Raw genomic sequence first — 57,671 nt, forward strand, 5'->3', positions numbered from 1 at the left:
GGGATCTCGCCTAGCCCCTTCTCCCGCGGGAGTCTCCCCGTTTCCCTTCCCATCCAGCCAGTTTTGTATTAAACGGACCCTTCACAAAGAGAAAGAATGTAGCTGAAACCTTCATCCTGAGGCATTTTACAAAGGATGTAGAGGCATTAAAATCTTCAATCATAGGACAGTTTTCTTCGGCTGATTTCGAGAACTTCCCACGGCAAGGGGGCGTAGGGAAACGGTGAGACTCCTCGAAAATGCTACGCATTTCCTTCGTGCGTGGGTTAAGTCAAGATGAAAATTCAAAGTCCTGTGGGAGCTGAGTGATAGATGAGGCCCCGCAAGGCGAAGCCTGAGGAGACTCAGCACACGCCCACGGAAAGCGAATCGTTTCCTGAAGCCCCTCAACTCCAACAATATCTCGAAATCAAGTCTTCCATAATCCGGCCAAATAGTTGAATAAAGGACTTTGAAAGTTAACAAAAACGTTCAACAGAACCTTTCCACAAAAAAGCCCTGCTCTCCTCATAAATGAGGCCTGCAGGGCTCTGGTTGTGTTTTATAACGTAAATGGATCCGGCTTATCTTCGCGTTGCTTGAAGAAATAGCGGATCGCTTCGGCAATACGGCTGGATGCCTGTCCATCTCCATACGGGTTTGAAGCTTTAGCCATCGCTTCATGCGCCTGTTCATCGGACAACAATTCATTGGCAAGTTCAAAGATGTGGGCTTCTTCTGTTCCGGCCAACTTAAGCGTTCCGGCCTCAATTCCTTCCGGACGTTCGGTTGTATCCCGGAGGACTAATACCGGTACGCCAAGAGAAGGGGCTTCTTCCTGTACACCGCCTGAATCGGTCAAGATCAAGTGGGCGCGTGAGGCGAAATTATGAAAATCAATAACACCAAGCGGATCAATCAGTTGAATGCGGTCATCGTTTCCTAAGATACGTCCCGCTGTTTCTTGTACTACAGGGTTTAAATGAACGGGATAGACCACCTGGACATCGTCATGGGTTTCGACTAATCGCTTAATAGCACGGAACATCTGCTCCATGTTATTTCCAAGATTTTCACGGCGGTGAGCTGTCATCAGTACAAGACGGCGGTCACCAAGATTGTCCAGCACCTCACTTGAATAATTATCATCAACGGTTGTTTTCAAAGCATCAATTGCTGTATTACCCGTTACAAAGATTTGCTCATTTGGTTTGTTTTCAGCGAGCAGATTATCCCGCGATTTATTAGTGGGAGCAAAATGAAGATCAGCCATGACACCAGTCAGCTGACGGTTCATTTCTTCCGGGAATGGCGAGTACTTATTCCACGTCCTTAGCCCCGCCTCAACGTGGCCGACAGGAATCTGGTTATAATAAGCAGCCAAAGAAGCAGCAAATGTCGTGGTGGTATCACCATGAACCAGGATCATATCGGGCTTTGTCTCTTTTATCACTTCGTCCAGGCCTTCCATGGCCCGCGATGTAATCTGTGTCAACGTCTGGCGTTGTTTCATGATATCCAGATCATAATCTGGTGTGATATCAAATATCTCCAGCACCTGGTCAAGCATTTCCCGATGCTGTGCCGTAACCGTAACGATTGGATCAAATTGATCTGTGCGTTTCTTTAATTCCAGAACCAACGGAGCCATTTTGATTGCTTCCGGGCGGGTCCCGAAAATCGTCATTACTTTAATCGGATTGGTCATCGTTGACACCTCTGTTTCTTTATGGTTATTTCGTTCCGAATAAACGATCGCCTGCATCCCCAAGACCAGGAACGATATAGCCTTTCTCGTTTAACTTTTCATCTAATGCTGCAAGATAAATATCAACGTCCGGATGTGCTTCCTGTACAGCTTCTACCCCTTCCGGCGCTGCCACGATACACATCAAGCGGATTTGGCGGGCACCACGTTTTTTTAAGGAATCGATAGCCGCATTCGCTGACCCCCCGGTCGCAAGCATCGGGTCAAGTACGATCAATTCACGTTCTTCAATATCGCTAGGGAGCTTCACATAGTATTCAACAGGCTTTAATGTTTCCGGGTCACGGTATAAACCAACATGTCCTACCTTGGCAGCCGGGATCAATTGCAGCATCCCATCTACCATTCCAAGCCCTGCACGCAGGATAGGAACAAGACCGATTTTCTTACCACTCAACGCTTTTGCTTTCGCACCAGAAATAACTGGTGTATCTATTTCCACTTCTTCGAGCGGGAGGTCACGCGTAATTTCAAAGGCCATCAAAGCAGCTACTTCATCTACAAGCTCACGGAAATCCTTGGTACCTGTGCTTTCTTTCCGTATGTATGTCAACTTATGCTGGATTAACGGGTGATCCAATACGTACACTTTTCCCATTGCCGATCCACTCCTTTTAAAATTTTAATTGACAAATGTCATGAATTTTAAATTTTGCATCCTTCAAATTGTACATAATTATAGCTGTAACTGCAAGGCAAATCCGAAAGCGTGGGCGAACGTTTCTGGACACACAAAAGTCCCGCTGCCATAAATGGAGCGGGACTTTTTTATTATTGATAAAGCGGGAATTGGCTGGTCAAACGAAGCACACGGTCTGCCGCTTCTTTCAACTTGGCTTCATCCTCATGATTCTTAAGCGTGAAAGCAATGATTTCTGCGATTTCGTCCATTTCTTTTTCACCGAAGCCACGGGAAGTGACAGCAGCTGTACCAATTCGTATACCGCTGGTTACAAATGGGCTTTCAGGATCAAATGGAATGGTATTTTTATTGGTAGTTACCCCAATATCATCCAGTGCTTTTTCGGCCACTTTTCCTGTCAGATTAAGCGGGCGGACATCCATGAGCAGCAAGTGGTTATCCGTACCACCGGAAACGATGCGGACGCCATGCTTCTGCAGGGATTCGGCAAGACGCTTGGCATTCTTGACGACCTGTTCGGAATAAGCCTTGAAATCTTCCTGCAATATTTCATAGAAGGAAACGGCTTTAGCAGCAATCACATGCATCAACGGACCACCCTGCATGCCAGGGAATACGGTTTTATCGATCTTCTTCGCGAATTCCTCCTCACAAAGAATCATGCCGCCGCGTGGGCCGCGTAATGTTTTATGCGTTGTAGTAGTTACAAAATGGGCATGAGGAACAGGGTTTGGATGATGACCCGTGGCAACCAGGCCGGCAATGTGTGCCATATCTACAAGCAAATAGGCATCTACTGCATCTGCAATTTCACGGAACTTAGCGAAATCTATGGTACGTGAATAAGCGCTTGCGCCAGCTACAATCAATTTCGGCTTCAATTCTTTGGCGCGTTCCAGAACTGCATCATAATCGATTTGTTCCGTTTCTTTATCCACACCATAATCTTCAAAATTGTACAGTTTACCGCTGAAGTTGACACCACTACCATGTGTCAAGTGTCCACCGTGGTTCAAGTTCATACCAAGCACGGTATCGCCAGGTTCAAGAACGGTAAAATAAACAGCCATATTGGCCTGGGCCCCGGAGTGCGGCTGTACGTTGGCATGGTCGGCACCGAAAATTTCCTTAGCGCGATCGCGTGCCAGGTTTTCGACAACATCTACATGTTCACAGCCGCCATAATACCGGCGTCCAGGATAGCCTTCCGCGTATTTATTCGTCAGCACAGACCCCATCGCTTCCATGACTGCTTCAGAAACGAAGTTCTCCGATGCGATCAGTTCGATTTTTTCCTGCTGGCGTTTCTTTTCCGCTTCGATTGATTCGAATACTTTCAGATCCCTTTGTTTGACTTGTTGCATGTTGAGTTCCCCTCTCTATTTCCATCAAATTTTGATTTAATCACAATCTGCTTCCACTTGAGGTTTCTTATAGACTGCCCGTTCGCCGCCAATCAGACGTGGTCTGGTACGTGCGGCTGTCAAATGGGCTTTACCAATGGATTTCTGTTTGAACCGAAGCGGCACAGCCACCCGTTTCAAATGCATGCCAATCATCGTATCGCCGATGTCGATCCCCGATTCGGCTTTGATTTCCTCCACTACGACCGGATCCTCCATATGATTGAAGGCATAAGCAGCCATCGCGCCTCCAGCCTTCGGCACTGGTATTGCCGATACTTGCTCATAACCGCGTTTTTCCATTGTCTTCCGTTCCATAACAAGTGCACGATTCAAATGTTCACAACATTGAAATACAAGTTCTATTTTTTCATTCTCCCTCAAACTCTGCATTTCTTCAAACAACACAGCAGCAATTTCTTCACTTCCGGACGTGCCGATTCGCTCGCCGGCAATTTCACTGGTAGAGCACCCGATAACGAATTGTTCGCCAGCTTTCAAATGACCGCTTACAGACAATTCATTTACCAGATTCCGGACATCTTTCCGGATGGATTCCATACTCATGATGCCTGGACACCTCCGTGAGGATTTTACTTGTAAAAAAGGAGAAGCGTATCCCTAAGGCTTCTCCAACTCTCTATTTTCTATTCTATTATTTATTTTCGTATTCGGCAATCTTTCCAACACGATTGGCGTGACGACCGCCTTCATAATCTGTAGATACCCATGTACGTACAATTTCCGCCGCAAGCCCGGGACCAATGACACGTTCTCCCATGCATAGCACATTGGAATCGTTATGTTCACGGGTCGCTTTGGCACTGAATAAGTCATGAACAAGCGCCGCACGTATACCTTTCACTTTGTTTGCAGAAATGGACATACCAATGCCTGTACCACAAATAAGAATCCCTTTATCGAATTCTCCGCTTGCGACACGTTCAGCCGCCGGCAAAGCGTAATCCGGATAATCTACTGAACCTTCACAGTCGCAGCCAATATCTTCATAAGGAATTTCTAATTCATCCAATATCGCTGCTGCTTCTTTACGTAAGTTTGTTCCTCCGTGGTCGGAGGCAAGGATAATTTTCATGCTGACACCACTCCTTCTTCTACTATCATGATTGTAACGCGTCAGCCTCTTAAATGGAAGCGGTGAAATGTCAATTCATCATCCTTCGGGATACTGGTCAGCATCTATCTTTTTCAATAGATAAGTAATGTTGTTATCTATTTCTTTCATCGTTTCCCTGTAAATAGCGATGTCTCCGCCGAATGGGTCACTGATATCAAAGCTCGGCAGTTCGTTTTCCAGCTTTTGAATTTCTTTTAAATCCTCTTTCAGTGCTTCATATAATTCCTGCTGCATCTTGTCATCCTCGTACTTGTTGCGATTGTCATTGATGAACTGGATCCGTTTCTCTTCGATTTTCGTGTATGCCTGCTTCAAATTTTCCCAATCGGCCGCAGCCTGATCACCAGCTGCATATTCTTTCAGAGTGTAATATTTATCCTGCCATTGATCATATTGCATAGCTAATGATTGTTTATGTTGTTCACTCATTGTCAAAACGAGATCTGCCCACTCCAGCAATTCTGGTGTGACAGGCTGGGACTGATGATTGACTTCAACCCCTGCTTCTTCCAATACCTGGCGGGCACCACCGGAAATGGGAGCACCTTTTGACGCAAAAACGCCCGCTGATTTGACGTTTACGTTTCCGTTATTCTTCTTCAGCAATGCTTCCGCCATTGGACTTCTGCATGTATTGCCGGTACAGACGAAAAGTATATTCATTCCGGAACTCCTCCTTGCTACGCCGTTTCTATCTTCCCATTTTACCATAGGAGGAGGTAAGACTCATCAGAATAGCATGTTGAGTCCGATGGCACAAAGGATACTCCCGCCTAATAATTCACTATATACCCCGAGCAGCCCTTTCGCTTTTCGGCCCAGTAAAAAACCTGTCCACGTCAAACTCATGCTCATGAATCCGAAAAGCAAGACAGCCATCAGAACTCCTACCCCTGACAACCCTAGGCTCAAACCAGCAGAAAAACTGTCGACGCTCACACTGAAGGCAAACAAAATAACTCCGATACCAATCGGAGACTGGGGCTTTTTATCCTCCCTAAAAGAAGAAAAGAACATGTGAGCGCCGATTCCGATCAACAGCATTCCACCAAGTAACATTGTCATATGATTCAATGGCGCAGATACTAACTGGCCGATTATAATTCCGATAAAAGGCATTATCATATGAAAAATGCCTACCAATAGTCCTAAGAAAAATATTCGTTTCAGACGCATCCGCTGCATTCCCATACCTAATGACACCGAAAAAGCATCCAGACCCAGTGCAAACGCAAGAATAGATAAGGAAACGACTTCCCCAAGCCAAACGGACTCCATAGAAAAACCTCCCCGGACATGCTATCTCACTATATGCGGGGAGGCGCATCGATATGCTTCGGTTAAAATTGATTAAGCTTCTTGACAGCGGCCTTTTGCAGACGATTCATGATAGCTTCTCCATACCCTTCGTCGGAAAAGGCTTCACCAAGGATGATGTCGACATCCGCTTTTTTAAATTCACGGAGCGCACTATATAAATGGACGGCGACTTCTTTCAGGTCATTGCGTGACCCACAGGCAATCACATGCCTTTGTGGTAATTGTTCAGCCAGTTCATTGCTGGCGATGATTCCGATCCGTTTTCCGTCCCTTTCCAGTTCCTGGAGTTGTTCGATAAAAAATTCATCACTGCCATCCACAAGCCATAACGGAGCTTCCGGTGCATAATGGGTATATTTCATGCCTGGCGACTTCGGCTTCTCTTCTGGGGAGGCAAGCGCAGGGTCAACCATGGCCGCTCCGATCACATCTTCAATTTGCTGCCGTGTAATCCCGCCTGGCCGTAAAATCACCGGCATGGTACTGGTACAATCCACTACGGTCGATTCCAGCCCCACGCCTGTAGGACCGCCATCAATCAAACCGGCAACCCGTCCATTTAAATCCTGATAGACGTGATCAGCTGTCGTCGGACTAGGCCTGCCGGAACGATTGGCACTCGGCGCAGCAAGCGGTAAGTCGCTCGTTTTCAATAACGCAAGAGCCACGGGGTGATTGGGGATCCGGACGGCGACTGTCGATAAGCCAGCCGTTACGTTTTCGGCACAAGCCCCGTTGCTTTCCAGAACAATGGTTAATGGTCCAGGCATGAATGAGGCCATCATTTTCTTTGCAGTCTCCGGAATCTCCGTTACCAGTTTTCCCACCTGGGAAGCATCGGCCACGTGGACAATCAGCGGATTATCCGATGGACGTCCCTTCGCTTCGAAAATACGATGGACTGCCTGCTCACTTGTTGCGTCTGCCCCCAGACCATATACTGTTTCTGTCGGAAACGCGACAACCTCCTGTTGCTGCAGGAGGTAAGCTGCTTGATTTATTTCATCCATATGCGCAGAAACGCGCATCGGATCGATATTCCATACATTCGTTTTCATAGACATAGCCACTTATGCTCCTTCACATATTCTCTTTTTTATTATGCGATGGGAGCGTGCAGGAAGCAAGTATTGGAGTCAAACACAAGTTATTAACAGTTTACACACAAGCATTCCATTATAAAACCCTTATATTTTATGTTTTTCAATCACTTTTACACAGTAATCCACAGTTATACACAGGAATTATCCACAACTGTGAATAATTCCTGTCAGTTCACCTGATAAACCCAGGCTTTTTCTGTGGATAACTGATCGTTTGTGGGTAACTTTTCTGATTCCATTTGTATAAAATCAAAATGCTCCAGTAATGTATCCAACTGTTCAGAATGACTATTGACGATTACAGTAGAAATAGTCGATTGGTGAATATCTTCTACAATCGTTTGAAAAATAACCAGCAGTAATTCTGGAGTAGCCTGGTTGAACAGTGTCAGTTGTTTCAATTGCACCACATTCTCCCCGACAGGCTGCAACAGGTAACTGCCCAGCAGCATTTGTCCTTCCTGGATCAAATAGCCATTTGCCAGCATTTCCTCCTGATTCCACGTGACATTTGCGGGGTAGTTATACTTATTTTTTAATAGTTTCCAATGGTTTTCTTCTAATTTAATGATTTCCATAACAAAAACACACTCCTTTTCTACCACTAATCTATGAAAAGGAGTGTGCCTGATATGCTAAGAAAATAGATTTTTTATGGAATTCCAGATTTTCACGAGGATAAAGTCTACTTCAACCTCCCTGGAAGCAGATTGTACCGTCGTATCCTGTTCGGATTCAGCAGCAGAAGCTGTCGTGGTGCCGTTTGCGAAATCCAGGAAACATAATGGCGGGAACAAGACGCACCACCAGTTGTCACCTTTTCCTGCTCCTAGAGTAATCAAAATCGCCTCGTAGGTGCCTGCAGGGTAAATATAGCTCCCGTATAATTTCGTAGGAAATTCCACCTGCTCATCATACTCTACTTGATATGATTGATTGACATTCGCGTTTTCCAATGTATCGGCGACGATCTTTTCCACCTCGCCAATCCTTCTTTCAATCAACTGACGCGCCGCCTCGATCGAGGTCAGTTTTTCTACCCAGGTTGTAATTTCGGCATTAACCTTGTCGCGTACTTCCCGTTTCAATTCCTGATCATCTTCCCCATTGCTGTTAGCGAGAATCCGTAAACGGATCGCCTCATCCGGGATGACCTGGTACCCTGGTCCTGTAGTAGTTGCTCCTGTTGTTGTTATCGGTGAAGCTGTTATAAAAATCGTAATAATAATAAGCGATATAAGTGCTTTTTTCATTGTTCCTGCCCCCTTCTTGTTTTCAAGTATGGGCAGGAGATTTCACTTTTAAACTCTTAATCTATTATTTTTCTGAAGATTCAATAATAGGGCCGAATTGTAGAAGACTTGATTTCGAGATATTGTTAGAGTTGAGGGGCTCCGGGAACGATTCGCTTTCCGTGGGCGTGTGCTGAGTCTCCTCAGGCTTCGCCTTCCGGGGCCTCATCTATCACTCTGCTCCCACAGGAGTCTCACCGTTCCCCTACGCCCCTAGCCATGGGAAGTTCTCGAAACCAGCCTACGAAAACTGCCCTATGGTTGAAGACTTTAGTGTCTTTACATCCTTTGTAAAATGCCTCAAGATGAAGGTTTCAGCTACATTTTTTCTCTTTTTGAAGGGTCCGTTTAGTACAAAACTGGCTGGATGGGAAGGGAAACGGCGAGACTCCCGCGGGAGAAGGGGCTAGGCGAGATTCCACAGGGCTTTAGCCCGAGGAAGCTTGCCAGGTCCCCCGCAGGAAAGCGAGTTGTTTCCCAAGCCATCCCATTACTGTCATGGTAAAGGACCTAACTATCTTGAAACTGAGTCTTCCATTAAAGCTTTAATGGTAAATCAGCGCTGAGATTTAATAGATGCTTTTGTATAGGCAAATACCATCCTTGGGTAGCCGTTGATATCCGAACGAACTTCCGCATGATAGCCGGGCAGTTCTGTTTCAATAATCGCCTTGACTGCTTCTCCTTGTCGATGACCAATTTCAAAAGCTATCAGCATGGGGCGGAGATGATAACTTTTTATCTGACGGATAATCGTCTGGTAGGCTGCCAGCCCTTCGTCGTCAGCAAATAATGCAAGGTGCGGGTCAAACCGGACGACGGTATCAGAGAGTTCTTTCAGCTCGGCGAGTGATATATACGGCGGATTCGATACGATGATATCGATCGCTTCTCCGGCGACTGGTGCTAGAAAGTCTCCTTGATAAAACTTCACTTTGGCATCCAGTTGATGGGCGTTACGGGCGGTGGTTTCCAATGCTTGTGAGGAAATGTCCGTCGCATATACATCCAGGTGGTCCAATTCCAATGACAAGGTGCAAGCGATCGCCCCACTTCCTGTACCGAGATCGACAACCTTCAGGTATTCGGAGTTCAGCCCCTTCTTCTCGATGAACCGTAAAACTCCTTCCACCAGTTCTTCTGTTTCTGGTCTGGGTATAAGTACATCCCCATTTACCTTGAACCGACGACCATAAAATTCCGCTTCGCCAATCAGGTGCTGTACCGGGATGCCTGTCTCCGTATGTTTATAAATATCTGCCACGAAGGCCGTTTTTTTTTCATGGGGAAAGGGGTCCCGTCCGTAAGCCATCAGCTGTGTGTAGCTCATGTTCAGGTGATGTTCAAGCAGCCAGTCCGCAACACCCGGTTCCCGTTGCTGTTCTTTTAAAAAAAGAGAAGCCCACTTTCGGGCTTCCTGAATCGTCGTAAACGATTGTTCCATGTTATTCACCAATCTGCTCCAATTTTTTTGTTTGTTCCTCAACAATCAATGCATCAATGATTTCCTCAAGCTTTCCTTCTAAAATCTGGTCAAGCTTCTGAATGGTCAAACCGATGCGGTGGTCGGTGACACGACTTTGAGGAAAATTGTAAGTACGGATTCTTTCAGAGCGGTCTCCGGAACCGACAGCGGACTTACGGTTCTCATCATACTCTGCCTGCGCTTCCTGCTGAAATTTATCATAGATACGGGCACGAAGTACCTTCATCGCTTTTTCTTTATTCTTGATCTGGGATTTTTCATCCTGACAAGAGACGACGACACCTGTCGGTTCATGTGTCAGTCGAACGGCAGACATGGTTGTGTTAACGCTTTGCCCGCCTGGACCGCTGGAAGCAAATGTATCGACACGAATATCCTTATCGTGGATGTCTACTTCTACCTCTTCCGCTTCTGGAAGGACGGCTACGGTTGCGGTTGATGTATGGATCCGGCCGCCTGATTCAGTTTCGGGAACACGCTGGACACGGTGCGCTCCGTTTTCATACTTCAACTTGGAGAATGCTCCCTGGCCATTGACCATAAAGATGACTTCTTTATAGCCGCCAACATCATTTTGATGAGATTCGATGACTTCTATTTTCCACCCTTGGGTTTCCGCATAACGGGTGTACATCCGGAACAAGTCACCGGCAAACAGGGCAGCTTCATCACCGCCTGCTGCACCACGCACTTCCATAATGACGTTTTTGTCATCATTCGGATCCTTCGGCAGCATCAGGAATTTCAATCGTTCTTCCAGGTCTTCCTTCCCGGTGCTCAGTTCGTCGATCTCTTCTTTGACCATGTCATGCATCTCATCATCCAGGTTATCTTTCAGCATCACCTTAGCGTCGTCCAACTGTGTGCTGATATCTTTGTATTCCCGGTATGCCTGAACGGTTTCTTCCAGATCAGACTGCTCTTTCGAATATTCTCGTAATTTATTCGGATCACTGATGACCTCAGGATCACTGAGGAGTTCATTCAATTTTTCATATCGATCTTCAAGGGATTGCAAACGTTCTAACATGTACATCCACCTCTTTCTCTATAACAGTCTAATTATATTATAGAGACTTGGGAGTTACAAGATGACGCGTAAAAGTTAAAAAAGAAAGGCGGCTGTCCTCCAGCCGCCCTGATAATCTCTTCCTGTCATCGAACCCTAACTTTAATATCATAGCGGGGAACTGCCCGGTAAATGGCCTGCTCAATTTGCTGTTCCCAGTCCTGCCTGTCTCCATCAGACAAACTATTATCAGGGACATTTGCAGTTACACGTACAAGCGGTCCTTCTAAGATGACACGCTCTACTTCCACTCCCGGAACACTTTCAGCAGCCGACTTGATTTTCTCACGATCCTGCTTCAACCCCCAGCTATCGCCGACATTATTGATCATACGCGGATTATCGATCTGATTGCCTCGTTCCTCCGTATTCTGGGTATCCATCAAGCCTTCGTCTGCTCCTTGATCCTTTCCCCCGGCACCTCCGCATGCTGCTAGGAAAATCGCTGCCCCCATTATTATCGCTGTCGCCTTGTATTTCATATTTTCCACTCCTTACGCTTTTTTCTTAGGATGTCCCGGAGAGGAAAAAATATGAATGTCAGATACATGCATTTTATCTGTGAAATATAAGTTTTATTTGCGAAATTAACAATATATTAGCGATTTTTCAGATATATTTGCGAGTTTATGACTTTATTTGCGAGTTTTTAATATATTTGTAACTATTAAGATACAAATAAAAGGAGCACCGAAAAAATGTCAAAGCTTTTTCGGTGCTCCTTTTATTTAAGTTGATATTTGGGTTTTCAGCTGCGATTGCCTGGGCTTCTTAGGCACGTCATGATGATGACGGCAACGCGGCTCGTATGATTCGGAAGCTCCGACAAGAATGATCGGATCATCATATGAGGCCGGCTTTCCATCAATCAGACGCTGGGTACGACTCGCTGGTGATCCACAAACCGGACAGATAGCATTCAGCTTTGTCACCATCTCACTCAAGGCCATCAAATCCGGCATGCAGCCGAACGGAACGCCACGAAAGTCTGTATCCAGACCGGCGACAATGACGCGAATTCCTTTATCGGCAAGTTCTTCCACAACATCCACGACTTCCTCATCGAAAAATTGAACTTCATCGATTCCAACAATATCGATCGTATCATCGACGGCTGCTAAAATATCTTTTGAGTGCTCCACAGGACGGGCGAGCACAGAAGTTCCATTATGGGAAACAATCGCATCCTCTGAATATCGATCATCAATTATCGGTTTAAACACCCGGACGGACAGATTACCATATGTAGCACGACGTACACGACGTATCAATTCTTCGGATTTCCCACTGAACATACTGCCACAAATCACTTCTACCCAACCGCTTTGCTTCATCACATACACTTTGTAAGTCGCTCCCTTCCCAAATCTCCATCTATAACAAACATCGTAAAAACAGAAGAAAGGGACTGCCGGCAGGACAGCGACAGTCCCCTTTTTCGATTCCTGTTCGTATTAGAAAACTCAGTTAATCACCAGGAAGCCCTCATGACGGAAGGCTTCCCTTTTCATATCTTTTATTCCTTTAACATTAAAACTATCTTAAAGTGCAAAAAAACAGGCAAAGTTAGACAATTTGCCTGTTTTTCGCATAAATTCGCATATCCCAAATGGTATGACGAATATTACTTAATGTTGTATTTTTTCTTAAAGCGATCGACACGGCCGCCTTCTTTATCAGCTTTTTGCTTACCTGTGTAGAACGGGTGAGAAGCTGAGCTGATCTCTACGCGGATCAATGGGTATGTGTTGCCATCTTCCCATTCGATTGTTTCGTCAGATCCCTGTGTGGAACCACTTAGAAACTTGTAATCAGAACTTGTGTCTAGAAATACGACTTTGCGGTATTCTGGATGAATGCCGTTTTTCATGTTCTTCCACTCCTTTTTGCCCTGAATCCTTTGGAAACAGAGTTATTGTAAGAGCCGTATCAGGCAGAACCTGCCCTGTCTCGAAACTCACATAGAATGATTATAACAGGGGCATTTTTGCATTGCAAGAACTTGTTTTATTTTCCCTGGGGCTGTGTTCTTCTGCCGGTCGACTTGCCTTTCATTTCTTTATCCATGATATCGAAAAATTCTTCATTATTTTTCGAAGCTTTCAATCTGCGCATAAAGCGTTCCGCAAAATCCGGGGTGTCGGACAATGCCTTGCGGATCGCCCACATTTTTTCCAGATGTGTCTTAGGGAGCAGCAGCTCTTCTTTCCGTGTACCGGAACGAAGCACATCGATAGCCGGGAAAATACGGCGCTGTGCCAGGCTGCGGTCCAGGTGAAGCTCCATGTTCCCAGTGCCTTTGAATTCTTCATAGATGACATCGTCCATCCGTGAACCGGTATCGACAAGGGCTGTAGCCAAAATCGTAAAGCTTCCGCCTTCTTCGATGTTTCGAGCAGCACCGAAGAATCGCTTCGGACGGTGGAATGCCGCAGGGTCAATTCCCCCGGACAGGGTACGGCCGCTAGGCGGGATGACCAGGTTGTAAGCACGGGCAAGACGTGTGATACTGTCCATCAATACGATAACGTCACGCTTTTGCTCCACCAGGCGCATGGCACGTTCCAGTACGAGCTCAGAAACTTTGATATGGTTTTCAGGTACTTCATCAAATGTCGAACTGACGACATCCACATCGGGAGCAACCGAACGTTCAATATCGGTGACCTCTTCCGGTCTTTCATCGACAAGCAAAATGATTAATTTCGCTTCAGGATGGTTCAAAGAAACGCTGTGCGCGATTTCTTTAAGCAGCATCGTTTTGCCGGCTTTCGGGGGTGCCACAATCAAACCACGCTGGCCGAATCCCACCGGCGCCATCAGGTCCATGACTCTGGTGGAAATGTTCTTGCTCTTCGTTTCCAGCTTCATCATCCGGTCCGGGTAGAGAGGAGTCAGTGCCGGGAAGTGGACGCGCTCTTTCGCGGTTTCCGGATCTTCCCCGTTGACCGCATCGACATGAAGCAGTCCGTAATAACGTTCGTTTTCCTTTGGAGGACGTACTTTCCCTGATACCTTATCCCCATTCCTCAAATCAAAACGACGGATTTGGGAAGCAGAAATGTAGATGTCTTCTGCACTGGGTGAATAATTAATTGGACGTAAGAAACCGAATCCCTCAGAAGGAATGATTTCCAGGATCCCATCCATGAATAAATATCCGCCTTTTTCCGCCTGCGCTTTTAAAATAGCGAAAATCAGTTCCCTTTTTGTCAGTTTTGCATAATAAGATACTTTGAATTGTCGTGCTAAGGAATATAAATCTTTCAATGTTAACGTTTCTAAATGAGATATTGTCAATTCAGCCACAAAATCACCACACTATTATATTTTTGTTACCTGGTTCTGTCTGCCGTCTTTAAGCCCTGCAACGCTATCTATCTGACAAAAAAAGTATAAACAGGTGGGGACAGCAAGAAAATTTGCCAATGTATGCTGTTCTAATTCGCAAGAACGCTTTTTTGAAGTGATAGAAGAAATTCTCGAAGCTAATTTTGGGAAGCTTACAGAGGTTTTTCACTATTTAAGGGTTGTTTAAACTTTAACCATTTTAACTCTTTTCCATGAAACTATTCAATATAAATCTAAAAAAAATCAGATCTATCTTTAAAGCACCTGTTTTCCGGCATAAATAAGGGAAAAGGAAGCCGTTATGACGGCTCCCTTGCCTATTAAGGTTTGATTACTAGATTCGGTTTCTTTTTCAAGCTGTGATCCCCGTCGATGAAACGGACAGTGCCTGATTTGGCACGCATGACAATTGTCTGAGTCGTAGCTTTGGTTCCTTTAAATTGTACACCTGTCAAGAGCTCGCCATCCGTGACACCAGTGGCAGCGAATATCGCATCATCTCCGGAACAGAAGTCGTCCATATAAAGGACTTTGTTGATGTCTTCAATTCCCATGCTTTTGCAACGTTCCAGCTCTTCATCATTGGCCGGAAGCAGCTTGCCCTGGATCTCCCCGCCCAGACATTTCAGCGCTGTAGCAGCAAGCACCCCTTCCGGAGCACCGCCTGAACCGAACAGAATATCCACACCGGTATGATCGAAGGCTGTATTGATAGCTGCAGCCACGTCCCCATCAGGAATCAGTTTGATCCTTGCGCCAGCGGCACGGATTTCCTCAATGATTCCTTCGTGCCGCTTCCGATTAAGTACGATGGCTACTACATCTTCTACGTCTTTATTCTTCGCTTCCGCTACGGCTTTCAAATTGTCGGCGATCGAAGCATTGATATCCACTTTCCCAACTGCTTCCGGTCCGACAGCAATTTTATCCATGTACATATCCGGGGCATGAAGCAGGGCACCATGATCAGCAATCGCAATGACAGCCAATGCGTTCCATGTCCCCTGGGCCACAATGTTCGTCCCTTCTAACGGATCGACTGCAACGTCGACACGAGGGCCGTAACCATTCCCGAGCTTCTCTCCAATGTAAAGCATCGGCGCTTCATCCATTTCCCCTTCACCGATTACGACGGTACCTTTCATCGGGATGGTATCAAAGACATCGCGCATGGCAGATGTTGCTGCATCATCCGCTTCCTCTTTCTTCCCTCTTCCCATCCAGCGTGCAGATTTAAGTGCCGCCGCTTCGGTGACACGTACCAATTCCATTGTCAAACTTCTTTCCATGGTTATTCCTCTCCATTCATATCTGAATTTTTCCCCATCTCCATGGAAACCAGATTGCTATGAATTCTGAAATTGCTCCACTTCTTCTTCGGTCATTCTTTCATGCCAAATGGTAGCACCAAGATTGGTGAGCTTTTCTACGAGGTCCTCATATCCTCGTTCGATATGCTCAATTCCAGTCACTTCCGTAATTCCATTGGACATTAAACCAGCAATAACCAGGGCCGCTCCCGCACGGAGGTCGGTCGCTTTGACTTTCGCCCCTTGCAATGGAGATGGGCCTGCCACAATCGCTGCTCCACCTTCCACCTTAATATGGGCATTCATCCTGCGAAGTTCATCAATGTGCTTGAAGCGTGCCTGGTAAATCGTATCGGTAACAACCCCCGTCCCATATGCTTTGGTCAAAAGCGATGTGAACGGCTGCTGTAAATCCGTTGGGAAGCCTGGATAGACGAGTGTTTTGATGTCGACACTCTTCAACTTATCACTCGTCTTGATGAACAATTGCTCATCGCCTTCGTCCACCGTAACTCCCATTTCACGCAACTTGGCAAGCAGGGATTCCAAGTGCTGGGGAATTACGTTATCAATCAGGATTCCGTCCCCAAGGGCTGCTGCCAGAATCGTATAGGTTCCTGCTTCGATACGATCCGGAATAATCGTATGATTACAGCCGCTAAGTTGATCCACACCTTCAATCCGGATCACATCCGTACCTGCACCTTTGATTTTCGCTCCCATACTGGTAAGCAGGGTAGCAACATCAATGATTTCCGGTTCCTTGGCAGCATTCTCAATAACCGTTTTTCCTTTAGCTCGAACCGCCGCCAGCATAATATTGATGGTCGCGCCGACACTGACCACATCCAAATAGATGCGTGCGCCGCGCAGCTCTTCGGCACGCAGGTAAATGGCTCCCTGTTCGTTTGTTACCTGGGCACCTAACGCTTCAAAACCTTTGATATGCTGATCGATCGGACGCGGACCAAGATGGCATCCTCCCGGAAGTCCGATGACCGCTTTTTTAAACCGGCCAAGCATGGCTCCCATGAAGTAATAGGAAGCTCGCAGCTTCTTCACTTTGCCATTTGGAAGGGGCATGGAAATCATGTCCGATGGATCGATCTCTATGGTCTGCCCCTCTTTTTTCACCGTACCGCCAATTTCCTCCAGCAAATCACTCAGGATCTGCAAGTCGGAAATTTTCGGCAGCCCTTCGATCGTGACTGGCGATTCAGCCAAAATAGCTGCTGGGAGCAAGGCAACCGCACTGTTCTTGGCCCCGCCGATCCGTACTGTACCTTCTAACCTTTTACCGCCTTCTACAAGTAATTTTTGCATGGCTAACTCCTCGCTTTTAATCCTGCAATCTACCAGCAAATGTCTGACTGAAGCAGACATTTGACCAGTGATTGTCCGATTGATTGACATTCCCGGCAGTGTCTTTTCCAAGAAATCCAGTTCTCAGTCAACCTGTTCCTGCGCTGTTAGTTTGTACAATTTTACCAATTTCATGCTATTTTTGTTGATTCCAATCTGCAAGAAATTTTTCGATACCCTGATCCGTCAATGGATGTTTTACTAATTGATTCAATACTTTAAAAGGAACCGTAGCGATATGTGCCCCATTCATGGCAGCTTCCGTTACATGGACAGGATGACGGACGGATGCCGCGATGATTTCTGTTTCGATCCCGTGTCTGTCGAAAATTTCGGCAATCTGAGCGATTAAATCCAGTCCGTTATGACCGATGTCATCCAGACGGCCCAGGAAAGGGGAAACATAAGCTGCTCCTGCTCTTGCCGCAAGCAAAGCCTGATTGGCAGAGAAAATCAAGGTGACGTTGACTTTGATATTAAGGTCGGCCAATGCTTTGACTGCCTTCAGTCCTTCCATCGTCATCGGCACCTTTACTGTTATATTCGGTGCAATCGCCGCAAGTTCCTTCCCTTCCCGAATCATTCCTTCTGCATCCTCGGAAACTACTTCTGCACTGACAGAACCGTCTACCTCTTCTGTGATCTCTTGCAAACGTTCATGGAACGACACGCCTTCTTTAGCCACCAGGCTCGGATTTGTCGTCACCCCGGCCAGTATACCTAAAGCGTTGGCTTCCTTGATATCGTCGATATTTGCAGTGTCAATAAAAAATTTCATGTAAATAATCCTCCCCATCGATGATTGCGTTTTCATAATATGTTGAAAAGGAAACCGTCCACTACAAACGGCTTCCTTTGTTCACCTGTTTATTTACGCTTTGTTGGAAGAACCGAACTCACGCATTTTGCCAATCACAGTTTCTTTGATGGCATCGCGTCCTGGTCCAAGATACTTACGTGGATCATAAAGGTCCGGTTTTTCCGCCAATACTTCACGGACTTTCTTGCCTTGAGCGATTTGGTTTTCAGTATTGACATTGATTTTCGCTGTACCAAAAGAAATCGCTTTTTTAATGTCGTGTGTCGGAATGCCTGTACCCCCATGAAGGACAAGCGGTTTATCTACAAGACCCATAATTTCTTCCATGCGGTCGAAGCCAAGGTTCGGCTCTCCTTTATAAGGACCATGGACAGAACCTAATGCTGGCGCGAAAACATCCACGTCAGTCTCGTCCACCAGCTGCTTGCACTCAGATGGAATAGCATAAGCTGCTTCTGCATCATCAACAATCAAGTCATCTTCCTGTCCACCGACACGGCCAAGTTCTGCTTCAACAGAAACACCGTGAAGATGCGCAAGTTCTACAACTTTTTTAGTCACTGCGATATTTTCTTCCAACGGATCGTGGGAAGCGTCGATCATGACAGAAGTGAATCCTGCATGAATCGCTTTTGCACAGCTCTCAAAGCTGGAACCATGGTCAAGGTGTATAGCAACCGGAACAGTAGTTCCATAAGAATCCATCAGTGCTTTTACCATGGAAACCACTACACTGAAACCACCCATATATTTAGCCGCACCTTCGGATACACCGAGGATGACTGGTGATTTTTCTTCTTCTGCTGCTTGAAGAATCGCTTGTGCGTATTCCAGGTTATTCAGGTTGAACTGCCCAACACCGTAGCGTTGTTCCTTAGCAGTTTCGAGCATTTCCTTCATTGATACTAAAGGCATGAAAGCTCCTCCTTCGAATGGGTATATTATTTACTAGCACATTTGCAAAACGACTCACAGACATGCTATGTATGTGTAATCACAATTATAAGAATACCAATACCCAGACGAAGGTGCAACAACCCAAGAAGGATAGAGCGCTTACATCAAAAAATTTCTCAAAAAGTCAATTTTTGTACACTCTTTATTGCATAATTTTGGTGATTAATTCCCGGATATCCATGATATTAAACGGTTTAGAAACCACTTTTTTCACAAAGTGGAAGTCCTTTTCTTCCCCGAGGCTATCCACAGATAAACCCGTCATAAGAATGGCTGGTTTGTCGTATCCTGTCTCATTCAAATGGTGCAGCAGCTCACCGCCATTCATGACCGGAAGATTATAGTCGATTACCAACAGGCTCGGGTCATTTGCTTCGATATAATCGAGTGCCTCACGCCCAGTTTCGGCACAAGCCACAGCATATCCTTCTCCTTTGACCACTTCTTCCAGTAAAAGCCTGATACCTGGCTGGTCGTCTACAATCAACACTTCTTTGGCCATGATCGCTCGCCTACCTTTCTGCAGTTAGATTACGCTCATATAATACCTCCTTCTTTGTTCATTCGATATAAATTGACTTTTTTCCTGCTAATGGCAGCTTTAATTTATTCTCAACATCAGCCATTTGTGCTAAGCTATGAAAATTGAATGGTAAATAAAGGTGGGATCAACATGATGAAGATGCTGACTACCCAATTGACAGGGAAGTTCCAGCAAATCGAGGAGAAAGAAACACTCGCGATTGAAGAGGCAGCCAGAGGTCTGGCTCAAGCAATCATAGGAGATGGAAACATTTATGTGAAAGGCTTTGAAGAAATGCAGGCTGTTGAAGCGGAAATGCTGGATGGAAAAGAAACGTTACCAAAAAGCCAGCGTTATCAACCCGGTACCGAGCTGACTTCCATCGACCGGGTAGTTCTCGCAGCAAGGTTCGCCGATCACAAGGAAGCGACAGCCATCATGCATGATGTCCAGGCGCAGGGCGCACAGGTAATCAGCTTATCTTCTGCAAAAAACAAGGAGGGTGAACTATACAAACAAGCTGATTTTCCAGTCGATACGAAAGTGACCGACTCTCTGCTGCCTTTTGATATGGAACGGATCTGTTTTCCAAGTGCCATGACCGCACTTTACAGCTATTACGCAATTTACATTACCGTAAAAGAAATCCTCTCCGAATACGAATAAGTCCCGCTCCGCACCCCAGGGGTGTCCAGGAAATGGAAAAAGCGCGAAGCCTCAGGAAAAGGTTTCGCGCTTTTTTTCTTACTTTTTATAGGTAGAAGCCGCTCCGATGAATCCGTAGAACAATTCCTGCGGACGAGTCGGACGGGACTTGAACTCTGGATGGAACTGGCTTGCAACAAACCAGGGATGATCTTCGACTTCGATAATTTCAATCAGGCGGCCATCAGGGCTGGTACCGCTGAAAGAGAAACCTTTTTCTTCCATTTCTTCCCGGTAATGGTTATTGAACTCAAACCGGTGGCGGTGGCGTTCATAAATGACCTCATCTCCGTAAGCTTCTTTTGCTTTGGAGCCCTCTTGCAGCTTACATGGATAAATACCAAGACGTAATGTTCCCCCCAGATCAGAAATTTCTTTCTGTTCCGGAAGAAGGTCGATGATTGGATGAGGAGTGGCTGGGTCGATTTCAGCTGAGTGCGCACCTTCTAAACCAAGAACGTTACGCGCAAACTCGACAGTAGCAAGCTGCATACCAAGACAGATTCCAAGGAACGGCACCTTATTTTCACGGGCAAAACGGATCGCTTCGATTTTACCTTCGATCCCTCGATCCCCGAAACCACCGGGAACAAGAATACCGTCTACACCGGCAAGTTTATCTTCCACATTGGATGGGTCTACTTCCTCCGAGTTAATCCATTGGATATCAACATCTGCATCGTATGGGTAGCCTGCATGTTTCAATGCTTCCACGACAGAAATATAGGCATCAGGTAATTCGACGTATTTTCCGACAAGGCCGATCGTCAGTTTATCAGATAAATGGGTTACCTTATCCACCAATTGATTCCACTCCGCCATCTCGGCAGGCTTACAGTCCAGACTAAAATGGTCACAGGTCAATTGATCGAGCTTTTGCTCTTGCAGTATCAATGGAATTTTGTAAAGGGTATCTGCATCAGGGCACTCAATTACCGCTTTTTTATTAATGTCGCCGAAAAGAGCGATCTTCTCCTTCATTTCTTCGGATATTTCCATCTCCGTACGCAGTACAATCACGTCCGGCTGAATCCCAAGTGAGCGGAGTTCTTTAACACTGTGCTGTGTCGGTTTTGTCTTCATTTCACCCGCTGCCTTGATATAAGGAACAAGCGTACAATGAATGTACATGACGTGATCGCGTCCGATATCACTCTTGATCTGACGAATCGCTTCAAGGAATGGAAGGGATTCAATATCCCCTACAGTACCGCCGATTTCAGTAATGACGACATCTGCATTCGTTTCATGACCGGCACGGAAAACACGGTCTTTGATTTCATTCGTAATATGTGGAATGACCTGGACGGTTCCACCCAGATAATCTCCGCGACGTTCTTTCTTAATGACGTGGGAGTATACTTTCCCTGTCGTTACGTTGCTGAATTTATTCAGGTTGATATCGATGAAGCGCTCATAGTGGCCAAGGTCCAAGTCAGTCTCAGCACCATCGTCTGTGACGAACACTTCTCCATGCTGATATGGACTCATTGTACCAGGGTCTACGTTCAAGTATGGATCGAATTTCTGGATAGTCACTTTCAATCCACGGTTTTTCAATAATCGGCCAAGTGAAGCGGCTGTGATCCCTTTACCTAAGGAAGACACTACTCCACCTGTTACAAAAATGTACTTTGTCACGGTCATCCCTCTTTCTTCTGTAATCTTTCTTATATCATGACCTACTGGCTGCTTCAGCAGTCATAAATGTTATGAATAGCTAATTTCTTCCCCTAAAAAATAAAAAGCGCTCCCCGGTAATGGGGAGCGCCTTTAGGTTCGTTCTACGAAATTTTAAGAGCCCAAATAAGATTGTACTTATTTAAGGTTCGAAAGTCAAGCGGCAATCAGAGGTCGTCATCTTCCTCGTCATCATCATCGCCGATGAAGCTGATATCATCTTCGATGACCTCTTCCTCTTCTTCATCAAGGTCATCGTTATCATAATCACCTTCGAAACCATCATCGCTCTCATCAAGATCCAAATCTTCATCATCCAAATCAAGTTCTTCCTCAAGATCTTCATCGAACAATGCTTCATCTGCAGTTTCTTTTTTCACTTTACGCTTCGGCTTTTTCTTTTTACGTTTCTTCGGCAGGTTGGAAATTTCTTCTTCCATCTGTTCTACCGGATACCAGCGCTTCAATCCCCATTTATTCGTGCCAATCGTCATGAATCCGCCGTCAATGTTCATATCCGTATAGAACTGGGCGATATAATTTTCCTTTTGTTTCTCCGTATAGCCTTTCATATCAGCAATCTCGTGGAACAAGTCATTGAAGTCGACTGCCTCTCTTTTTTCTTCCAGCATAACCGCTGCAAGATCAATCATGGACATTTCTTCAATTTGATCTTTACTATACTCTTTCAAGCTCAAGGTCCAGCACTCCTTTAATGATAATTAAGGTATATATGTCTACTTTCATCAAGTCATACGATTCTCATATTTAACCATACCTAATATTATATGGTTAGCCTATATAAAAATCAATGATTCGGAAATTTTCTATCCCAACTGGCTGCCAATCATGACCTTTGATTTGGTCTTCCGGCATTTTTATCGTAAAATAAGTCTATCCGAAGTTCAGTTACAATAAACAAAGGAGAGAGATTCATGCGGGTAGCAAAATGGCTCCTTATCATCTTTTTCGCCTTGGTCGGCGGGTATTATTTATACACGAATTACGGGATGATCCACTCAGAAGAATTGACCAGCGTCCAAATTGAAAAGAAAGACCACAAGGATGACGCTTACTATATTTATGTCGACGGAGATAAATATAAAGTGAAAAATAAAAACATCTGGATGCTTTTGGACAAAGAAAAGAACTATGATCTTACTTATGAATGGTATGGGCAGACTACTCCTACCATCAAGCAAATCAACCAGACCGGCGACCACGATACCGTTGGTGGTGGACACTAACAAAACACCTCAATTCAAAATGAGGCTACTGAAAAAGTCCTTTTTAATCTAATGGAGCTGTCAAAGTTTGTTGTTGATTCTCACGAATCGCTTATCGGTGGAGCTTGCCGCGGGCACGCCCTCAGCTAACTTGGTCAAGAAGATCACTTGGCCAAGTGGATTTTCGGCTATAAAAAGAACTCCCAGGGAGCACTGGGAGTTCTTTTCTTAAACCTTTACATGTTCCGGCGATATTGTCCGCCTACTTCGTAGAGGGCATTGGTGATTTGTCCAAGGCTCGCCACTTTAACCGTTTCCATCAGTTCAGCAAAAATATTACCTTCACTTGCTGCTACCTCTTTTAAGCGCTGCAGGGCTGCTTCTGTTTCATCCCCATTCACACTCTGGAATTCACGCAGCGTCTGGATCTGATGTTCTTTTTCTTCCTTCGTAGCGCGCGCAATTTCCATGGAGTTGATTTCATCCTCTGAAGGCGGTGTAGGATTCACGTAGGTATTAACTCCGACAATCGGCAGGTCTCCGCTATGCTTTTTACTTTCATAATAAAGCGATTCTTCCTGGATTTTGCCACGCTGGTATTGGCGTTCCATCGCGCCCAGTACACCGCCGCGGTCGTTGATACGTTCGAATTCCTGGAGGACTGCTTCTTCCACCATATCGGTCAACTGTTCGATGATATAGGCCCCTTGCAGGGAGTTTTCATTTTTCGTCAGACCGAATTCCTTACTGATGATCATCTGGATCGCCATCGCCCGGCGTACGGATTCCTCTGTTGGTGTGGTGATCGCTTCATCATAAGAATTGGTGTGAAGCGAATTACAGTTGTCCTGAATGGCAATCAAAGCCTGCAGTGTAGTACGGATATCATTAAAGTTAATTTCCTGCGCGTGTAAGGAACGTCCGGAAGTCTGAATATGATACTTCAGCTTCTGACTCCGCTCATTCGCACCGTACTTCTCTTTCATAATGATTGCCCAGATTCTTCGGGCAACGCGGCCCATCACCGTGTATTCGGGATCTAAACCATTCGAGAAGAAAAATGACAGGTTCGGTGCAAACTTATTGATATCCATGCCACGGCTTAAGTAATACTCGACATAAGTAAATCCGTTCGCCAATGTGAACGCAAGCTGCGTAATCGGATTTGCTCCCGCTTCGGCAATATGATAGCCGGATATCGAGACAGAATAGTAGTTGCGGACTTCATGATCAATGAAGTACTGCTGAATATCCCCCATCATACGCAAGGCGAATTCCGTTGAGAAAATACATGTGTTTTGGCCCTGGTCTTCTTTCAAAATGTCCGCCTGAACCGTTCCACGTACGACATGCAGGGTTTCCGCTTTGATTTGCTCCGTTTCTTCTCTGTTTGGTTTACGTCCCTGTTCTTTCTCAAATTTCTCGAGCTGCTGATCGATCGCTGTGTTCATGAACATAGCCAAAATGATCGGCGCCGGTCCATTGATCGTCATGGAAACAGATGTCAGTGGATCTATCAGGTCAAAGCCGTCATACAGCTTTTTCATATCCTCTAACGTACAAATGCTGACACCGCTTTCCCCGACTTTCCCGTAGATGTCCGGGCGTTCATCCGGGTCTTCGCCATATAAAGTAACAGAGTCAAAGGCAGTGCTTAAACGCTTGGCATCATCGTCTTTCGACAGATAGTGAAAACGGCGGTTGGTCCTTTCTGGTGTTCCTTCTCCGGCAAACTGTCGTTTCGGGTCTTCCCCCTTACGCTTGAACGGGAATACTCCTGCAGTAAATGGAAACGCACCTGGTACGTTTTCTTTCAACAGCCAGACAAGACGGTCACCCCAGTCGGTGTAGGATGGCAAAGCCACTTTCGGTATTTTTAACCCGGCGAGACTTTCTGTCGTCAGATCCATCGTGATTTCTTTATCCCGCACTTTGAAAGTGTAGGTATCCCCACTGTACCGTTCGTGAAGCGCATCCCAATCCTCCAGTTTTTCTTTCGCTTTCGGATCGATATCCTGCTCATATTGCCTGATCAGCGCTTCGATTTTTTCTTTAGCTTCTTCATCTTCCAATGCTTCCGCTGTCCCTTTCAATTGGTACAGTTTGCGTGCTTTCTCTGCCTGCTGTTCCGCATTGTCATGGTAGTTGCGTACCAGCATGGCAATGTCACGCAAGTATTGTTTCCGTTCGTTCGGAATAATGACATTCTGTTTTTCTACATTTGCTGTTCTTTCAAAAGAAGTTTCCTCTCCCCAGTCATAGCCTTCGTTCAACTTATCAATGATGGCCGCGAACAGGGTATTTGTTCCCGGGTCATTGAACTGGCTTGCGATGGTGCCGAAAACCGGGAAAGTGCCTGGATCTTCGTGGAACAGCATATGGCTGCGCTCATATTGCTTACGCACTTGCTGGTATGCATCCTCGGATCCTTTCTGTTCAAATTTATTGATGACGATGAAGTCAGCGAAATCAATCATGTCGATCTTTTCAAGCTGGGATGGTGCTCCAAATTCTGCTGTCATGACATACATGGATAAGTCGGAAACTTCCGTCACAGCCGCGTTTCCCTGCCCGATACCGCTTGTTTCCACAATGATAAAGTCCACTCCAGCCGCTTTGACGACCTGAATCGCTTCTTCAATCGCTTTCGACAATTCTGATTTGGAATCTCTTGTTGCCAGCGAGCGCATATAGACACGTGGATTAAAAATCGCGTTCATACGGATTCTGTCTCCTAATAATGCCCCTCCGGTCTTTTTCTTTGTCGGGTCAATCGAAAGAATGGCCACTTTCTTGTCCGGAATTTCATTTAAAAAGCGGCGGATCAATTCATCGGTCAATGAACTTTTCCCTGCTCCCCCGGTACCTGTAATTCCCAATACCGGGATATTTTTCATGTCACTTTGTTTCACAGCTGCTTCAAATTGAGCAGCAGCTTCACGATCCTCTTCCGGTGTGTTCTCTACATAAGTAATGAACCGGGCGATCGCCTGATGATCTCCCTTTTCCAGCTCCTTCACGGTTTCTTCCGGAACGAGCGGCGGCAAAAAGTCACATTCTTCCATCATCTGGTTGATCATACCCTGGAGGCCATGCTCACGTCCATCCTCCGGGGAAAATACCCGTGCAACGCCATAATCATGGAGCTCTTTGATTTCACGCGGCAGGATGACACCTCCGCCGCCTCCGTAAACACGGATATGGCCAGCCCCTTTTTCGTTCAGCAAATCAATCATATATTTGAAATATTCGACGTGTCCGCCTTGATAAGAAGAAACTGCTATTCCCTGGGCATCCTCCTGAATGGCCGCATTGACAACATCTTCAACAGAGCGGTTGTGACCAAGGTGAATGACTTCTGCGCCGGTGGATTGCAGTATCCGGCGCATGATATTGATCGAAGCATCATGACCATCGAATAAGCTCGAAGCTGTCACAAATCGGACCGGGTGCTTCGGCTGGTAAACTGTAGGTTGTTCCATCGTTCCATCCTCCTTCAGTTATGAAGTATGTTGATCCTGTAAATTATTTATATTAAGACCTTCTAATAAAAGGTGAACCTGACGCTTTGTGTAACTTTCCAATGTGAATTCTTTTTGCAGCATCCAGCGCCGGAATCCCCACATTTGCCCCTGGATGAATATGTTATTTGCAATCAGAGAAATATCCTGATCTGCCATTGGGGTGGAAATACTGTTCCGAATCACCCGGGTCAACATCTCCAGCATATCTTTCTCTTTTTGCAATACATATTCCTGAGAGTCACGGGGCAGGGACTTGACTTCCTGATACATGACAACGACCTCATCCTGCATATCATCCATCAGTTGAAAATAGGAAGTGACCGCATGAATGAGGCTGTCGATCGTTTTCTTTTCGGTATCGATCACCTGCTCCATTCTGTCCTTCACCCGCTCATAAATGGAATCACAGACAAGAAACAGCACATCCTCCTTGGTACGGATATATTCATAGAGAGTGCCGATGCTGAAGCCTGAGGCCTTGGCAATTTCCCTCGTCGTCGTTTTATGGAACCCTTTTTCGATAAAAAGAGAAACGGCACCCTTGATCATCTGGTTGCGTCTCTTCTCTACGAGACTCTGATCTTTGATCGATGAGGGTACCTGTTGATCAGCCATGGCTATTCCCTCCTTTCACTTTCCATTCCTGGAACCATTCCTTAGCCAATTGGTAAGGGTCGGAACCAGTGTCCTGAAAAGCCTGCTGTTTTTGATGGTCATTTTCTATCGTCTGCTCGACGTCCCGCCAGATTTCTTCCCGGATCAAATCATAGACTTCCAGTTTCAACTGTTGCTGTCGCTGCTCTTCCCCTTTTTCTGTTTCATATAAGTAGTTATGATGACGACTGATTTCCTGCCATAATTGATCGACCCCTTCATTTCGGGTGGAAATCGTCTGGACAATCGGAGGTACCCAGCCTTTCGGATTGGCGATCATCATGTATTCTTCCAGTGTCGTTTTCAGCCGCTGTACACCTGGTAAATCCGCTTTATTGATTATGAAAAGGTCAGCGATTTCCATAATTCCTGCCTTGAATATCTGTAAGACATCACCACTGTTCGGAGTAAGCACAAGACCCGTCGTATCGGCAACTTTCATAATATCCAGCTCGGACTGCCCGACTCCGACCGTTTCTACGAGAATCACATCAAAACCGTAAGCATCACAGACACGGATTGTATCCTTCGTCGCCCGCGCAAGGCCGCCAAGACTTCCCCGCGTCGCCATACTGCGGATAAAAATACCAGGATCGGTAAAATGCTGGTTCATGCGGACACGGTCCCCTAGCAGGGCCCCGCCGCTGAACGGACTGGTCGGGTCTACCGCGATGACCGCTACCGTCAGGTCCTGTTCACGCAGATGGGAAAGCAGCCGATTGACGAGTGAGCTCTTTCCGGCTCCGGGCGAACCGGTTATACCGATATAGTGAGCGTTCTTTTTCAATGAGAAAATGTCACTCAGCATATCCAGTTTTTCCGGCGCGTCGTTCTCTACAAGTGTGATGGCTCTCGCAAGAGCCCGCATATCCTGTTGTTGGATCCGTTCAGCTAATGGGTGCATAATAGCTTCCTTTCTCCTATTCTTTCGTCAGCATACGTCCGATGACAAGACGCTGGATTTCGTTGGTACCTTCATAGATTTGAGTGATTTTGGCATCCCGCATGTAGCGCTCGACTGGATAGTCTTTCGTATATCCATATCCGCCGTAAACCTGGACAGCCTCGACAGTGTGGCGCATCGCTGCATCGCCTGCGTATAACTTTGCCATGGCAGACGCTTTGGCGTATGGCTTACCTTCTGACTCAAGATAAGCTGCCTGGTAGGTCAATAGACGAGCCGCTTCTACATCAGTCGCCATGTCAGCAAGCTTGAAAGAGACTCCCTGGTTCTGCGCAATCGGCTTGCCGAACTGTTCCCGCTCTTTCGCATAGGCTACGGAAGCATCAAGTGCGCCCTGGGCAATCCCGACAGCCTGTGCTGCGATACCATTACGACCGCCGTCCAATGTCATCATCGCAATCTTGAATCCTTTCCCCTCTTCTCCCAGCAGGTTTTCTTTCGGAACCTTGCAATCTTCGAAAATCAATTCTGTGGTAGGAGAAGAACGAATGCCCAGTTTCTTTTCTTTTTTACCGAATGTGAATCCTGGTGTGCCCTTTTCTACAATGAAGGCACTGATACCACGACTGCCTGCATCCGGGTCCGTTTTGGCAAATACAATATAGATGTCCGCGACGCCACCGTTGGTGATCCAGACTTTGCTGCCATTCAGTACATAATGATCGCCGTCAAGTTTCGCCTGAGTACGCATGGAAGCTACGTCACTTCCTGCACCCGGCTCGGAAAGAGCATATGCTCCAAGCTTTTCCCCGGAAGCAAGCTGAGCAAGGAAGGTCTTCTTCTGTTCTTCATTACCGAATTTATAAATCGGCCAGCTGGCGAGGGATATGTGTGCGGATAAGGTCACACCAGTGGAAGCGCAGACACGTGAGAGTTCCTCTACTGCAATGACATAGCTGACAAAGTCTGATCCGATACCGTTGTACTCCTCCGGCCATGGGATACCGGTCAATCCGAGTTCCGCCATCTTATCAAAAATCTCCCGGTCAAAACGTTCCTCTTCATCCCGTTCAGCCGCCGTCGGCTCTACTTCATTCTTTGCAAAATCACGCACCATTTTACGTAGCATTTCTTGTTCTTCGGTCAATTGAAAGTTCATGTCGGTATCCTCCCTGAAATATTAGTCCTTCAACAAATGTTTGCTGATTACGATATGCTGAATTTCATTCGTGCCTTCATAGATTTCACAGACCTTGGCATCACGGAAAAATCGCTCAACTGGATAATCTTCCGTGTAGCCATAGCCGCCGTACACCTGAACAGCTTCAATCGCGTTTTTCACCGCTGTTTTTGATGCATACATTTTCGCCATCGAAACTTCTTTGTTACAAGGAGCACCCGCTTCCTTCAAAGAAGCTGCATGATAGGTCAATAGTTTTGCTGCCTCTACTTCTGTTGCCATATCGGCAAGCTTAAAAGCAAGCCCCTGCTGCTTTGCAATCGGTTTGCCGAATTGCTCCCGTTCTTTCGCGTAAGCAACCGCATGCTCCATCGCAGCTTCGGCAATCCCTAACGACTGGGCTGCAATTCCGATTCTTCCGGAGTTGAGATTGGACATCGCGATCCTGAACCCTTCCCCTTCGTTCCCGAGCATCTGCTCTGAGGAAACTTCACAGTTGTCGAACGTCAATTGGACCGTGCTGGATCCATGAAGCCCCATTTTCTTTTCTTTCTTACCGATAATAAGGCCTGGCGTATCTTTTTCGACGATGAAAGTGCTGACCCCCTGGTAGCCAGTTTCGTCCATGTTGGTACGGGCAAAAACGATATAAGTGTCCGCTTCTCCCCCATTCGTGATGAACACTTTCGAACCGTTCAGGATATAGCTGTTACCCTGCTTGACAGCCCGTGTTTTCAAACTTCCTGCATCCGACCCGGCACTTGGTTCTGTAAGGGCAAAGGCTCCAAGATACTCACCGGAGGCTAGTTTCGGAATATATTTCTGTTTCTGTTCCTCGGTTCCGAAATTCAAAATCGGCAGTGTGCCGACTGATGTGTGCACCGACAGGATGACTCCTAGTGTCGCACTTACTTTCGATAATTCATGGATAGCAATTATATAGGATGTATAATCCATTTCAGAACCGCCGTATTTTTCGGGAATTGGAATCCCCATCAATCCCAATTCTCCCATTTTGGTGACGATCTCCCGCGGAAAGCGGTCTTCTTTCTCCATTCTCTCTATTGCTGGAGCTACTTCTTTCTGAGCGAAATCGCGCACCATTTTCCGCATCATTTCCTGTTCATCTGTAAACTGAAGATTCATTGTTGTTCTCTCCCCTGAGAATCAATTTTCATACGAATAGAAGCCGCGTCCCGACTTTTTGCCAAGCCAGCCGGCTTTGACATACTTACGAAGTAATGGACATGGACGGTATTTGCTGTCGCCGAAGCCATCGTACAGCACTTCCATGATATACAGGCATGTATCGAGCCCGATAAAGTCAGCCAGAGTCAATGGTCCCATCGGATGGTTCATGCCAAGTTTCATGACCGTATCGACGTCTTGCGGAGTAGCAACTCCTTCATACACAGTGTAGATTGCTTCATTGATCATCGGCATGAGGACACGATTTGATACGAATCCCGGGAAATCGTTGACTTCTACTGGTGATTTGCAGATTTTTTCAGTCATGTCTTTGATAGATTGATAGGTTTCATCGCTTGTTTGTAAACCACGAATGATTTCAACCAGTTTCATCACAGGAACCGGGTTCATGAAATGCATTCCGATTACCTGAGATGGACGATTCGTCACGGCAGCAATTTCAGTAATTGGGAGCGATGACGTATTGGATGCAAGAATGGCATGCTTTGGGGCAATCTCATCAAGCTTTTTGAACAGCTTCGTTTTGATGTCCATATTTTCTACTATAGCTTCAATGATCAGGTCGCACCTTGAAGCCTCATTGAGATCGGTTGTATAAGACAGATTTTCGATTGTCTTTTGCTGTTCTTCTTCTGAAAGACGATTTTTTTCCACCGAACGGGCCAGCCGTTTTTCAATGCCTGCCTTCCCTTTTTCCAATGCTTCTTCCGCAATGTCATTCAACTTTACCGAAAAACCGTACTGGGCGCATACCTGCGCAATCCCCGCACCCATCTGCCCGGCTCCCACTACCATCACTTGTTTAATTGACATAGAAAAACTCCTCCCACTATTACGTGTTCAACATCGTTTATTGCTTAGGTACTTCAATCAGAACTGCATCTCCCTGACCGCCGCCACTGCAGATAGCCGCGATACCAAGACCGCCGCCCCGGCGCTTCAATTCATATACAAGTGTCAGAATAATACGTGCTCCGCTTGCACCGATCGGATGACCCAAAGCTACGGCACCGCCGTTAACGTTGACTTTTTCTTCGTCCAGACCGGCGATTTTACCGCTTGCCAGTGATACAGCAGCAAATGCTTCGTTCACTTCGAACAGGTCGATTTCATCCAATGACTTTCCTGCCTTTTTCAACAGGGAATTGATGACAATTCCTGGCGTTTTTGGAAAGTCTTTTGCTTCGACAGCCACTTCATCGTGGGCAAGTATGGTGGCAAGTGTCTCTGCTCCCATTTCTTTCGCTTTATCATCAGACATTAATAGCATTGCGCAGGCACCATCATTCACCCCAGGCGCGTTTCCTGCTGTAATCGTTCCGTTTGATCCGAATACCGGACGCAGCCTGGCAAGCGATTCTTTCGAAGTATCTTTCCGTGGTGCTTCATCATTTTCCACGACGACTGGATCACCTTTTCGTTGTGGTACATCCACAGGAATTATTTCTTCTGCCAGCTTCCCGTCTTCCATCGCTTTGATTGCCCGCTGGTGACTGCGATAAGCCCAACCATCCTGCGCTTCGCGGCTTAATTCATATTCATCAGCGACATTGTTTCCATAGTTGCCCATGTGAACACCGTCAAATGAACAAGTAAGACCATCATGAACCATTAAATCCTTAACCGCGGCATCGCCCATGCGCAAGCCCCAGCGTGCTTTTGGCATGAAGTATGGCGCATTGCTCATACTTTCCATACCACCTGCAACAATGACGTCTTCGTCTCCAAGACGGATGAACTGGTCAGCCATCGTGACACTACGCATACCGGAAGCACATACTTTATTGATCGTCTCTGTTTTCACTTCCCATGGAATTCCTGCTTCCCGTGCTGCCTGACGTGAAGGAATCTGTCCCTGGCCACCTTGTAAAACAGTCCCCATAATGACTTCATTGATGTCTTCCCCTTGAACATTGGCACGGTCTAACGCAGCCTTGATTGCTTTCCCGCCAAGCTGGGATGCAGTCAATGTGCTAAGCGCCCCTCCGAATTTAGCAAATGGCGTTCTTGCTCCTGAAACAATCACCGTTTTTCTCATAATAAAATTCCTCCCTTTATGTGATAACGCTTTCAAAAACTATGGTATAAAAAGAGAGATGAAACAGGCAGTAACTCCTGCTATAGCCTCTCTTGCAAAAACGATTCCCCAGTGCGATTGAACGCTCGCTCAATATAGCCTCATAAGGAAAGTGTACAAAACTTTCTGTACACTTTCCACAAAAATTCAAAATATTATGCTGATTTTTCCTGTTTTTCTTCAAAAATCGATTTAGCCAGGATTTCTGCAATATCCATGGTCCCCACAGATTCCTCCACTTCTTTCGCCTTCGTACCGTCGGAAAGCATCGTCAGACAATACGGACAGCCGCTGGAAATCATGGTCGGACTGGTTTCCAATGCCTGCTCGGTCCGGGCAACGTTGACTCGGTTACCCGCTTTTTCTTCCATCCACATCATACCTCCGCCTGCTCCACAGCACATACCATTTTCACGGTTACGCTTCATTTCAACCAATTTCACGCCTGGAATCATTTCCAGTACTTCACGCGGCGGCTGGTACACTTCGTTGTAACGGCCCAAGTAACAGCTATCGTGGTAGGTGATTGTCTCATTGACCTCATTAACCGGCTTCAGCCTGCCATCTTTCAGCCATTCAGCCAGCATCTCGGTATGGTGGTAGACCTCTGCTTCAAAACCGAAATCCGGGTATTCATTTTTGAACGTATTATAGGCATGCGGATCAATCGTGATGATCTTCTTGACGTCATTCTTCTCGAATTCTTTGATGTTCTTCTCGACAAGCTCCTGGTATAGGAATTCATTTCCCATCCGACGGGCGGTGTCCCCGGAGTTACGTTCTTTGTTGCCGAGCGTAGCGAATTTGATCCCTGCTTCATTCATCAGCTTGGCAAAAGCAAGTGCGATTTTCTGACTGCGGTTATCGTATGCCCCCATGGAGCTGACCCAGAACAGATACTCAAACTCTTCGCCTTCTTTCTTCAATTCCTTTACTGTCGGAATGCGGACATCCGGCTCCTGATCACGCCAGTCTTCCCGCTCTTTCTTCGACAGGCCCCAAGGGTTGCCCTGGCGTTCGATGTTCGTCATCGCACGCTGTGCATCCGGGTCCATTTTCCCTTCGGTCAACACAAGGTAACGGCGAAGGTCGATGATTTTATCCACGTGTTCGTTCATAACCGGGCACTGGTCTTCGCAGTTTCGACAAGTCGTACAGGCCCATAGTTCTTCTTCTGTGATGACATCGCCAATCAAGTTATGATTCTGCGCTGCTTCCACAGAAGCAGCTGCTTCGTCGCTGCCCTGTGCCTGGGCCATTTTCGCAAGCTGGTTTCCCTCTGTGTTGGAAAAAGCATAGGCCGGCACCCATGGGGATTTACCGGTGACAGCAGCACCTTTTTCCGTCAATTGATCACGCAGCTTGATGATCAGGTCCATCGGTGACAGCATCTTTCCTGTACCTGTTGCAGGACAGACATTAGTACAACGGCCACATTCAACACAGGCGTAAAAGTCGATCATCTGCAGCTGACTGAAGTCTTCAATTTTTCCGACACCAAAGGAAACGTCCTCTTCAGCAGTCTCTTCATCGACGTCAAAGTCGATCTTGGAAAGCTTCCCGGGTGCGGAACGGCGGGTCAGGAACACATTGACCGGTGCCGCAAGTAAATGGGCGTGCTTGGACTGCGGTACATAGACAAGGAAACTTAATAGTACTAACAGATGGATCCACCACATGATGAAAAACACAGTAGCGGCAGCGGTCGGGCTCAACCACCCGAAAGCGTTTGCAATCAGGGTCGCAACAGGTTCTGTCCAGGCACCTTCATGACCGTGCCAGATTAATCCCATTCCATTACCGATCAATACACTTAACATCAATGCTCCAATAAATATCAGGACAAGCCCTGCTTTAAAGCCCCGCTTCAAGCGAACGAGCTTCTCCACGTAACGTCGATGGAATGCCCATACGACAGCGACCAGAATCATTAAAGTGACCAGTTCCTGGAAGAACGTAAATCCTGGATAAAAAGGCCCGAGCGGCAGATGGCTATCTGGTGCCAGCCCTTTCCAAATAAAATCGATAGCACCGAATTGTACCAGGATGAAACCATAAAACATCATTACGTGAATGATTCCTGATTTTTTATCCTTTAATAATTTCTTCTGACCAAAAACGTAAATCCAGATATTCTTCAATCTTTCTTTGATTTCCCCATCAAACTCGAATTTTTTTCCAAGCTTGATATAAGCGATTCTCGTCATGACGACACGCACGAACAAATATAAACCGTAAATAGTAACGCCTAAAAATAATATCCAATTCAATAATAACAGCGTGCTCATCCGTCTACCCCCTCGTTAGTATCAATCTCTCTCACTCTGCTGTCTCTCGAATTTTTGGAAACGAGCCGTGAAAATTCAGAATCTTATAGCTTAACTATAAAATATGAATGAACATTCAGTCAACATATTTTCTTTGCTTTTATGTACAAATTTTGGATGTTTTAGGGGAAACTATGGAGGATGGTGTCTGCAGAGGAGGAAAAAAATGACTGTTCTACTATGGGTTTCAGCCGTCCTTATTATCTTTGTTTTGTTGATTTTAGTAGATTTCGTATCGGGAAAACAGAACCATAAAAAGAACCTGAGGAAGTTGACTTTTACAGAAACTACCGGAAGTTATCGCGTGTTCCAAAGTGGAAATCGTCTGTTTGAGGCATTATTTACCGATATTAAAAATGCCGAAACACACATCGATGTTCTGTTTTTTATTATCAAACAGGATGAAACGAGTCAGCGTTTCTATAATCTGCTGCAGCAAAAAGCTCAGGAAGGTGTAGTTGTACGCCTGATGGTCGATCGTCTTGGAGGATTCCGGATTAACAAACCGCTGCGACAGCAATTAGAAAATTCAGGTATACAGTTTCAATTCGCCGCAAAACCCCAATTTCCTTTTTTTATTTATAAATTGAACCGTCGAAACCACCGGAAGATTGTTGTAATTGATGGAAAAATTGGATATGTTGGCGGTTACAACGTCGCAGATGAGTATGCAGGGAAAGATGCCGAAATGGGAGATTGGCGCGATTATCATCTGCGGATGACAGGTGAAGTCGTGGCACAGCTGCATGCTGTATTTTTAGATGATTGGTTCTTGAATACGAAGGAGAAACTGTTCCCTGCAGAAACCCATGAAAAGGGGCAGCATGTGTTGAAGGTTCTCCCGACCGAATACGGGGAATTAGAGGAAGTGTTAGTAAAAAAATTCTCTGCGGCGAAGCAGGAAATTTTACTTGGCAGCCCTTATTTCATTCCTCCGAGACGCATGATGGACGCCTTGAAGCAGGCAATCCAGAGAGGCGTCACTGTTAAACTGCTCTGTCCGTTGAAATCCGACCACCCGTTCGTGAAAGAAGGGGGGATCCCTTTTTACGAGGAGCTTTACCGTGCAGGTGGAGAAGTCCGCTTTTACGATGCTGGTTTCTATCATGCAAAAATTTTTATCATCGACCAGGATTTCTGCGACCTCGGGACCTCCAACCTTGATTTAAGGAGTCTTTACCTTAATAAAGAGATCAATATATTTTTTTATGAAAAAGAGTTCATCGATGATATGAGGAAGCGTTACTTACAGGATTTCGCTGAAGGTATCCCCTTTAATGACAATTGGCTTGCTTCACGCTCCCTGGGTACGAAAATCAATATAAAAATCGCGCGGCTGATCCGCCCGATCTTATAATATCACCTTATGAAGCTGGAAAGTACCGGTCCAATCCAGGCAAAGACTTTGAAACCAAGATAGATGCCAATGATTCCAGCCACTCCGGCAAACGCTGGCGGCGCAGGAATCGGAAGCTTGAACCAGGCAAATAGAAAGCCTACGATAAAGCCTGTCAATAACGCAAAAACGACTTCTTTCATAACGAATCTCCTTTCGGTACAGACAATCATGTTTAGTATAACGCCTATCCTAGAAATTAAAAAAAGATTTTCTCCAGCTTTAAGAGAAAATCTTTTTTACTGTTACATTTTTTTAGTGAAAAGGCATGGTGAAGCTTACATCCGTTCCGGCGCGGAAACTCCAATTAGCTTCAACGCATTAGAAAGCGTAGTACGGACGGCTTTCATCAATCCGACACGTGCTTTTGTACGTTCCGGTTTTTCCTGATCCAATACTTTTTCAGCATTATAAAAGCTGTGAAGGTTGGAAGACAGATCAAAAGCGTATTGCGTCACACGGTGTGGTGTACGTTTTTCTGCTGCATCTGTAACAACTTGCGGGAATTCTCCCAGACGTTTAAGCAGGTCTTCTTCTTTTTCAGAATCAAGCAGCCTCGCATCAAAATCCTGATCGAACTTGACACCCTTTTCTTCTGCCTGACGCAACATCGAGCATATTCTGGCATGCGCATACTGCACATAATAAACGGGGTTCTCATTAGACTCCGAACGAGCAAGGTCCATATCAAAGTCCAGGTGTGAGTCGGCAGAACGCATCGAGAAGAAGTAACGCATTGCGTCAATGCCTACTTCATCCATCAATTCGCGTAGTGTAACTGCTTTTCCAGTCCGTTTACTCATCTTCACTTTCTCGCCATCCTGGAATAAGTTGACCATCTGAATGATCTCTACTTCCAACGTATCTTTTGCATAGCCAAGCGCCTGGATAGCCGCTTGCATACGCGGAATATAACCATGGTGATCAGCACCCCAGATGTTGATCAGCGTGTTAAAGCCGCGATCCATTTTGTTTTTATGATAAGCGATATCCGGCGTCAGGTATGTGTAGCTTCCATCCTGTTTAATCAAAACACGGTCTTTGTCATCACCGAATTCGGTCGTCCTGAACCAGGTCGCACCGTCCTGCTCATAGGTGAACCCCTTGTCTTCAAGTACTTTCAGCGCGTTATCGATTTTCCCATCCTGATACAAAGATGTTTCTGAGAACCATTCGTCAAAAGGTACACGGAAATCTTCCAGATCGACTTTGATTTTATCCAGTTCAAATTTCAATCCATATTCACGGAAATAGGCGAGGCGTTCCTGCTCCGGTTTATCCGCCCACTCTGAACCATGGTCTTCCGCTAACTTTTTACCCAGTTCGACGATATCCTTTCCGTGATAACCATCTTCCGGCATCTCCCAGTCTTTACCGAGCGCCTGCATATAGCGGGCTTCTACGGAATTAGCCAGGTTGTTGATCTGATTTCCGGCATCATTGATATAATACTCACGGGAAACGTCATATCCAGCTTTCGCCAGAATATTGGAAAGAGAATCACCGACTGCAGCACCACGGGCATGACCAAGGTGAAGGGTTCCTGTCGGGTTAGCTGAAACGAACTCAACCTGAATTTTTTGACCTTTTCCTGTTTCGCTTTCGCCATACGTTTCCCCAGCTTCCAGAATCGTCGCCACCAGGTCCGTCAAATACTGGTTATCCATATAGAAATTGATGAATCCTGGTCCGGCAATCTCAATTTTATCGATGGATGCTTTCGTATTATCAAAATTAGCGACGATATCCTCCGCAATCATACGCGGGGCTTTTTTGGCAATCCTCGCCAGCTGCATCGCCATATTTGTCGCATAATCCCCGTGCGCTTTATCTTTCGGTTGTTCCAGTACGACTTCGGGCATTTCTTCTTCGGTTGCCAAACCCGATTTTAACACAGCCTGCTGGATTTCCTGTTTCAGTTTCGCTTCCGTCTGCTCCACAATATTCATTGCGTTGTTTCCTCCTTATGATAAGTCAAGGTTAATCGATGACGCTGAGTGATTTCCTGATTAAGAGTCAGCTGATAACTGATGAATAGCCGCCCTTTTGCTCCCTGGGATAAGGATTGGTGTTCAATCTGATCCGTAAACGTGTTCATATGAAAAACTCCATACGTATGATGGTAATTGTTTTCTGTCGTTTGCTTTTTTCGGAAAATCTGGTGCATCCTGACTGCTCCAGAGCGTTTGATGCTGACTTTCCCTGGCTGGATGGTAATCATCGTATCGATCGGATCGCCTTCATCGGGGTGCTCGGTGAACTTGAGGACTTGGGTCTCTCCCCGTTCGAAAAACCCTCCCTGTTCTTCCATGACAACTTCTTCTTTCCGACCGCTGTCCCTGATCTCCGTCACAAGGCGAATCGATACCGGTGTCTGTGCAGCACTCATACTATCTCTCCTTACGTTCCTCTTAACCTATCCATTATAAAAACTAAGCAGAAAAAGCGCAAGCCCTCCAGATATAACATTGAATTACAGGGCCGAAAAGTCGAAGACTTGATTTCGAGATATTAATGGAGTTTAGGGGCTTCGGGACACGATTCGCTTTCCGTGGGCGTGTGCTGAGTCTCCTCAGGCTTCGCCTTGCGGGGCCTCATCTATCACTCAGCTCCCACAGGAGTCTCACCGTTTCCCTACGCCCCTTGTCATAGAAAGACTTTGAAATCACCTTTATGGAATATCGGCAATGATAATAAGAAACAAGACTTTGGCCCCACTATATCTTTTATAATGGCGTCTAAATGAAGATTTCAGCTACATTCTTTCTTCTTTTGAAGGGGCCGTTCAGTATAAAAATAGCTGAATGGGAAGGGAAACGGTGAGGCTCCCGTGGGAGAAGGGGATAGGCGAGTCGTTTTCCCAGTCCCCCCAATTCCATCATGGTAACGGACCCAACTTTCTTGAAACTGAGCCTTCAGTAAAGGGAGGTTATGTAAAAAAGCTGCCGCATACGATGATGCAACAGCTTTCACTCTTATTTCACCCAGCCGAGGAGCATTTCGCGGACGAATTTACTGGCTGCGATGGCAGTTTGTTCAGTTGGATCATAAGCGGGTGCTACTTCTACAAGATCGCCACCGATCAGCTGTATATCAGCATTTGCAATCAAATGAATCGCTTCTAACAATTCTTTTGACGAAATGCCGCCCGCTTCTGCTGTGCCCGTGCCCGGCGCAAATGCAGGGTCGAGCACATCGATATCGATCGTCACATAGACTGGACGACCCTTCAGACGTGGCAGCATTTCCTTCAACGGTTCAGCCACATCATATTTTGCCATGTACATTCCACTTTCTCTGGCATACTGGAATTCTTCACGCATGCCTGAGCGGATACCAAATGAATATACGTTTTCCGGTCCGATCAGCTCACAGGTTTTTCTAATCGGTGTGGAGTGAGATAATGGCTCACCTTCATATTCTTCACGTAAGTCAGCATGAGCATCAATATGGATGACTGCAAGATCCGGATACTTCCGATACATTGCCTTAAGTACCGGCCAGGTGACAAGATGCTCACCGCCCAGACCTAACGGAAACTTCCCTTTTTCTAACAGCTTCCCAATATACTCTTCAATCATATCGATGCTCCGCTGGGGATTTCCGAACGGTAACGGGATATCTCCGGCGTCGAAGTAATTGACTTCTTCCATATGTTTATCCAAATACGGACTGTATTCCTCCAGACCGATCGATGCCTCCCGGATGCGATTGGGACCAAAGCGGGAACCAGGGCGGAAGCTGACCGTCCAATCCATCGGCATCCCGTAAATAACCGCATCAGCTGCTTCCCCGTCCTCCCTGCTCATAATAAACACTTTTCCGGAATAAGCTTCGTCAAAGCGCATGTTATCCCTCCTTACTCTGTCAAATCTTTTACAAATTTCGGCAGCGCAAATGCTGCTTTATGCAGCTCTTTTGTATAATATTTCGTTTCCATGTCATGGAATCGCTCTTCTTGAACTTCCAGCGGATCATACTGTTTGCTCCCGATGGTGAAGGTCCAAAGTCCGCTTGGGTAAGTAGGAATATTGGCGGTGTAGACACGGGTAATCGGAAAGGTTTCTTTTACATCGCTGTATACCTGGCGAATTAAATCTGCTTTAAACCAGGGGTTGTCCGTCTGGGCAACAAAAATCCCATCGTTTTTCAACGCCTTGGCTATACCTTCATAAAATCCTTTGCTGAACAAATTGACCGCCGGCCCTACTGGCTCGGTGGAATCCACCATAATGACATCGTAATCATTTTCACTCTCAGCGATATGCATGAACCCATCCGCTACTTTCACTTCCACGCGAGGATCTTCCAGCTTGCCGGCGATGTCAGGCAAATAATGCTTCGAATACTCAATCACTTTACCATCGATTTCTACCAGGGTCGCTTTTTCTACTTCAGGGTGCTTCAATACTTCACGAATGACCCCGCCGTCCCCTCCGCCGACTACCAGCACATTGTTTGGATTAGGATGGGTAAATAACGGCACGTGTGCCACCATTTCATGGTAGACGAATTCATCTTTTTGAGTCGTCATGACCATATCATCCAGAACGAGCATGTTCCCCCACTCTTCCGTTTCCAGCATGTCCAGCTGTTGAAAATCTGTTTTCTCTGTATGAAGCGAACGTTTAATCTTCGCTGTTATACCGAAATTCTCGGTCTGCTTTTCTGTAAACCATGTACTCATCTATCATAACTCCCTTCGTTAATAACACAGGTATCCTTCTATTTATCCCTGTAAACAATCAAATTATAGAGAATTCCAGAAAAAAAGCAACACTTTTTTCCTTGTGCCCTGAATCGCGCCAATGTTTAATTTCCCCCCCATTATCCCATAATGTTAAAAAACATTCGAAAAAGTCGGAGAACGGGGAGCGCTTAACATGAAAAAATGGTTCCAGCACCGTAACAAATGGATACGTTCACTTCTTTTGCTCGGTACAGGCACAATCGCTGTCGGGTTGGCAGTCATGATAATGGTGCTTCTCTATGCATTGATCAGCGGCCCGCCGTCGTTGACTACAGAGCAAAACACCATCTACTACAGCCGGGATGGCAGTGTAATTGAAGAAGACTTCGGCACTAAACGACGCTATTGGGTAGATTTGGAAGACATTTCGCCTTATGTCGTCCAGGCAACGCTTACCTCAGAAGATCGTCATTTTTATGACCATTCCGGGTTTGATATCAAGCGGATCGGGGCAGCTGTCTTGAAAAATATCCGCAACCTTTCCAAAGTGGAAGGCGCAAGCACGATTACCCAACAGTATGCCCGTAACCTTTACTTATCCCATGAAAAAACATGGGTACGAAAAGCGAAAGAAGCAGTCTATGCACTAAGGCTCGAAATGTTTTATAAGAAAGATGAAATATTAGCCGGGTATTTGAACACGATTTATTATGGTCATGGCGCTTATGGCATCGAAGCGGCCAGCCGATATTATTTTGACAAACATGCAGATGAGCTCACACTTGCTGAAGCAGCGATGCTTGCAGGCGTCCCGAAAGGACCAAGCTATTATTCTCCTTACAATAACGAAGAGAACGCCAATAATCGTCAGGCACGCATTTTGGCCAGTATGGAAGCGGCCGGGCATATCGATGCGGAGGAAAGTGAACTTGCCTCCCGCGAAGTGCTGGATTATCAGGAACCATCAGAAGTTGAGGCCCCGGATATTGCTCCTTACTTCCAGGATGTTGTGGCGATAGAAGCAATGAACCGGCTTGATATCGACCGGGAACAGCTAACAGTTGGAGGCTACCATATTTATACGACACTTGATATTCCTACCCAGGAAACATTAGAAAAATCTATGGAACGTCATATTGAAGAAAAGTCAAAAATTCAAGCAGCAGGTATTATATTAGAACCTGATTCCGGCGCAATCAGGGGACTTGTGGGCGGCCGTGATTATGAAGCAAGTCCATTCAACCGGGCGACTCAGGCAAAACGGATGGTAGGCTCCACTATCAAACCTTTTTTATATTATGAAGCCCTTGATAGTGGTTTTACGCCGACGACACAATTGGTAAGTAAACCGACTAAATTCCAGCTGGGAAATGGCGAAACCTACGCCCCAAGCAATTTCGACGGCTATTATGCCAACGAGCCGATTACAATGGCCCAGGCCCTCGCGGTGTCCGATAATATTTATGCGGTCAAAACGAACGTCTACCTGGGGCCGGAACGTTTAAAAAATACCTTGAAGCAATTTGGAATTTCAGGGGATATTCCAGCTGTACCTTCCCTGGCCTTAGGCACAGCTTCCCTTTCGCTATATGATATGACTAAAGCGTACAGTAAGCTGGCTCGTCCAGAAGAGGATAACACTCCTCATGCCATCACTAAAATCACTGATAGTCACGGCAACATCCTTTATGAATATGAGCCGCCAAATGTAAAAAATAAGATTGATCCTGTACGGGCATTCATCACCGCTCATATGATGACAGGAATGTTCGATTCATCACTAAATGGATATATGCGTGTGACCGGATCAAGTATTGCTGATCAACTTAGCCGCCCTTACTCTGGAAAATCCGGATCAACAAATACAGACAGCTGGATGATAGGATTCAGTCCTGAGCTTGTAGCTGGTGTTTGGACTGGTTATGATCAGCAAAAAGAAATCACCAGAATGAGCGAATTTCAATACGCCAAAAACATATGGGCCGATGTGATGGAAAAAGCTCATGAAGATAAGAAATTCAGGACTATGAAGGCACCCGAGGGTGTAATAGGCGTTTATGTCGACCCCGCAACAGGACTGCGGGCAACTCCCTATTGTGATACACAACGATTGATGTACTTTCAACAAGGGAAAGAACCTGAAGAATTTTGCACAGAACATACCTATGAAAAGGATCAGTATCATTTAGATGAAGAAAAAAACAAAGGTGGATGGAAAGAATTACTGGACTGGTTATTTTAACTTCCAAAAGAAAAAGGTCGAGGAAAATCCCCGACCTTTTTCTTTGTCCTAGTAAAACATGTATAACCCATGTGATAAACATTTTACAAATTTCACAAAAAAACCTCAAGATTTTCACACATCATTCACAATTTAGACACATTTGTATGATGTTTAAACCTTCAGCGCTTGCTTTAATTCATCAGAGGAATTCTCCCACATTTCCTCACTATGTTCGCGCAAAAATTTAGTAAGAATCTCTTTTGATTTATCATCCATGTGCTCGACGACAAATTTTCCTTTCAATGATTTGTCCATGTGGTTGACGTGCTCAGGAAGCAGTTTATATCCCCGGCGGATTTCCCGGTCTACGCGGATTTCACTGCTGGCTACACCATAATATAGAGGACCTTTCTCTGTACGTTCAATGGTTACCCAAGTGATCCAATACAACAAACCGTTTGGTACCTCTGACTTGTCGGTAAGAAACTTGATCCGCTTTTCGACAGCACTGCGGGCATGCATTGCCCCCATATCAACATAAGCCTCTTCTTCATTAGGATCGACAATGACAGGTGACATATTCTCCAATGTAATCGCTCCGACACCATAACCACCGTGTCCATCAGTAGAGTCGTCTTTTAATATCGTAAATTGGTTTTTCTTTTTGTCTTGATCTTTGTTTTTCTTGAACTGGTCAAATTCTTTCATGGTAAGCAGCCTCCTATTTCCGATCGGTTTGTTTTTTCATTTTAACATACTGCTTCGTTCTGTTCAGTTTGTAAAACTTGCAGAAAAAGCAGGAATTTCGACAAATTATAAAGAAATAGTTTTGCAGTCTGTCGATTGGGACTTTCTAAAACCCGTACCGTAAAGTCGAAGACTTGATTTCAAGAAAATTTGGGTCAGTCGCCGAGTCATGAGTAAGGGCGGCTTGGGAAACGATTCGCTTTCCTGTGGGGGAGCTGGCAAGCCTCCTCAGACTTCGTCTTCCGGGGTCTCGCCTAGATCCTTCTCCCACGGGAGTCTCACCGTTTCCCCGCCACCCTATCCGTTTTTTGATGAATGAACCCTGCCTTGTAAGAAGATACCTTCCACATTTACTGAATGATAAGGCTCAATGATCCAGGAAGCAAGCGCTCTTTGGAGCTGTTACTATGTTTGAATGATTCTGCCTATCGATGTTTCCGTTTCTGTTATAAACGTAAGGAGGTCCGGGAAATTGCGAGACTCCTATGGGATTAAAGTACATGGTGAGATCCCGCAGGGCTTTAGCCCGAGGAAGCTCACCGTACTCCCATGGAAAGCGAGTGATTTCACGGACCTGCAGAGATTCTCATCCGTTACGGAAACAGTTTCTCTCGAAACTGAGTCTTAACTTAAATGCTGGAAGGTCGTACGGATGAACAGAAACAAGCATTCGCCAAAGTAGTGACTGATGCAGTCACTAGAACTACTGGTGCCAGGAAAGAAGCAGTAACTATCGTTATTGAAGAAATGGCCAAATCTCATTATGCTGTCGGCGGTAAAAGAGTGAGCGATTAAAACACAGATAAGCCCGGGCGAAAGACACCCGGGCTTTTATTTATTATGAAGTGGAGCGCCGCAATGGCAGGGTACAGCAGCGGAATGATCCGCCAGACTTAATAATTTCCGAGAAATCAACTTCTACGACTTCAAATCCTTTCTCCCGTATCTTCTCATTCACTTTTTTATTGTGAGGCAGGCTGATGACCTTACCTGGAGCAATGGATAGGACATTTACTCCCATGGTGAACTGTTCATCCTCATCTACCTCAATCAGCGTGTACTGTCGGCTCAGCATTTCATATTCTTTTTTTCTAAGCGCACCTGAAAATACTAAAGCATACTCCGTGGAGAGAATATTGAATACACAATCAAGATGTAAATATTCTTCTTTTATTGGCACCGCAGTCACATGATGGTCAGGAAGCAATTCCTGAAGATTTGCAACACCGTTTTCATTGGTCCGGTCGCTCAGACCGACCCATACCTGGTCTCCATCTACGATGACATCTCCGCCTTCAATGGTACCATTGGAGATTTTTTCCCAATTGGCACCTTCCTGTTGCAATATCGTTTGCAACAATTTTTCTTCTCCTTCACGTACTTCATTACCCATATTGGAAACAATCACTTTTTCTCCGATGCAAAATCCAATGTCCCTGGTAAACACTTGTTCATTAAAGGACTCCTCAGGTTCTAATTCAATTACTTCAATATTATGGTTCCTCATTAACTTCACAAAATCATGATGCTGCTTACAAGCCTCGTTGATATCTATATTTACATCGATGTATTTCTTTTGGGTTTCGTTGATGGCTTCTTCAATCCGCATATAAGCGGGCGAGCATACAACCACCTTTTCTAATGTATCGAATTCCGATTCACACCCAATACCTTCATTCATTTTTTCCTCTTCTTTCAATACCAAGGCCAAAGCTACCACCTCTATAAGATTTATTCTTTATACTAATAATTCCCTTTATCATGAGAAGCAAACCTGTTCAATATCTGCTGCTATTTATTTTGTCCTATACCGTACGAATCATTATCTATATATACGGTTTAAATTTGAGAAAGGTTGGTAATTGAAAATATGTCAGCAAAGAACAATATTATAGAAAAGGAGGTTATCTGTTTGGCAAAAGACAATAAAAAGATGGGTTATGACGAAGCAGGCCCGAGGAAAGATCGAAAGCCCGAGAAAAAATATGATCCGCAAAGGCTTTCTAATATAGCTGATGATCAAGAAGAAGATCCAGTGAGTCATAAATATAAGCAAGATAACTATAAAGACGTAAAAAGAAATGATGATCCATCTAACACCTGATTACAATCAAATTACAAAATTGGAAATTTTAAGTAAAACGGTTTTAGTCAAGTGATATCGTGGTAACTTAAACAACAACTACTCAAAAGGAGGTTTTTCAATTGGCTAACAACAATAAGAACAACAACCGTAAAATGAGTTATGAAGAAGCAGGTAAAAAGGGTGGCGAGAAAGTAAGTAACAAGTACAGTCAGGAACATTTTGAGGAAATCGGTAAAAAAGGCGGAGAAAAAGTAAGCGATAAGTACAGCAAACAGCACTTCGAAGAGATTGGCAAAAAAGGTGGAAGAAATTCCAACTCTAACAACAATTCTTAAGAGTGAATAGTCTCTATAGAATTTTTGAAGGTTAGTACTCCCCATTATTGAGAACATCACTATATTATCTAAGGAGGTTTTTCAATTGGCTAACAACAATAAGAACAACAATCGTAAAATGAGTTATGAACAGGCTGGACAAAAGGGCGGCGAGAAGACCAGTAACAAGTACAGCCAGGATCACTTTGAGGAAATCGGCCAAAAAGGCGGAGAAAAAGTAAGCGATAAGTATAGTCAGGAACACTTCGAAGAGATTGGCCAAAAAGGCGGAGAAAAGACCAGCAATAAGTACAGCCAGGATCACTTTGAGGAAATTGGTAAAAAAGGTGGCGAAACCACCAGCCAAAATAAAGATAAAGATTTTTATCAGGAAATCGGTAAAAAAGGCGGAGAAAAAACAAGCGAGAAGCATGGAGAGGAATTCTACGAAGACATCGGTAAAAAAGGCGGTAGAAATTCCAGCTCCAATCGGTAAATAACTTCTCACCTGATCATACAAGAGGGCTGTCCTGTAGCGAGGGCAGTCCTTTTTTGCATAGGAAGAATCCTATGTTTGTCCATTATAACAAACGTTATCTTTATTTCAAATTAGAAAAACTTGGCTTATCGCCAAGTCCTTATGGTGAAAGTCTTAGTTTTTTCTTATACTTTAACCCTTTAACAAAGTTAAACTTTCCTAAAGTACAAAAAACCGCGCCCCTATCTAATGAAGGGTACGACGCATTTCTTCGATAAAGCCCCAGGCTTCGTTTATCTCATCCACCGTATAATTCTGTTTACTTTTTACTGTCCGTACTTTCTCTTCTACCTCTTCACGGGATAAGTGTTCAAAGTACAGCATGGTTGAAACGAGTTCCAGAAAACGGGAGCTTTTTTCTTTCATTTTTGTAATCCGCTCCCCCATTGCAGGCAACTCGACCTGGTAGTGCTTCAAAAACTCATTTCCAGCATCTGTGAGTTGATAGCGGTACTGGTAATAGTTCTTTTTTTCTTCTTTTGTTTCATTAATAAACCCGAGGTTGCATAGTTCCTCGATTCTTAGCGTCAGTTCCTCAGAATACGGTCCATAAAAATGAAACTGGTAGCGTTCTTCAAAAGGAACCTCGCATTTTTTTAAGATATAAATTATTTTCTGCAGCTTCTTTCTCCCTACGATTTCATCTGAGCTGGCAAAAAAATGCATAAGCTTTGCATGGTTTTCTAACATACGGCTCATCCCCTATCCGTACAAAATTTCTAGGATCCGCTTCTTAGTCTTACTACGGTTGGACATTTCTTCGAGACGGTCAAGCGGAAAATACAGTTTATGATCGGTCCTTTTTTTCCCTGAAATCGATTCGACAATGTCAGACTGACGTGAAAGTTCTTTCAATTCCTGATTCGGCATCAATAAGTGGATCGGGAGACGCTCCTCTTCCTCTCCAGGCCGGTAAAAGTCATACGGCAAGTCAGAACTGGAATCGACAACCAGGTAATAATCCGGGTTCAATCCAGCTTTATTGAATAAACGATATAATTCCATCCACTCATTCATCTGCAGATTCGGATTGAATTCAATGTATTTGAACAGACGACGATTGACGAACCGTTCGCATAGATCACTTAAAATCGGGTCTTCTTCATTCATCCATATTTGGAAGTAATACATTGCTACTGCTTCATCCAATGCTAAGTATTCTTTCAAGTTAGGTTTTTCTTTGAAAAATGATAAAAAGTGTGTCGGCTTCAACGCGAACTTATAACCAGTTTCATGGAGTTCCTTGGCACGGTGGAGAATCTTAGAAAGAATCACTTCCGCACTCCGGGTAACCGGGTGAAAATAAACCTGCCAGTACATCTGATAGCGGCTCATGATATAATCCTCAACAGCATGCATCCCGCTTTCCTTAATGACAACCTGGTCTTCCATCGGACGCATGACACGCAAAATACGTTCCATATCAAAATGACCATAGCTTACCCCTGTAAAATAAGCATCCCGCTGCAAATAATCCATACGATCGGCATCAATCTGGCTGGAAATCAAACTGACAACTAATTTGTTCGGGTATGTTTTATTGATGACATCGGCGACTTTTTCAGGGAAACCATTTTCCACTTTGGAAAGAATCGCATTGATCGTCGTATCCCCTAATAAAATCTCCTGGGTGAAGTCTTCATGGTCGAGCTTGAAAACTTTTTCGAAGGAGTGAGAAAACGGACCATGCCCAAGGTCGTGCAATAAAGCGGCACATAGGCACAGCAACCGTTCATTCGGATCCCAATTCGGCCGGTCTTCGAAATTGTGAAGGATACGGCGGACGATTTCATATACACCAAGCGAATGGTTGAATCGGCTGTGTTCCGCTCCGTGGAAGGTCAAATAAGAAGTGCCGAGCTGTTTAACCCGGCGCAGACGTTGAAATTCCGGTGCTCCGACTAAATCCCATATCACTCGATCCCTAATATGTACATACCTGTGTACGGGGTCTTTAAAAACCTTTTCTTCATTTAATTTTTCATCTTTATAAGCCACGGTTAATCCTTCCAATCGGCATTTTTATCTATTATAGCTGTTAATCTTATTTAAAAAAACACCTTGACAATCAAGGTGTCTATAACTTGCTTTAAAATATATCGACCGGGCTGCTTCTGAACTCGCTTTCGCCCTTTGCTTAATTTTTCTTCGATTTTTCAGTTGATCTTCTTCGGGTGCAGAAACAGGACGATTGTTTACATACGCGAAACTCATTTGCCATTACACACCCCACTTCTCATCGAACCAATACAATATTTTACCTAGTTTTATGGATACATGCAAGCGGCTTGTTCTGTTATACTATGGGAGGTTATATGTGAACGGAAGGAGTATTTTCGCTATGCCTGACTTACATCCTTTACTTAAAACAACACCATACAGGTTCATCGATCAAAGCACACTGGGGCCGGAGTTCTCAGCCCTTCAGTCTTTTGCGATGGATGATGCATTATCTATGTCTGTCGGTCAAGGCTCTTCTCCCACTACCGCACGGTTATGGGTTCATCATAATACCGTGGTACTCGGTATCCCTGATGCAAGACTTCCCTATATCACAGAGGGCGTCAACTACTTGAAATCACAGGGTTACCAGGTAGTAATAAGGAATTCTGGCGGACTCGGCGTCGTTCTTGATGATGGTGTATTGAATGTATCGTTGATTTTCTCTGATTCAAAAACAGTCAATATCCATGAAGGATATGATGCCATGGTGCAATTCGTCCGCTACCTGTTCAGAGATTATACGAACCGGATTAAAGCTTTTGAAATTACCCAGTCTTATTGCCCTGGCACCTATGATTTAAGTATCGATGGAAAAAAGTTTGCCGGCATTTCCCAACGCAGGGTAAAAAATGGTTCCGCTGTCCAGGTTTATTTGGATATTACAGGAAGCGGTTCAGAGCGCGGGCGGCTCATGCGCGACTTTTATACAATCGCCAAACGAGAAGAGATTACGAGGTTCGACTACCCGGATATCGATCCGGATGTCATGGCTTCTTTGAATGAATTACTGAATGTGGAATTGTCTGTCACTCAGGTACGTAATATGATTTTAACTACTTTACATGATTGGAGCGGTAACATCTCTATGCAACAGCTGGATGGCCAGGAGATCGAATGGTTTCATAAACGTTTCGAGCAGATGATCGACAGGAATAAAAAAGCGCTGGCATCCTTGTGAAATGGAGGCCGGCGCGTTTTCTATTACTATAATGTACGAAATCGAAAATTCAGATGTTTACAAATGCTGCCTGTGGTTCATGTTAAAATAGAAGAAATCATACGGGAGGTGTGGCGGTATGTTCACTGTTTTCATCATCATAGCTATTATTTTAAGTATCATCGCCTTGATTGCTACGATTTATGTAGGAAAAGATATCAATAAAACAATTGCAGAAAGAGAAAATGACACACCGGAAGATGAGCTTGCCAGGTCACAGGAATACGAAAAGGCACCTAATCTTCGGGCTCTGTCCATCATCTATATTATAACTTTTGTTATTACTATTGCCTTAGTAGTGATTTTCATATTATAAAAAATCCGGGCACCCTTATAAAGGGGCCCGGACTTTCTTTTTGCAAGAAATTTAATGATCATGGATAACATTGGCTACATTCAGCTCCGACGCATATGACGTGCCGTTTTTAGCCGAACGTCATTACCAGCAAGGCGCTTGCGCTTTTGTTCCTTATAGGGATTGAGCCGCTGTTATCAGGGCTAATTTATAAACGTCATCTGCATTACACCCGCGGGATAGATCGTTCACTGGCTGGTTCAGTCCTTGCAGCACAGGACCAACAGCATCAAAACCGCCAAGGCGCTGTGCGATTTTATAACCGATGTTCCCAGCTTCAAGACTTGGGAAAATGAATGTGTTGGCTTCCCCTTTCAATGGGGAATCAGGTGCTTTTTTCTCTGCTACAGACGGTACGAAAGCTGCATCGAATTGGAATTCGCCGTCGATAAGCAAATCGGGGTTCTTTTCTTTAGCAATTTTAACTGCTTCAGACACTTTTTCTGTTTCTGGAGATTTCGCGGAACCTTTGGTAGAAAAGCTCAACATTGCGACTTTAGGCTCCACATCAAATAGCCTGGCGGTTTCTGAGCTTGCCAAAGCGATCTCTGCTAAGTCTTCACTGTCTGGCGACATGTTAATAGCACAGTCCGCAAACACATACTTCTCTTCCTCACGAACCATGATGAAGACTCCAGAAGTCTTTTTGATTCCTGGCTTTGTTTTAATAATTTGCAAAGCTGGCCGTACGGTATCTGCTGTGGAATGTACAGCACCGCTGACAAGTCCATCCGCTTTCCCCATATACACAAGCATGGTTCCGAAATAGTTACCATCTTTCAATATTTCCTTGGCATCCGCTTCTGTCGCTTTTCCTTTCCGACGTTCTACAAAGCTTTGTACCATCGCTTCCATTTCTTCATAATTTTCCGGGTCGAGAATTTCAGCAGCTGAAATATCCAGTCCAAATTCGCCCGCTTTCTGTTTTACTTCATTTTCATTCCCCACTAATACAGGAATGACTAATCCCTTTGTTCCCAAACGACTGGCTGCAGTCAGGATTCTTTCATCTAAAGCTTCCGGCAATATGATACGCTTACCTTTACCTTGAATTTTATCTGTTAATGTCTCAAAAAGATCGCTCATATTTTTCCCTCCAATTCTTGTCCTGTTATATATGATAAGCCAATATGTGTATGAATGAAAGTAATATGTAAGTGTAAACAGTTTCTTCTATAAAATGTGTCAATATAGTGAATTCATACCCCTTATTTGCGTCCGACATGAAGGCCTGTATTGATTATGTTATATTAAGGAAGGAGAATATACTTACTATGTTTTTTATAAAGGAGCGTATGATCTATGCCAGAACCAGCGATAACTTTAGATGGATGGTATTGCCTACATGATTTCCGGTCCATGGACTGGACTGCCTGGAAAATGATATCAAGTGATGAACGTGAAAGTGCTATCCACGAGTTCCATCAACTAATCAATAAGTGGGAAAAGACAGAGAGCAATAAAACAGGAAGTCACGCTATCTATTCCATTGTCGGCCAAAAAGCGGATTTCATGATGATGATTCTACGTCCGACCATGGAAGAACTGAATGAAATTGAAAATGAATTCAATAAAACCAAATTGGCAGAATTCACTATCCCTGCTTACTCTTATGTTTCTGTAGTGGAACTCTCCAATTACATGGCACAAGGTAAAGACCCGGAAACTGACCCGGAAATACAGGCCCGTTTGAAGCCTATCCTGCCAAAATGGAAATATGCCTGCTTCTATCCAATGGACAAGCGCCGTCAGGGTAATGACAACTGGTACATGCTCGAAAAAGAAGATCGCGGTAAAATGATGTATTCCCACGGCATGATCGGACGCAAATATGCAGGAAAAGTACGACAGATCATCACAGGCTCCGTAGGCTTTGATGACTGGGAGTGGGGAGTCACTTTGTTCGCCCATGATGTCCTGCAGTTTAAAAAGTTAGTATACGAAATGCGTTTTGACGAAGTAAGCGCCCGCTTCGGGGAATTCGGTTCATTCTATGTCGGGCACCTGCTCGAAAAAGAATCACTTCCTAAATTCTTATCCATCTGAATACACTATACCGGAACAGTGCTGCCACCCATACGGGGCAGCACTTTTTATTTTTCATAATGTAAGAACCCGTACATATACATTTACAGAGAAGTTCATCTTGTGGAATTGAAGCGGGGTGAAAAAATGGCGGTAATCCCTTCCACAGAAAAAGGTGTGAAGTTGTTAGCACGACTGATGCGCGCTGAGGCAGAAGGGGACGGAAAGCTGGGAATGCTGATGGTGGGTAATACGGGAGTGAACCGTGTACGTGGAGATTGCATCGACTTTAAATCAATCAATTCCATCCAAGACATGGTTTTTCAGAGTCCCGGGGGATTCGAAGCTACGCAAAAAGGATACTTTTACCAGCGGGCCCGGGACAAAGACATTCGTCTAGCCAGAAGGACAATCAAAGGAGAACGGTTTCACCCGGCAACCAATTCCCTATGGTTCTTCATGCCTGAAGGAAACTGCCCTGACCAATGGTTCGGTCAATGGAATTCAGGACGGTTCAAATCGCACTGCTTCTACTCTCCGTTACAAAGTGAGTGCCCACGAGTTTATTAAGGCTAAAAAGGAGTGATTGTATTGTCACAAAATAATAAGGAAAAGCAAGCTTCCGCTCAGTCTCAGCAGAACCAGCCATATTATCCATCCTATTACCCAGCTTATGCAGCACAGACTCCCTCAGGGTATTATCCATCTGCCCGCCAAACTTATCCTCCACAGGGGGCAGGGACGATGGGGTCGTATCAACAATCGATGGGAATGCCCGGAATGATGCAAGGTGGAATGCCCGGGATGATGCAAGGCGGGATGTCCGGAACTCCTCAAGGGAGTCCCCAGGGACAGGGAGGAATGCTCCCTACCGAAGAATCTTATATAGAGAACATTTTACGCTTGAATCGAGGAAAAGAAGCAACCGTTTATATGACTTTTGAAAATAACGCAAAATGGAACGCCAAGATCTTCAAAGGGATTATTGAAGCAGCAGGCAGAGACCATATCATTTTGAGTGACCCTCAATCTGGAAAACGTTACTTATTACTAATGATTTATCTTGATTACATTACATTTGATGAAGAAATCGAATACAGCTATCCATACGGCAGCACGGGAGGCCAATTTGCAAACTACTCGCCAAGGTAACCTTTTGGAATTATCGTCTTATTTCAACCCGATTTTCAAACAGAGAAAAAGCCACGCCGCTATTTGCGCGTGGCTTTACTTCATCCAAGGTGGTGACATACCAGTGAAACACCCATACGAGAAACTGCAGCGCCTTCAAGTGCTGTGCATGGTGCTGTCAATCGTTCTAGCTATTGTAGCACTCGCCCAGCAGGCTTTCTCCTGGACGGTATTAGTCATGTTTTATATGCTTGCTTTGAGCTTCATGTTCGAAGGGATGGTAGAACTGCAAAAACGGAATACTTTCCATTTCGTCTCCCAGGTCATTCGCGCCCTTTTGATTGCCATTTTTTCTACATTACTATTCTTTTAATTAAATGATTTTCGTTACCGCTATCCCTAACAACACCCAGCCGATCAAAAACGCCAGACCTCCGAACGGAGTAATCATAGCCAGCGCTTTGATTCCGGTTGGGGCGTAAATATACAAGCTGCCGGAAAACAACAGGATACCGATGAAGAAAAGCCAGCCTGATCCTGATAACAGATTGGATTGAGTTTTCATCATCAATAGTCCGACTGCAAGCAAGGCTCCTGTATGGAACATTTGATAGGTCACTGCTTTTTCCCATGTTTTCAACGCTTTTTCTGAAATTCTGCCTTCCAGTCCATGGGCACCGAAAGCCCCAAGTGCTACTGCAATAAAACCGTTGATAACAGCCAATAATAAAAATAATTTCATCGTTCTCTCCCCTTAAAAATCAAATATAGAATCACCATTTGCTTCTTCGTGGTCGGTTGTCTGCTTTTTCTGCTTGTCTGTCTGCTGTCTGGATGACGGAAGATCTCCCATCATTTTTCTAATTTCTGCAGTCGTTGGTTCATCTACCTCCGTTGGATCAGGGTAGGCAGAACTGCCAGACGAATGAGCAGCATGCTCTTCTAACATCAAATCACATAGTAGACGGACAGCCCGAACATGCTCGCGAACCAATGAGGTCTCACCATTTTTTTGCATCGCTTCTTGTATTTCAGTCATCATTTTCTTCAATACTGCTTCATTTGAAATCGCCATTATTATGACTCCTTTTTGTATACGAAAATATCACACTATGTAGTTTAACACGTCCATACCGCCTAGACTAGAAAAGAAAACAAGACCGCTCCCTAGTGGGAACGGTCTTCATTTGTAAAATAATGTATTTCTTCCCGCTTATTTTTGTATCCAGTGGGGCCAAATATTATTTTCCTCCACCATGGTCATAGCTTTCATAATAGAGGAAAGCGAGTCTTATCCCTTCTTCTGTCACAAGCTCCTGCTGCTGATTGAAACCGTACTTCTGATAAAATCGCATCGCCGGTTCATTTTTCGCTCCAGTCGTCACATAGCACCTGCTGGTCGGATTCAAAAACAGCACTCTATCCAGAAGTTCCTTGCCGAAGCCCTGACGCATCCACCTTGGGTGTACCGCCATACGTGTTATCCAGAAGTCACCTGCTTCGAGTTGATAGGCAATCAGACCAACTAATCTTTTTTCTTTATATATACCTAAAAAGGTTTCGTCAGCCATACGGATATCCTGGTAGGTTTCTGTCAGCGGCGGAAGCTTGCGGCTATGCACGTATCTCGCTTCCTGGTGATAGGAAAGCTGCTGCAATGCTTCGATTTCTTTTGCAACCTCTTCCCTCGTATGCTCTAATTCAAAAATGATAGACATGTAATTACATCCCGAGAATTCCTACGGCATTCAAGAAAATCAAAATGATCACTACCGGGGCAATATACTTGATGATGCTGTACCAGACGTTACCGATCGGATTACCAGTCAAATCCGTAGCGTCCAATGCAGTGGCCTTATTAAAATACCACCCGACGAACATAGCCATAGCAAGACCTCCGAGTGGAAGCAAAATATTGGAGGCGATGAAATCCATCGATCCTTGGATATTCCGGTCTCCGATTGGCGTGAAGCCGGACCATATACCGAAACCTAAGGATACGATCAACCCAAGCCCGAACATGATAGCGCCCGTCAGGATACTCGCCATTTTTCGACTCCAATGGAAAACCCGCATAAAGTAAGCAACCGGTACTTCCAAAATGGATACCGATGAAGATAAAGACGCCAAAGTTAACGCAAAGAAGAACACCAGGCCGACGATTCCGCCCACTGGCATCTGTTCAAAGATGCCAGGCAACGTGATGAACACCAACGGCGGGCCGGATCCAGGGCTGATACCAAAAGCGAAAGCCGCCGGGAAAATCACTATTCCGGAGATGACCGCAAAAAAGGTGTCCATCAAACCAATACCAAGGGTCGCGCTTGGCAGTTTGTTCTCCTTCGATAAGTAACTCCCATACGTAAGCATAGCTCCCATACCGAGGCTTAATGAAAAGAATGCCTGCCCCATGGCAGCTAAATATACGGACGGATTACCCAGCGCTGACCAATCCGGCTGGAAAAGGAATTTCACGCCTTCCATTGCCCCTTCCAGTGAGAGACTGTATATTGCCAATCCAATCAAAATGATAGCCAGTGTCGGCATGAAAATTTTGTTCGCCGCTTCGATTCCTTTTTTGACTCCGATATAAACAATCGAAATCGTCAGTACCATGAATAGTGTATGCCAGAAAAGCGGCTGCCAGGCATGGGAAATAAAGCCGCCGAATGCGGCTTCATAACCGCCTTCAGGCTGGCTGAAGAAATCACCGGTAATATATTTCCATAAATAATACATCGACCAACCGGCTACTACGCTGTAAAAGCTTAAAATCAAGAATGATGCCATTACTCCAAAGAATCCAGAAAGGAACCATGGCGTACCAGGGGATAACTTCGCAAAAGATCCGATGACATCACTTTGCGCTTTTCTTCCGATACTCACCTCTGTTAATAACAAAGGTACACCGATGACGAGTACGAAAAATAAATATAAAATCAAAAAGGCGCCTCCGCCACTTTCACCCGCAACATAAGAAAAACGCCAAATGTTACCGAGTCCAACAGCAGACCCCATCGCCGCCAGCATAAAGCCTAGCTTGGAGGCCCATTTTTCCCTAGCCAATAGTCTTCAACTCCCTCACTCTATTGTTTGTAAATATGCCATAGCATATCACATATTCATGGATACGACGACCTATATTCTGAAATTTCATTTTATTTACAGTGTGATATTTATGCTTTAACGCTAAACCCTTTGTTCTGATTCACGTGCTTAGAAGCGGGCGTATCGGGCTTATATTGTAAACATTCCGTTCCAGTCGTTTTTTTCACCAGTATGGATGGCATTTCTCTTGTTTTGAATCCATAGGCCCTACACCCTCTCGGAAACTGGGGATTCCAGGTCGTGAAAAAGGACTCACACCGGAAACAATTGACTCTTTCCATCATATCTCCCTCCGATATAGCTATGATAGAATAATAGCACAGAATAAATAAAGGAAAATAGGATGATGGTGTATGAAACAATGGTTCGGTAGTGGTACTGATCAACCGTTCGACATGTTCGGCGTAAGTCATGTCATCATGCTGGCCATCTATTTGGCAGGCCTGGCATTGATACTCCTTGGGTATAAAAAGCTGAAAAAAGATCAGACAATCTATCAATGGATACGATGGTTTTTATTCGCTTTGCTGATTATTTCCGAAATCACTTACCAAACCTGGGCAGTAGTTAACGGCGTATGGAGCAGTAAAGATTACCTGCCGTTACATCTGTGCGGTATTGCATCTTTAGTGGCTGCCACTGCGCTTTGGAAACCAAATCATACGTTGATTAAAATCACCTATTTCATCGCCGTTATTCCTGCATTGATGGCTTTAATGACACCAGACCTCCCCCATGACTACCAGCACTACCGTTACTGGAAATTCTTCATCCATCATATAGGGATCTCCTGGTCCGGGGTACTCCTGGCACTCGTTCATCCCGTA

Annotated in this window: 60 protein-coding genes (1 of these 60 running past the window's edge); 15 read left to right on the forward strand and 45 right to left on the reverse strand. The window is 45.1% G+C overall.

Annotated features, from left to right (window positions below):
* Positions 1 to 541 precede the first annotated feature (541 nt).
* From wecB to P855_RS0113860, 21 genes are all read right to left on the reverse strand, one after another.
* Complete coding sequence (wecB, locus tag P855_RS0113760) at positions 542 to 1,687, reverse strand: non-hydrolyzing UDP-N-acetylglucosamine 2-epimerase (protein ID WP_028784110.1); 1,146 nt, start codon at positions 1,685 to 1,687, stop codon at positions 542 to 544.
* 25 nt (positions 1,688 to 1,712) lie between these two features.
* On the reverse strand, positions 1,713 to 2,345 hold the full coding sequence (gene upp / locus P855_RS0113765; RefSeq protein WP_028784111.1) for a uracil phosphoribosyltransferase: 633 nt from the start codon (positions 2,343 to 2,345) through the stop codon (positions 1,713 to 1,715).
* A gap of 173 nt (positions 2,346 to 2,518) precedes the next feature.
* On the reverse strand, positions 2,519 to 3,754 hold the full coding sequence (gene glyA / locus P855_RS0113770; RefSeq protein WP_028784112.1) for a serine hydroxymethyltransferase: 1,236 nt from the start codon (positions 3,752 to 3,754) through the stop codon (positions 2,519 to 2,521).
* Between the two features lie 36 nt (positions 3,755 to 3,790).
* Positions 3,791 to 4,360 carry a TIGR01440 family protein gene (locus P855_RS0113775; RefSeq protein ID WP_037986077.1) on the reverse strand — a complete coding sequence of 190 codons (570 nt, stop codon included), beginning with the start codon at positions 4,358 to 4,360 and terminating at the stop codon, positions 3,791 to 3,793.
* A gap of 88 nt (positions 4,361 to 4,448) precedes the next feature.
* Complete coding sequence (gene rpiB, locus P855_RS0113780) at positions 4,449 to 4,889, reverse strand: ribose 5-phosphate isomerase B (RefSeq protein ID WP_028784114.1); 441 nt, start codon at positions 4,887 to 4,889, stop codon at positions 4,449 to 4,451.
* Positions 4,890 to 4,967: 78 nt separating this feature from the next.
* Positions 4,968 to 5,594, reverse strand: a complete 627-nt coding sequence (locus P855_RS0113785; RefSeq protein WP_028784115.1) for a low molecular weight protein arginine phosphatase — start codon at positions 5,592 to 5,594, stop codon at positions 4,968 to 4,970.
* A gap of 66 nt (positions 5,595 to 5,660) precedes the next feature.
* A complete protein-coding gene (locus P855_RS0113790) occupies positions 5,661 to 6,209 on the reverse strand; it encodes a manganese efflux pump MntP family protein (RefSeq protein WP_028784116.1) in 549 nt (182 codons plus the stop codon).
* A 62-nt stretch (positions 6,210 to 6,271) separates the two neighbouring features.
* Positions 6,272 to 7,309 (reverse strand): L-threonylcarbamoyladenylate synthase, encoded by a 1,038-nt coding sequence (locus P855_RS0113795; protein WP_028784117.1) that lies wholly within the window; start codon positions 7,307 to 7,309, stop codon positions 6,272 to 6,274.
* Between the two features lie 212 nt (positions 7,310 to 7,521).
* Entirely contained in the window at positions 7,522 to 7,932 is a 411-nt protein-coding gene (locus P855_RS0113800) for a hypothetical protein (protein ID WP_028784118.1), read from the reverse strand.
* Positions 7,933 to 7,989: 57 nt separating this feature from the next.
* A complete protein-coding gene (gene spoIIR, locus P855_RS0113805; RefSeq protein WP_028784119.1) occupies positions 7,990 to 8,607 on the reverse strand; it encodes a stage II sporulation protein R in 618 nt (205 codons plus the stop codon).
* 595 nt (positions 8,608 to 9,202) lie between these two features.
* Positions 9,203 to 10,090 (reverse strand): peptide chain release factor N(5)-glutamine methyltransferase, encoded by an 888-nt coding sequence (gene prmC, locus P855_RS0113810; RefSeq protein WP_028784120.1) that lies wholly within the window; start codon positions 10,088 to 10,090, stop codon positions 9,203 to 9,205.
* A gap of 1 nt (position 10,091) precedes the next feature.
* Positions 10,092 to 11,162, reverse strand: a complete 1,071-nt coding sequence (gene prfA / locus P855_RS0113815; protein ID WP_028784121.1) for a peptide chain release factor 1 — start codon at positions 11,160 to 11,162, stop codon at positions 10,092 to 10,094.
* Between the two features lie 125 nt (positions 11,163 to 11,287).
* The gene (locus P855_RS0113820) at positions 11,288 to 11,683 is read right to left on the reverse strand and encodes a hypothetical protein (protein WP_037986078.1); all 396 of its coding nucleotides are present in this window, start codon (positions 11,681 to 11,683) and stop codon (positions 11,288 to 11,290) included.
* Between the two features lie 246 nt (positions 11,684 to 11,929).
* On the reverse strand, positions 11,930 to 12,544 hold the full coding sequence (locus P855_RS0113825) for a thymidine kinase (protein WP_028784123.1): 615 nt from the start codon (positions 12,542 to 12,544) through the stop codon (positions 11,930 to 11,932).
* A 281-nt stretch (positions 12,545 to 12,825) separates the two neighbouring features.
* The gene (locus tag P855_RS0113830; RefSeq protein ID WP_028784124.1) at positions 12,826 to 13,071 is read right to left on the reverse strand and encodes a type B 50S ribosomal protein L31; all 246 of its coding nucleotides are present in this window, start codon (positions 13,069 to 13,071) and stop codon (positions 12,826 to 12,828) included.
* Between the two features lie 137 nt (positions 13,072 to 13,208).
* Positions 13,209 to 14,510, reverse strand: coding sequence for a transcription termination factor Rho (gene rho, locus P855_RS0113835; RefSeq protein WP_028784125.1), 1,302 nt, complete (start codon positions 14,508 to 14,510; stop codon positions 13,209 to 13,211).
* Positions 14,511 to 14,872: 362 nt separating this feature from the next.
* Complete coding sequence (gene glpX, locus P855_RS0113840; protein ID WP_028784126.1) at positions 14,873 to 15,841, reverse strand: class II fructose-bisphosphatase; 969 nt, start codon at positions 15,839 to 15,841, stop codon at positions 14,873 to 14,875.
* Between the two features lie 57 nt (positions 15,842 to 15,898).
* Positions 15,899 to 17,185 (reverse strand): UDP-N-acetylglucosamine 1-carboxyvinyltransferase, encoded by a 1,287-nt coding sequence (locus P855_RS0113845; RefSeq protein WP_028784127.1) that lies wholly within the window; start codon positions 17,183 to 17,185, stop codon positions 15,899 to 15,901.
* Positions 17,186 to 17,360: 175 nt separating this feature from the next.
* Complete coding sequence (fsa, locus tag P855_RS0113850) at positions 17,361 to 18,002, reverse strand: fructose-6-phosphate aldolase (RefSeq protein ID WP_028784128.1); 642 nt, start codon at positions 18,000 to 18,002, stop codon at positions 17,361 to 17,363.
* A 93-nt stretch (positions 18,003 to 18,095) separates the two neighbouring features.
* Entirely contained in the window at positions 18,096 to 18,959 is an 864-nt protein-coding gene (gene fba / locus P855_RS0113855; protein ID WP_028784129.1) for a class II fructose-1,6-bisphosphate aldolase, read from the reverse strand.
* Positions 18,960 to 19,143: 184 nt separating this feature from the next.
* A complete protein-coding gene (locus P855_RS0113860) occupies positions 19,144 to 19,503 on the reverse strand; it encodes a response regulator (protein WP_028784130.1) in 360 nt (119 codons plus the stop codon).
* Positions 19,504 to 19,674: 171 nt separating this feature from the next.
* Between P855_RS0113860 and P855_RS0113865 the strand changes: the two genes are divergently transcribed.
* A complete protein-coding gene (locus P855_RS0113865; RefSeq protein ID WP_028784131.1) occupies positions 19,675 to 20,190 on the forward strand; it encodes a DUF2529 family protein in 516 nt (171 codons plus the stop codon).
* A gap of 78 nt (positions 20,191 to 20,268) precedes the next feature.
* On the opposite strand, the gene P855_RS0113870 is transcribed toward P855_RS0113865, so the two are convergent.
* Together P855_RS0113870 and rpoE are read right to left on the reverse strand one after the other, a co-directional pair.
* The gene (locus P855_RS0113870) at positions 20,269 to 21,870 is read right to left on the reverse strand and encodes a CTP synthase (RefSeq protein WP_028784132.1); all 1,602 of its coding nucleotides are present in this window, start codon (positions 21,868 to 21,870) and stop codon (positions 20,269 to 20,271) included.
* Between the two features lie 206 nt (positions 21,871 to 22,076).
* A complete protein-coding gene (rpoE, locus tag P855_RS0113875) occupies positions 22,077 to 22,607 on the reverse strand; it encodes a DNA-directed RNA polymerase subunit delta (protein ID WP_028784133.1) in 531 nt (176 codons plus the stop codon).
* A 237-nt stretch (positions 22,608 to 22,844) separates the two neighbouring features.
* Between rpoE and P855_RS0113880 the strand changes: the two genes are divergently transcribed.
* Positions 22,845 to 23,156, forward strand: a complete 312-nt coding sequence (locus P855_RS0113880) for a hypothetical protein (RefSeq protein WP_037986079.1) — start codon at positions 22,845 to 22,847, stop codon at positions 23,154 to 23,156.
* 215 nt (positions 23,157 to 23,371) lie between these two features.
* Here the strand turns inward: P855_RS0113880 and icmF are convergent, their stop codons facing one another.
* From icmF to P855_RS0113920, 8 genes are all read right to left on the reverse strand, one after another.
* Positions 23,372 to 26,617 carry a fused isobutyryl-CoA mutase/GTPase IcmF gene (gene icmF / locus P855_RS0113885; protein WP_028784135.1) on the reverse strand — a complete coding sequence of 1,082 codons (3,246 nt, stop codon included), beginning with the start codon at positions 26,615 to 26,617 and terminating at the stop codon, positions 23,372 to 23,374.
* Between the two features lie 18 nt (positions 26,618 to 26,635).
* Positions 26,636 to 27,274, reverse strand: coding sequence for a TetR/AcrR family transcriptional regulator (locus P855_RS0113890; RefSeq protein WP_028784136.1), 639 nt, complete (start codon positions 27,272 to 27,274; stop codon positions 26,636 to 26,638).
* Entirely contained in the window at positions 27,267 to 28,217 is a 951-nt protein-coding gene (meaB, locus tag P855_RS0113895; protein ID WP_028784137.1) for a methylmalonyl Co-A mutase-associated GTPase MeaB, read from the reverse strand. Before meaB ends, P855_RS0113890 begins: the two co-directional genes overlap by 8 nt.
* 16 nt (positions 28,218 to 28,233) lie before the next feature.
* Positions 28,234 to 29,376, reverse strand: coding sequence for an acyl-CoA dehydrogenase (locus P855_RS0113900; RefSeq protein WP_028784138.1), 1,143 nt, complete (start codon positions 29,374 to 29,376; stop codon positions 28,234 to 28,236).
* 21 nt (positions 29,377 to 29,397) lie between these two features.
* Complete coding sequence (locus tag P855_RS0113905; protein ID WP_028784139.1) at positions 29,398 to 30,543, reverse strand: acyl-CoA dehydrogenase; 1,146 nt, start codon at positions 30,541 to 30,543, stop codon at positions 29,398 to 29,400.
* Between the two features lie 21 nt (positions 30,544 to 30,564).
* A complete protein-coding gene (locus tag P855_RS0113910) occupies positions 30,565 to 31,419 on the reverse strand; it encodes a 3-hydroxybutyryl-CoA dehydrogenase (RefSeq protein WP_028784140.1) in 855 nt (284 codons plus the stop codon).
* Positions 31,420 to 31,456: 37 nt separating this feature from the next.
* Positions 31,457 to 32,644: an acetyl-CoA C-acetyltransferase gene (locus P855_RS0113915; protein ID WP_028784141.1), complete on the reverse strand. Its 1,188-nt coding sequence runs from the start codon at positions 32,642 to 32,644 to the stop codon at positions 31,457 to 31,459.
* 194 nt (positions 32,645 to 32,838) lie between these two features.
* Positions 32,839 to 34,971, reverse strand: coding sequence for a heterodisulfide reductase-related iron-sulfur binding cluster (locus tag P855_RS0113920; RefSeq protein WP_028784142.1), 2,133 nt, complete (start codon positions 34,969 to 34,971; stop codon positions 32,839 to 32,841).
* 205 nt (positions 34,972 to 35,176) lie between these two features.
* On the opposite strand from P855_RS0113920, the gene cls reads away from it, so the two are divergent.
* Positions 35,177 to 36,367, forward strand: a complete 1,191-nt coding sequence (gene cls / locus P855_RS21045; RefSeq protein WP_037986080.1) for a cardiolipin synthase — start codon at positions 35,177 to 35,179, stop codon at positions 36,365 to 36,367.
* A 2-nt stretch (positions 36,368 to 36,369) separates the two neighbouring features.
* Here the strand turns inward: cls and P855_RS0113930 are convergent, their stop codons facing one another.
* From P855_RS0113930 to speE, 5 genes are all read right to left on the reverse strand, one after another.
* On the reverse strand, positions 36,370 to 36,549 hold the full coding sequence (locus tag P855_RS0113930; protein WP_028784143.1) for a XapX domain-containing protein: 180 nt from the start codon (positions 36,547 to 36,549) through the stop codon (positions 36,370 to 36,372).
* A gap of 135 nt (positions 36,550 to 36,684) precedes the next feature.
* Positions 36,685 to 38,355 (reverse strand): arginine--tRNA ligase, encoded by a 1,671-nt coding sequence (gene argS / locus P855_RS0113935; RefSeq protein WP_028784144.1) that lies wholly within the window; start codon positions 38,353 to 38,355, stop codon positions 36,685 to 36,687.
* Positions 38,352 to 38,795 carry a DUF1934 domain-containing protein gene (locus P855_RS0113940; protein ID WP_028784145.1) on the reverse strand — a complete coding sequence of 148 codons (444 nt, stop codon included), beginning with the start codon at positions 38,793 to 38,795 and terminating at the stop codon, positions 38,352 to 38,354. Before P855_RS0113940 ends, argS begins: the two co-directional genes overlap by 4 nt.
* Positions 38,796 to 39,381: 586 nt before the next feature.
* Complete coding sequence (speB, locus tag P855_RS0113945) at positions 39,382 to 40,254, reverse strand: agmatinase (protein WP_028784146.1); 873 nt, start codon at positions 40,252 to 40,254, stop codon at positions 39,382 to 39,384.
* An 11-nt stretch (positions 40,255 to 40,265) separates the two neighbouring features.
* Positions 40,266 to 41,093 (reverse strand): polyamine aminopropyltransferase, encoded by an 828-nt coding sequence (gene speE, locus P855_RS0113950; protein WP_028784147.1) that lies wholly within the window; start codon positions 41,091 to 41,093, stop codon positions 40,266 to 40,268.
* Between the two features lie 196 nt (positions 41,094 to 41,289).
* Between speE and P855_RS0113955 the strand changes: the two genes are divergently transcribed.
* Positions 41,290 to 43,338 (forward strand): transglycosylase domain-containing protein, encoded by a 2,049-nt coding sequence (locus P855_RS0113955; RefSeq protein ID WP_028784148.1) that lies wholly within the window; start codon positions 41,290 to 41,292, stop codon positions 43,336 to 43,338.
* A gap of 153 nt (positions 43,339 to 43,491) precedes the next feature.
* Here P855_RS0113955 and P855_RS0113960 read toward each other — a convergent pair whose 3' ends face one another.
* The gene (locus P855_RS0113960; RefSeq protein WP_028784149.1) at positions 43,492 to 44,028 is read right to left on the reverse strand and encodes a YwhD family protein; all 537 of its coding nucleotides are present in this window, start codon (positions 44,026 to 44,028) and stop codon (positions 43,492 to 43,494) included.
* Between the two features lie 672 nt (positions 44,029 to 44,700).
* Between P855_RS0113960 and P855_RS0113970 the strand changes: the two genes are divergently transcribed.
* Positions 44,701 to 44,862 (forward strand): 2-hydroxymuconate tautomerase, encoded by a 162-nt coding sequence (locus P855_RS0113970; RefSeq protein WP_028784150.1) that lies wholly within the window; start codon positions 44,701 to 44,703, stop codon positions 44,860 to 44,862.
* Positions 44,863 to 44,905: 43 nt separating this feature from the next.
* Here the strand turns inward: P855_RS0113970 and P855_RS0113975 are convergent, their stop codons facing one another.
* On the reverse strand, positions 44,906 to 45,778 hold the full coding sequence (locus P855_RS0113975) for a dimethylarginine dimethylaminohydrolase family protein (protein ID WP_419177271.1): 873 nt from the start codon (positions 45,776 to 45,778) through the stop codon (positions 44,906 to 44,908).
* A gap of 201 nt (positions 45,779 to 45,979) precedes the next feature.
* Between P855_RS0113975 and P855_RS0113980 the strand changes: the two genes are divergently transcribed.
* The 3 genes from P855_RS0113980 (at position 45,980) to P855_RS0113990 (ending at position 46,963) form a co-directional block, all read left to right on the forward strand.
* Complete coding sequence (locus tag P855_RS0113980; protein WP_028784152.1) at positions 45,980 to 46,171, forward strand: hypothetical protein; 192 nt, start codon at positions 45,980 to 45,982, stop codon at positions 46,169 to 46,171.
* A gap of 101 nt (positions 46,172 to 46,272) precedes the next feature.
* Positions 46,273 to 46,488 carry a hypothetical protein gene (locus P855_RS0113985; RefSeq protein WP_028784153.1) on the forward strand — a complete coding sequence of 72 codons (216 nt, stop codon included), beginning with the start codon at positions 46,273 to 46,275 and terminating at the stop codon, positions 46,486 to 46,488.
* 85 nt (positions 46,489 to 46,573) lie between these two features.
* Complete coding sequence (locus P855_RS0113990; protein ID WP_028784154.1) at positions 46,574 to 46,963, forward strand: KGG domain-containing protein; 390 nt, start codon at positions 46,574 to 46,576, stop codon at positions 46,961 to 46,963.
* 228 nt (positions 46,964 to 47,191) lie between these two features.
* Here P855_RS0113990 and P855_RS0113995 read toward each other — a convergent pair whose 3' ends face one another.
* On the reverse strand, positions 47,192 to 47,695 hold the full coding sequence (locus tag P855_RS0113995; protein ID WP_028784155.1) for a YwgA family protein: 504 nt from the start codon (positions 47,693 to 47,695) through the stop codon (positions 47,192 to 47,194).
* Between the two features lie 12 nt (positions 47,696 to 47,707).
* Entirely contained in the window at positions 47,708 to 49,003 is a 1,296-nt protein-coding gene (locus P855_RS0114000; protein WP_028784156.1) for an HD domain-containing protein, read from the reverse strand.
* A 343-nt stretch (positions 49,004 to 49,346) separates the two neighbouring features.
* Here P855_RS0114000 and P855_RS0114005 point away from each other — a divergent pair, with 343 nt between their 5' ends.
* Entirely contained in the window at positions 49,347 to 50,186 is an 840-nt protein-coding gene (locus tag P855_RS0114005; RefSeq protein ID WP_028784157.1) for a lipoate--protein ligase family protein, read from the forward strand.
* 118 nt (positions 50,187 to 50,304) lie between these two features.
* Positions 50,305 to 50,541 carry a hypothetical protein gene (locus P855_RS0114010; RefSeq protein ID WP_028784158.1) on the forward strand — a complete coding sequence of 79 codons (237 nt, stop codon included), beginning with the start codon at positions 50,305 to 50,307 and terminating at the stop codon, positions 50,539 to 50,541.
* 153 nt (positions 50,542 to 50,694) lie between these two features.
* Here P855_RS0114010 and pta read toward each other — a convergent pair whose 3' ends face one another.
* Entirely contained in the window at positions 50,695 to 51,666 is a 972-nt protein-coding gene (pta, locus tag P855_RS0114015; protein WP_028784159.1) for a phosphate acetyltransferase, read from the reverse strand.
* 216 nt (positions 51,667 to 51,882) lie between these two features.
* Between pta and hemQ the strand changes: the two genes are divergently transcribed.
* The 4 genes from hemQ to P855_RS0114035 all read left to right on the forward strand — a co-directional run bounded on the left by hemQ (position 51,883) and on the right by P855_RS0114035 (position 54,109).
* Positions 51,883 to 52,626 (forward strand): hydrogen peroxide-dependent heme synthase, encoded by a 744-nt coding sequence (gene hemQ, locus P855_RS0114020; RefSeq protein WP_028784160.1) that lies wholly within the window; start codon positions 51,883 to 51,885, stop codon positions 52,624 to 52,626.
* Positions 52,627 to 52,752: 126 nt separating this feature from the next.
* On the forward strand, positions 52,753 to 53,175 hold the full coding sequence (locus P855_RS0114025) for a cell wall hydrolase (protein WP_028784161.1): 423 nt from the start codon (positions 52,753 to 52,755) through the stop codon (positions 53,173 to 53,175).
* Positions 53,176 to 53,196: 21 nt separating this feature from the next.
* The gene (gerQ, locus tag P855_RS0114030) at positions 53,197 to 53,757 is read left to right on the forward strand and encodes a spore coat protein GerQ (protein ID WP_028784162.1); all 561 of its coding nucleotides are present in this window, start codon (positions 53,197 to 53,199) and stop codon (positions 53,755 to 53,757) included.
* Entirely contained in the window at positions 53,735 to 54,109 is a 375-nt protein-coding gene (locus P855_RS0114035; protein WP_028784163.1) for a hypothetical protein, read from the forward strand. The genes gerQ and P855_RS0114035 overlap by 23 nt, the downstream gene beginning before the upstream one ends.
* On the opposite strand, the gene P855_RS0114040 is transcribed toward P855_RS0114035, so the two are convergent.
* From P855_RS0114040 to P855_RS0114055, 4 genes are all read right to left on the reverse strand, one after another.
* The gene (locus tag P855_RS0114040; protein ID WP_028784164.1) at positions 54,110 to 54,478 is read right to left on the reverse strand and encodes a DUF423 domain-containing protein; all 369 of its coding nucleotides are present in this window, start codon (positions 54,476 to 54,478) and stop codon (positions 54,110 to 54,112) included.
* Between the two features lie 12 nt (positions 54,479 to 54,490).
* The gene (locus P855_RS0114045) at positions 54,491 to 54,811 is read right to left on the reverse strand and encodes a YwdI family protein (protein ID WP_028784165.1); all 321 of its coding nucleotides are present in this window, start codon (positions 54,809 to 54,811) and stop codon (positions 54,491 to 54,493) included.
* Positions 54,812 to 54,977: 166 nt separating this feature from the next.
* On the reverse strand, positions 54,978 to 55,454 hold the full coding sequence (locus P855_RS21050; RefSeq protein ID WP_051353232.1) for a GNAT family N-acetyltransferase: 477 nt from the start codon (positions 55,452 to 55,454) through the stop codon (positions 54,978 to 54,980).
* A 4-nt stretch (positions 55,455 to 55,458) separates the two neighbouring features.
* Entirely contained in the window at positions 55,459 to 56,802 is a 1,344-nt protein-coding gene (locus tag P855_RS0114055) for a sodium-dependent transporter (protein WP_028784166.1), read from the reverse strand.
* A 395-nt stretch (positions 56,803 to 57,197) separates the two neighbouring features.
* Here P855_RS0114055 and P855_RS0114065 point away from each other — a divergent pair, with 395 nt between their 5' ends.
* Positions 57,198 to 57,671 carry the 5' portion of a TIGR02206 family membrane protein gene (locus P855_RS0114065; protein WP_028784168.1) on the forward strand. The gene runs 258 nt beyond the window's last position, so the window shows 474 of its 732 coding nt (coding positions 1-474); its start codon is at positions 57,198 to 57,200; the stop codon falls past the right edge of the window.

It is taken from the genome of Thalassobacillus devorans MSP14 (genome assembly GCF_000496835.1).
Lineage (GTDB): Bacteria > Bacillota > Bacilli > Bacillales > Halobacillaceae > Thalassobacillus > Thalassobacillus devorans_B.

Coding starts and splice junctions, on each gene's coding strand:
- P855_RS0114005 (WP_028784157.1), top strand. CDS start 49,347: ATGCCTGACTTACATCCTTTACTTAAAACAACACCATACAGGTTCATC.
- prfA (WP_028784121.1), bottom strand. CDS start 11,162: ATGTTAGAACGTTTGCAATCCCTTGAAGATCGATATGAAAAATTGAAT.
- glyA (WP_028784112.1), bottom strand. CDS start 3,754: ATGCAACAAGTCAAACAAAGGGATCTGAAAGTATTCGAATCAATCGAA.
- P855_RS0113775 (WP_037986077.1), bottom strand. CDS start 4,360: ATGAGTATGGAATCCATCCGGAAAGATGTCCGGAATCTGGTAAATGAA.
- meaB (WP_028784137.1), bottom strand. CDS start 28,217: ATGCACCCATTAGCTGAACGGATCCAACAACAGGATATGCGGGCTCTT.
- P855_RS0113860 (WP_028784130.1), bottom strand. CDS start 19,503: ATGGCCAAAGAAGTGTTGATTGTAGACGACCAGCCAGGTATCAGGCTT.
- P855_RS0113900 (WP_028784138.1), bottom strand. CDS start 29,376: ATGAACTTTCAATTGACCGAAGAACAAGAAATGCTACGTAAAATGGTG.
- spoIIR (WP_028784119.1), bottom strand. CDS start 8,607: ATGAAAAAAGCACTTATATCGCTTATTATTATTACGATTTTTATAACA.
- P855_RS0114025 (WP_028784161.1), top strand. CDS start 52,753: ATGGCGGTAATCCCTTCCACAGAAAAAGGTGTGAAGTTGTTAGCACGA.
- P855_RS0113930 (WP_028784143.1), bottom strand. CDS start 36,549: ATGAAAGAAGTCGTTTTTGCGTTATTGACAGGCTTTATCGTAGGCTTT.
- P855_RS0113830 (WP_028784124.1), bottom strand. CDS start 13,071: ATGAAAAACGGCATTCATCCAGAATACCGCAAAGTCGTATTTCTAGAC.
- fsa (WP_028784128.1), bottom strand. CDS start 18,002: ATGAAATTTTTTATTGACACTGCAAATATCGACGATATCAAGGAAGCC.
- speE (WP_028784147.1), bottom strand. CDS start 41,093: ATGAGTACATGGTTTACAGAAAAGCAGACCGAGAATTTCGGTATAACA.
- P855_RS21050 (WP_051353232.1), bottom strand. CDS start 55,454: ATGTCTATCATTTTTGAATTAGAGCATACGAGGGAAGAGGTTGCAAAA.
- P855_RS0113880 (WP_037986079.1), top strand. CDS start 22,845: ATGCGGGTAGCAAAATGGCTCCTTATCATCTTTTTCGCCTTGGTCGGC.
- P855_RS0113970 (WP_028784150.1), top strand. CDS start 44,701: ATGCTGGAAGGTCGTACGGATGAACAGAAACAAGCATTCGCCAAAGTA.
- argS (WP_028784144.1), bottom strand. CDS start 38,355: ATGAATATTGTGGAGCAGACGGAAGCGAAACTGAAACAGGAAATCCAG.
- P855_RS0113890 (WP_028784136.1), bottom strand. CDS start 27,274: ATGGCTGATCAACAGGTACCCTCATCGATCAAAGATCAGAGTCTCGTA.
- fba (WP_028784129.1), bottom strand. CDS start 18,959: ATGCCTTTAGTATCAATGAAGGAAATGCTCGAAACTGCTAAGGAACAA.
- icmF (WP_028784135.1), bottom strand. CDS start 26,617: ATGGAACAACCTACAGTTTACCAGCCGAAGCACCCGGTCCGATTTGTG.
- P855_RS0114010 (WP_028784158.1), top strand. CDS start 50,305: ATGTTCACTGTTTTCATCATCATAGCTATTATTTTAAGTATCATCGCC.
- P855_RS0113785 (WP_028784115.1), bottom strand. CDS start 5,594: ATGAATATACTTTTCGTCTGTACCGGCAATACATGCAGAAGTCCAATG.
- P855_RS0113905 (WP_028784139.1), bottom strand. CDS start 30,543: ATGAATCTTCAGTTTACAGATGAACAGGAAATGATGCGGAAAATGGTG.
- cls (WP_037986080.1), top strand. CDS start 35,177: ATGACTGTTCTACTATGGGTTTCAGCCGTCCTTATTATCTTTGTTTTG.
- P855_RS0113915 (WP_028784141.1), bottom strand. CDS start 32,644: ATGAGAAAAACGGTGATTGTTTCAGGAGCAAGAACGCCATTTGCTAAA.
- P855_RS0113960 (WP_028784149.1), bottom strand. CDS start 44,028: ATGAAAGAATTTGACCAGTTCAAGAAAAACAAAGATCAAGACAAAAAG.
- P855_RS0113795 (WP_028784117.1), bottom strand. CDS start 7,309: ATGAAAACGAATGTATGGAATATCGATCCGATGCGCGTTTCTGCGCAT.
- speB (WP_028784146.1), bottom strand. CDS start 40,254: ATGCGCTTTGACGAAGCTTATTCCGGAAAAGTGTTTATTATGAGCAGG.
- P855_RS0113940 (WP_028784145.1), bottom strand. CDS start 38,795: ATGAGTGCTGCACAGACACCGGTATCGATTCGCCTTGTGACGGAGATC.
- P855_RS0113955 (WP_028784148.1), top strand. CDS start 41,290: ATGAAAAAATGGTTCCAGCACCGTAACAAATGGATACGTTCACTTCTT.
- P855_RS0113910 (WP_028784140.1), bottom strand. CDS start 31,419: ATGTCAATTAAACAAGTGATGGTAGTGGGAGCCGGGCAGATGGGTGCG.
- P855_RS0113800 (WP_028784118.1), bottom strand. CDS start 7,932: ATGGAAATCATTAAATTAGAAGAAAACCATTGGAAACTATTAAAAAAT.
- wecB (WP_028784110.1), bottom strand. CDS start 1,687: ATGACCAATCCGATTAAAGTAATGACGATTTTCGGGACCCGCCCGGAA.
- P855_RS0113920 (WP_028784142.1), bottom strand. CDS start 34,971: ATGAGCACGCTGTTATTATTGAATTGGATATTATTTTTAGGCGTTACT.
- P855_RS0114045 (WP_028784165.1), bottom strand. CDS start 54,811: ATGGCGATTTCAAATGAAGCAGTATTGAAGAAAATGATGACTGAAATA.
- P855_RS0113995 (WP_028784155.1), bottom strand. CDS start 47,695: ATGTTAGAAAACCATGCAAAGCTTATGCATTTTTTTGCCAGCTCAGAT.
- pta (WP_028784159.1), bottom strand. CDS start 51,666: ATGAGCGATCTTTTTGAGACATTAACAGATAAAATTCAAGGTAAAGGT.
- prmC (WP_028784120.1), bottom strand. CDS start 10,090: ATGGAACAATCGTTTACGACGATTCAGGAAGCCCGAAAGTGGGCTTCT.
- hemQ (WP_028784160.1), top strand. CDS start 51,883: ATGCCAGAACCAGCGATAACTTTAGATGGATGGTATTGCCTACATGAT.
- P855_RS0114040 (WP_028784164.1), bottom strand. CDS start 54,478: ATGAAATTATTTTTATTATTGGCTGTTATCAACGGTTTTATTGCAGTA.
- P855_RS0113790 (WP_028784116.1), bottom strand. CDS start 6,209: ATGGAGTCCGTTTGGCTTGGGGAAGTCGTTTCCTTATCTATTCTTGCG.
- glpX (WP_028784126.1), bottom strand. CDS start 15,841: ATGGAAAGAAGTTTGACAATGGAATTGGTACGTGTCACCGAAGCGGCG.
- upp (WP_028784111.1), bottom strand. CDS start 2,345: ATGGGAAAAGTGTACGTATTGGATCACCCGTTAATCCAGCATAAGTTG.
- P855_RS0113820 (WP_037986078.1), bottom strand. CDS start 11,683: ATGAAATACAAGGCGACAGCGATAATAATGGGGGCAGCGATTTTCCTA.
- P855_RS0113845 (WP_028784127.1), bottom strand. CDS start 17,185: ATGCAAAAATTACTTGTAGAAGGCGGTAAAAGGTTAGAAGGTACAGTA.
- rpiB (WP_028784114.1), bottom strand. CDS start 4,889: ATGAAAATTATCCTTGCCTCCGACCACGGAGGAACAAACTTACGTAAA.
- P855_RS0113865 (WP_028784131.1), top strand. CDS start 19,675: ATGATGAAGATGCTGACTACCCAATTGACAGGGAAGTTCCAGCAAATC.